This is a genomic window from Micromonospora sp. NPDC049203 (assembly GCF_043197215.1).
Lineage (GTDB): Bacteria > Actinomycetota > Actinomycetes > Mycobacteriales > Micromonosporaceae > Micromonospora.
In genome coordinates this window covers 1-55,326 of record NZ_JBICSV010000003.1, presented here as the reverse complement: position 1 = coordinate 55,326, position 55,326 = coordinate 1, and the positions used below count along the sequence as shown (strand labels likewise).

General features: G+C 73.0%; 54 protein-coding genes, 3 tRNA genes and 1 pseudogene (1 of these 58 only partly in view). 32 read left to right on the top strand and 26 right to left on the bottom strand.

The window, feature by feature from the left end; all coding sequences use genetic code 11:
• The 4 genes in view from ACGFIA_RS09190 to ACGFIA_RS09175 are tightly spaced (at most 14 nt apart) and all read left to right on the top strand, a layout consistent with a single transcriptional unit that may run on beyond the window.
• On the top strand, positions 1-454 hold the 3' portion of the coding sequence (locus ACGFIA_RS09190) for a TadE/TadG family type IV pilus assembly protein (protein ID WP_357385048.1). 29 nt of this gene lie to the left of the window's left edge; 454 of the gene's 483 nt are visible here — the last part of the coding sequence; its start codon lies off the left edge, out of view; its stop codon occupies positions 452-454.
• On the top strand, positions 451-924 hold the full coding sequence (locus tag ACGFIA_RS09185) for a TadE/TadG family type IV pilus assembly protein (RefSeq protein WP_357385051.1): 474 nt from the start codon (positions 451-453) through the stop codon (positions 922-924). The genes ACGFIA_RS09190 and ACGFIA_RS09185 overlap by 4 nt, the downstream gene beginning before the upstream one ends.
• Positions 921-1,352: a hypothetical protein gene (locus ACGFIA_RS09180; RefSeq protein ID WP_357385053.1), complete on the top strand. Its 432-nt coding sequence runs from the start codon at positions 921-923 to the stop codon at positions 1,350-1,352. Before ACGFIA_RS09185 ends, ACGFIA_RS09180 begins: the two co-directional genes overlap by 4 nt.
• Before the next feature lie 14 nt (positions 1,353-1,366).
• Entirely contained in the window at positions 1,367-2,398 is a 1,032-nt protein-coding gene (locus ACGFIA_RS09175) for a LysM peptidoglycan-binding domain-containing protein (protein ID WP_357385055.1), read from the top strand.
• Between the two features lies 1 nt (position 2,399).
• Here ACGFIA_RS09175 and ACGFIA_RS09170 read toward each other — a convergent pair whose 3' ends face one another.
• Positions 2,400-3,251 carry a Rieske 2Fe-2S domain-containing protein gene (locus ACGFIA_RS09170; RefSeq protein ID WP_357385057.1) on the bottom strand — a complete coding sequence of 284 codons (852 nt, stop codon included), beginning with the start codon at positions 3,249-3,251 and terminating at the stop codon, positions 2,400-2,402.
• Positions 3,252-3,334: 83 nt separating this feature from the next.
• On the opposite strand from ACGFIA_RS09170, the gene ACGFIA_RS09165 reads away from it, so the two are divergent.
• Positions 3,335-4,099, top strand: coding sequence for a crotonase/enoyl-CoA hydratase family protein (locus tag ACGFIA_RS09165; RefSeq protein WP_393259372.1), 765 nt, complete (start codon positions 3,335-3,337; stop codon positions 4,097-4,099).
• A 4-nt stretch (positions 4,100-4,103) separates the two neighbouring features.
• Here the strand turns inward: ACGFIA_RS09165 and ACGFIA_RS09160 are convergent, their stop codons facing one another.
• Positions 4,104-5,588 carry a dihydrolipoyl dehydrogenase family protein gene (locus tag ACGFIA_RS09160; protein WP_393259371.1) on the bottom strand — a complete coding sequence of 495 codons (1,485 nt, stop codon included), beginning with the start codon at positions 5,586-5,588 and terminating at the stop codon, positions 4,104-4,106.
• Positions 5,589-5,680: 92 nt separating this feature from the next.
• Here ACGFIA_RS09160 and ACGFIA_RS09155 point away from each other — a divergent pair, with 92 nt between their 5' ends.
• On the top strand, positions 5,681-6,781 hold the full coding sequence (locus tag ACGFIA_RS09155; RefSeq protein ID WP_357385063.1) for a serine hydrolase domain-containing protein: 1,101 nt from the start codon (positions 5,681-5,683) through the stop codon (positions 6,779-6,781).
• A 439-nt stretch (positions 6,782-7,220) separates the two neighbouring features.
• Here the strand turns inward: ACGFIA_RS09155 and ACGFIA_RS09150 are convergent, their stop codons facing one another.
• Together ACGFIA_RS09150 and ACGFIA_RS09145 are read right to left on the bottom strand one after the other, a co-directional pair.
• Positions 7,221-8,543, bottom strand: coding sequence for a deoxyribodipyrimidine photo-lyase (locus ACGFIA_RS09150; protein WP_357385065.1), 1,323 nt, complete (start codon positions 8,541-8,543; stop codon positions 7,221-7,223).
• On the bottom strand, positions 8,540-9,466 hold the full coding sequence (locus ACGFIA_RS09145; RefSeq protein WP_357468379.1) for a phytoene/squalene synthase family protein: 927 nt from the start codon (positions 9,464-9,466) through the stop codon (positions 8,540-8,542). Before ACGFIA_RS09145 ends, ACGFIA_RS09150 begins: the two co-directional genes overlap by 4 nt.
• A 64-nt stretch (positions 9,467-9,530) precedes the next feature.
• Here ACGFIA_RS09145 and ACGFIA_RS09140 point away from each other — a divergent pair, with 64 nt between their 5' ends.
• From ACGFIA_RS09140 to ACGFIA_RS09100, 9 genes are all read left to right on the top strand, one after another.
• A complete protein-coding gene (locus ACGFIA_RS09140) occupies positions 9,531-10,685 on the top strand; it encodes a polyprenyl synthetase family protein (RefSeq protein ID WP_357385069.1) in 1,155 nt (384 codons plus the stop codon).
• A 29-nt stretch (positions 10,686-10,714) separates the two neighbouring features.
• Positions 10,715-12,196, top strand: coding sequence for a phytoene desaturase family protein (gene crtI / locus ACGFIA_RS09135; RefSeq protein ID WP_357478259.1), 1,482 nt, complete (start codon positions 10,715-10,717; stop codon positions 12,194-12,196).
• Entirely contained in the window at positions 12,193-12,786 is a 594-nt protein-coding gene (gene idi / locus ACGFIA_RS09130; protein WP_357385071.1) for an isopentenyl-diphosphate Delta-isomerase, read from the top strand. The genes crtI and idi overlap by 4 nt, the downstream gene beginning before the upstream one ends.
• Complete coding sequence (locus tag ACGFIA_RS09125; protein ID WP_357385073.1) at positions 12,776-13,723, top strand: MerR family transcriptional regulator; 948 nt, start codon at positions 12,776-12,778, stop codon at positions 13,721-13,723. Before idi ends, ACGFIA_RS09125 begins: the two co-directional genes overlap by 11 nt.
• A 76-nt stretch (positions 13,724-13,799) precedes the next feature.
• A complete protein-coding gene (locus ACGFIA_RS09120) occupies positions 13,800-14,585 on the top strand; it encodes a polysaccharide deacetylase family protein (protein ID WP_357385075.1) in 786 nt (261 codons plus the stop codon).
• 143 nt (positions 14,586-14,728) lie between these two features.
• Positions 14,729-14,801: transfer RNA gene (locus tag ACGFIA_RS09115), tRNA-Glu, on the top strand.
• A 33-nt stretch (positions 14,802-14,834) separates the two neighbouring features.
• A tRNA-Asp gene (locus tag ACGFIA_RS09110) sits at positions 14,835-14,908 on the top strand.
• Between the two features lie 76 nt (positions 14,909-14,984).
• Positions 14,985-15,058: transfer RNA gene (locus ACGFIA_RS09105), tRNA-Phe, on the top strand.
• A gap of 271 nt (positions 15,059-15,329) precedes the next feature.
• A complete protein-coding gene (locus ACGFIA_RS09100) occupies positions 15,330-16,295 on the top strand; it encodes a hypothetical protein (RefSeq protein ID WP_357478083.1) in 966 nt (321 codons plus the stop codon).
• 147 nt (positions 16,296-16,442) lie between these two features.
• Here ACGFIA_RS09100 and ACGFIA_RS09095 read toward each other — a convergent pair whose 3' ends face one another.
• Both ACGFIA_RS09095 and ACGFIA_RS09090 read right to left on the bottom strand, forming a co-directional pair.
• Positions 16,443-16,880 carry an ArsI/CadI family heavy metal resistance metalloenzyme gene (locus ACGFIA_RS09095; protein ID WP_357468389.1) on the bottom strand — a complete coding sequence of 146 codons (438 nt, stop codon included), beginning with the start codon at positions 16,878-16,880 and terminating at the stop codon, positions 16,443-16,445.
• 207 nt (positions 16,881-17,087) lie between these two features.
• On the bottom strand, positions 17,088-17,870 hold the full coding sequence (locus ACGFIA_RS09090; protein ID WP_357478086.1) for a hypothetical protein: 783 nt from the start codon (positions 17,868-17,870) through the stop codon (positions 17,088-17,090).
• 186 nt (positions 17,871-18,056) lie between these two features.
• Between ACGFIA_RS09090 and ACGFIA_RS09085 the strand changes: the two genes are divergently transcribed.
• Positions 18,057-18,575: an SRPBCC family protein gene (locus ACGFIA_RS09085; protein WP_357385083.1), complete on the top strand. Its 519-nt coding sequence runs from the start codon at positions 18,057-18,059 to the stop codon at positions 18,573-18,575.
• 24 nt (positions 18,576-18,599) lie between these two features.
• Here ACGFIA_RS09085 and ACGFIA_RS09080 read toward each other — a convergent pair whose 3' ends face one another.
• Together ACGFIA_RS09080 and ACGFIA_RS09075 are read right to left on the bottom strand one after the other, a co-directional pair.
• Entirely contained in the window at positions 18,600-19,304 is a 705-nt protein-coding gene (locus ACGFIA_RS09080) for a DUF2786 domain-containing protein (protein ID WP_357385085.1), read from the bottom strand.
• Between the two features lie 45 nt (positions 19,305-19,349).
• Positions 19,350-19,739: a hypothetical protein gene (locus tag ACGFIA_RS09075; RefSeq protein WP_393259366.1), complete on the bottom strand. Its 390-nt coding sequence runs from the start codon at positions 19,737-19,739 to the stop codon at positions 19,350-19,352.
• A 166-nt stretch (positions 19,740-19,905) separates the two neighbouring features.
• Here ACGFIA_RS09075 and ACGFIA_RS09070 point away from each other — a divergent pair, with 166 nt between their 5' ends.
• A complete protein-coding gene (locus ACGFIA_RS09070; protein WP_393259364.1) occupies positions 19,906-21,243 on the top strand; it encodes an ABC transporter substrate-binding protein in 1,338 nt (445 codons plus the stop codon).
• A gap of 64 nt (positions 21,244-21,307) precedes the next feature.
• Here the strand turns inward: ACGFIA_RS09070 and ACGFIA_RS09065 are convergent, their stop codons facing one another.
• Both ACGFIA_RS09065 and ACGFIA_RS09060 read right to left on the bottom strand, forming a co-directional pair.
• Complete coding sequence (locus ACGFIA_RS09065) at positions 21,308-22,051, bottom strand: enoyl-CoA hydratase/isomerase family protein (RefSeq protein WP_393259362.1); 744 nt, start codon at positions 22,049-22,051, stop codon at positions 21,308-21,310.
• On the bottom strand, positions 22,048-22,905 hold the full coding sequence (locus tag ACGFIA_RS09060; RefSeq protein ID WP_393259360.1) for a 3-hydroxyacyl-CoA dehydrogenase family protein: 858 nt from the start codon (positions 22,903-22,905) through the stop codon (positions 22,048-22,050). Before ACGFIA_RS09060 ends, ACGFIA_RS09065 begins: the two co-directional genes overlap by 4 nt.
• Before the next feature lie 162 nt (positions 22,906-23,067).
• Between ACGFIA_RS09060 and ACGFIA_RS09055 the strand changes: the two genes are divergently transcribed.
• Entirely contained in the window at positions 23,068-23,355 is a 288-nt protein-coding gene (locus tag ACGFIA_RS09055; RefSeq protein ID WP_357385093.1) for a hypothetical protein, read from the top strand.
• Between the two features lie 53 nt (positions 23,356-23,408).
• On the opposite strand, the gene ACGFIA_RS09050 is transcribed toward ACGFIA_RS09055, so the two are convergent.
• Positions 23,409-24,188 carry a class I SAM-dependent methyltransferase gene (locus tag ACGFIA_RS09050; RefSeq protein ID WP_393259358.1) on the bottom strand — a complete coding sequence of 260 codons (780 nt, stop codon included), beginning with the start codon at positions 24,186-24,188 and terminating at the stop codon, positions 23,409-23,411.
• A 46-nt stretch (positions 24,189-24,234) separates the two neighbouring features.
• Here ACGFIA_RS09050 and ACGFIA_RS09045 point away from each other — a divergent pair, with 46 nt between their 5' ends.
• Positions 24,235-24,648, top strand: coding sequence for a PPOX class F420-dependent oxidoreductase (locus ACGFIA_RS09045; protein WP_357385097.1), 414 nt, complete (start codon positions 24,235-24,237; stop codon positions 24,646-24,648).
• A gap of 66 nt (positions 24,649-24,714) precedes the next feature.
• Here ACGFIA_RS09045 and ACGFIA_RS09040 read toward each other — a convergent pair whose 3' ends face one another.
• Together ACGFIA_RS09040 and ACGFIA_RS09035 are read right to left on the bottom strand one after the other, a co-directional pair.
• Positions 24,715-24,924: a BldC family transcriptional regulator gene (locus ACGFIA_RS09040; protein ID WP_007073996.1), complete on the bottom strand. Its 210-nt coding sequence runs from the start codon at positions 24,922-24,924 to the stop codon at positions 24,715-24,717.
• Between the two features lie 256 nt (positions 24,925-25,180).
• Positions 25,181-26,020, bottom strand: coding sequence for a hypothetical protein (locus ACGFIA_RS09035; protein ID WP_357468395.1), 840 nt, complete (start codon positions 26,018-26,020; stop codon positions 25,181-25,183).
• Positions 26,021-26,194: 174 nt separating this feature from the next.
• On the opposite strand from ACGFIA_RS09035, the gene ACGFIA_RS09030 reads away from it, so the two are divergent.
• Together ACGFIA_RS09030 and ACGFIA_RS09025 are read left to right on the top strand one after the other, a co-directional pair.
• Complete coding sequence (locus ACGFIA_RS09030; RefSeq protein ID WP_393259356.1) at positions 26,195-27,277, top strand: Glu/Leu/Phe/Val dehydrogenase; 1,083 nt, start codon at positions 26,195-26,197, stop codon at positions 27,275-27,277.
• A gap of 290 nt (positions 27,278-27,567) precedes the next feature.
• The gene (locus tag ACGFIA_RS09025; protein ID WP_013283429.1) at positions 27,568-27,783 is read left to right on the top strand and encodes a DUF3073 domain-containing protein; all 216 of its coding nucleotides are present in this window, start codon (positions 27,568-27,570) and stop codon (positions 27,781-27,783) included.
• 133 nt (positions 27,784-27,916) lie between these two features.
• On the opposite strand, the gene amcA is transcribed toward ACGFIA_RS09025, so the two are convergent.
• The 5 genes from amcA to ACGFIA_RS09000 all read right to left on the bottom strand — a co-directional run bounded on the left by amcA (position 27,917) and on the right by ACGFIA_RS09000 (position 32,578).
• A complete protein-coding gene (gene amcA / locus ACGFIA_RS09020) occupies positions 27,917-28,126 on the bottom strand; it encodes a multiple cyclophane-containing RiPP AmcA (RefSeq protein WP_357385103.1) in 210 nt (69 codons plus the stop codon).
• Positions 28,107-29,198 (bottom strand): cyclophane-forming radical SAM peptide maturase AmcB, encoded by a 1,092-nt coding sequence (gene amcB, locus ACGFIA_RS09015; protein WP_393259843.1) that lies wholly within the window; start codon positions 29,196-29,198, stop codon positions 28,107-28,109. The genes amcA and amcB overlap by 20 nt, the downstream gene beginning before the upstream one ends.
• Positions 29,199-29,325: 127 nt before the next feature.
• Complete coding sequence (gene purM, locus ACGFIA_RS09010; protein WP_357385105.1) at positions 29,326-30,480, bottom strand: phosphoribosylformylglycinamidine cyclo-ligase; 1,155 nt, start codon at positions 30,478-30,480, stop codon at positions 29,326-29,328.
• 57 nt (positions 30,481-30,537) lie between these two features.
• Positions 30,538-32,055 carry an amidophosphoribosyltransferase gene (purF, locus tag ACGFIA_RS09005; protein WP_216931519.1) on the bottom strand — a complete coding sequence of 506 codons (1,518 nt, stop codon included), beginning with the start codon at positions 32,053-32,055 and terminating at the stop codon, positions 30,538-30,540.
• A 169-nt stretch (positions 32,056-32,224) separates the two neighbouring features.
• Positions 32,225-32,578 (bottom strand): sterol carrier family protein, encoded by a 354-nt coding sequence (locus tag ACGFIA_RS09000; RefSeq protein WP_357385108.1) that lies wholly within the window; start codon positions 32,576-32,578, stop codon positions 32,225-32,227.
• 161 nt (positions 32,579-32,739) lie between these two features.
• Here ACGFIA_RS09000 and ACGFIA_RS08995 point away from each other — a divergent pair, with 161 nt between their 5' ends.
• Entirely contained in the window at positions 32,740-35,001 is a 2,262-nt protein-coding gene (locus ACGFIA_RS08995; RefSeq protein WP_357385110.1) for a carboxypeptidase regulatory-like domain-containing protein, read from the top strand.
• A gap of 104 nt (positions 35,002-35,105) precedes the next feature.
• Here ACGFIA_RS08995 and ACGFIA_RS08990 read toward each other — a convergent pair whose 3' ends face one another.
• The 4 genes and pseudogenes from ACGFIA_RS08990 to purS form a co-directional block, all read right to left on the bottom strand.
• Positions 35,106-35,855 carry a 2-phosphosulfolactate phosphatase gene (locus tag ACGFIA_RS08990; RefSeq protein WP_357385112.1) on the bottom strand — a complete coding sequence of 250 codons (750 nt, stop codon included), beginning with the start codon at positions 35,853-35,855 and terminating at the stop codon, positions 35,106-35,108.
• 334 nt (positions 35,856-36,189) lie between these two features.
• A pseudogene (purL, locus tag ACGFIA_RS08985) lies at positions 36,190-38,571 on the bottom strand (phosphoribosylformylglycinamidine synthase subunit PurL); the annotation flags it as partial.
• Positions 38,572-38,635: 64 nt separating this feature from the next.
• The gene (gene purQ / locus ACGFIA_RS08980) at positions 38,636-39,319 is read right to left on the bottom strand and encodes a phosphoribosylformylglycinamidine synthase subunit PurQ (protein ID WP_357385114.1); all 684 of its coding nucleotides are present in this window, start codon (positions 39,317-39,319) and stop codon (positions 38,636-38,638) included.
• Complete coding sequence (gene purS, locus ACGFIA_RS08975) at positions 39,316-39,579, bottom strand: phosphoribosylformylglycinamidine synthase subunit PurS (RefSeq protein ID WP_357385116.1); 264 nt, start codon at positions 39,577-39,579, stop codon at positions 39,316-39,318. The genes purQ and purS overlap by 4 nt, the downstream gene beginning before the upstream one ends.
• 471 nt (positions 39,580-40,050) lie before the next feature.
• On the opposite strand from purS, the gene ACGFIA_RS08970 reads away from it, so the two are divergent.
• Positions 40,051-40,734: a trypsin-like serine protease gene (locus tag ACGFIA_RS08970; protein WP_357385118.1), complete on the top strand. Its 684-nt coding sequence runs from the start codon at positions 40,051-40,053 to the stop codon at positions 40,732-40,734.
• A 6-nt stretch (positions 40,735-40,740) separates the two neighbouring features.
• Positions 40,741-41,322: a YbjQ family protein gene (locus tag ACGFIA_RS08965; protein ID WP_357468400.1), complete on the top strand. Its 582-nt coding sequence runs from the start codon at positions 40,741-40,743 to the stop codon at positions 41,320-41,322.
• 95 nt (positions 41,323-41,417) lie between these two features.
• Here ACGFIA_RS08965 and purB read toward each other — a convergent pair whose 3' ends face one another.
• The 3 genes from purB to ACGFIA_RS08950 all read right to left on the bottom strand — a co-directional run bounded on the left by purB (position 41,418) and on the right by ACGFIA_RS08950 (position 44,191).
• A complete protein-coding gene (gene purB / locus ACGFIA_RS08960) occupies positions 41,418-42,842 on the bottom strand; it encodes an adenylosuccinate lyase (RefSeq protein ID WP_357468403.1) in 1,425 nt (474 codons plus the stop codon).
• 87 nt (positions 42,843-42,929) lie between these two features.
• Positions 42,930-43,679 (bottom strand): hypothetical protein, encoded by a 750-nt coding sequence (locus ACGFIA_RS08955; RefSeq protein WP_393259352.1) that lies wholly within the window; start codon positions 43,677-43,679, stop codon positions 42,930-42,932.
• Entirely contained in the window at positions 43,676-44,191 is a 516-nt protein-coding gene (locus ACGFIA_RS08950; RefSeq protein WP_393259350.1) for a SigE family RNA polymerase sigma factor, read from the bottom strand. The genes ACGFIA_RS08955 and ACGFIA_RS08950 overlap by 4 nt, the downstream gene beginning before the upstream one ends.
• Before the next feature lie 190 nt (positions 44,192-44,381).
• Between ACGFIA_RS08950 and ACGFIA_RS08945 the strand changes: the two genes are divergently transcribed.
• Positions 44,382-46,703 (top strand): PKD domain-containing protein, encoded by a 2,322-nt coding sequence (locus ACGFIA_RS08945; RefSeq protein ID WP_393259348.1) that lies wholly within the window; start codon positions 44,382-44,384, stop codon positions 46,701-46,703.
• A 52-nt stretch (positions 46,704-46,755) separates the two neighbouring features.
• Here ACGFIA_RS08945 and ACGFIA_RS08940 read toward each other — a convergent pair whose 3' ends face one another.
• A complete protein-coding gene (locus ACGFIA_RS08940; protein WP_357385130.1) occupies positions 46,756-48,048 on the bottom strand; it encodes an acetyl-CoA C-acetyltransferase in 1,293 nt (430 codons plus the stop codon).
• Between the two features lie 55 nt (positions 48,049-48,103).
• Between ACGFIA_RS08940 and ACGFIA_RS08935 the strand changes: the two genes are divergently transcribed.
• The 7 genes from ACGFIA_RS08935 to ACGFIA_RS08905 all read left to right on the top strand — a co-directional run bounded on the left by ACGFIA_RS08935 (position 48,104) and on the right by ACGFIA_RS08905 (position 55,201).
• On the top strand, positions 48,104-49,462 hold the full coding sequence (locus ACGFIA_RS08935) for a 3-oxoacyl-ACP reductase (protein WP_357468415.1): 1,359 nt from the start codon (positions 48,104-48,106) through the stop codon (positions 49,460-49,462).
• Entirely contained in the window at positions 49,462-50,508 is a 1,047-nt protein-coding gene (locus ACGFIA_RS08930; protein ID WP_357385322.1) for a MaoC/PaaZ C-terminal domain-containing protein, read from the top strand. The genes ACGFIA_RS08935 and ACGFIA_RS08930 overlap by 1 nt, the downstream gene beginning before the upstream one ends.
• Positions 50,509-50,594: 86 nt before the next feature.
• Complete coding sequence (locus ACGFIA_RS08925) at positions 50,595-51,347, top strand: NUDIX domain-containing protein (RefSeq protein ID WP_357468418.1); 753 nt, start codon at positions 50,595-50,597, stop codon at positions 51,345-51,347.
• Positions 51,344-52,327, top strand: coding sequence for a serine/threonine protein kinase (locus tag ACGFIA_RS08920; RefSeq protein ID WP_357385136.1), 984 nt, complete (start codon positions 51,344-51,346; stop codon positions 52,325-52,327). The genes ACGFIA_RS08925 and ACGFIA_RS08920 overlap by 4 nt, the downstream gene beginning before the upstream one ends.
• Positions 52,328-52,337: 10 nt before the next feature.
• On the top strand, positions 52,338-53,297 hold the full coding sequence (locus tag ACGFIA_RS08915; protein ID WP_357385138.1) for a hypothetical protein: 960 nt from the start codon (positions 52,338-52,340) through the stop codon (positions 53,295-53,297).
• The gene (locus ACGFIA_RS08910) at positions 53,294-54,553 is read left to right on the top strand and encodes an adenylosuccinate synthetase (RefSeq protein WP_393259345.1); all 1,260 of its coding nucleotides are present in this window, start codon (positions 53,294-53,296) and stop codon (positions 54,551-54,553) included. The genes ACGFIA_RS08915 and ACGFIA_RS08910 overlap by 4 nt, the downstream gene beginning before the upstream one ends.
• Positions 54,554-54,577: 24 nt before the next feature.
• Complete coding sequence (locus ACGFIA_RS08905; protein ID WP_357385142.1) at positions 54,578-55,201, top strand: DedA family protein; 624 nt, start codon at positions 54,578-54,580, stop codon at positions 55,199-55,201.
• Positions 55,202-55,326: the final 125 nt, after the last annotated feature.

The window sequence follows — 55,326 nt, the reverse complement described above, 5'->3', positions numbered from 1 at the left end:
CCGGCCGGCGTCCGCCGGCCGGCCCCCCGGCCCGCCCGGTCCGGGGCGGATCGCCGCTGCCCTGCGTACCCGCCTGGCCGAGGGCGAGCGGGGTGCCAACCCGGTCGAACTGGCGGTGGTGATGCCGGTGATCCTGGTGCTGCTGTTCGGCTCGATCCAGGTCGCGGTCTGGTTCGTCGCCCGGTCCACAGCGCTCAACGCAGCCCAGACCGGGGTGAACGCCCAGCGCACCATCGACGCCGGGCCGGACGCCGGCCGGGAACGGGCGACCAGCTTCCTGAAACGCTCCGGGGACTGGCTCGTCGGCTGGGAGAAGACCGGACCGACCTGCGAGGAGACCGAGACCGCTGTCACCTGCACGGTGCGGGGGCGGTCCCTGTCCGTCGTCCCGGGCGTCTCGTTCGAGGTCACGCAGACCGCGCGCGGCCCGGCCGAACGGTGGACCACCGGATGAGCGCCGGGCGGCGACGCGAGCGCGGTTCCGTCTCGATCGAGGTGGCGGTGCTCGCCCCCGCCTTCATCGGGCTGATGGTGCTGGCCGGAGTGGCCGGGCGCACCGCCGTCGCGGACGAGGCGGTCGAGTCGGCCGCCCACGACGCCGCCCGGGCCGCCTCGCTCGCCCGCAACGCCGACGACGGTGAGGAGGCCGCCGAGGTGGCGGCCCGGGACCAACTCGGCTGGGCCGCGCTCAACTGCGCCGGTCCGCCGCAACTGGAGCTGGCCGGCTCGGTGGCCGGCAAGACGACGAGCTTCGCCGCCGCGTACGAGAGCGCCGCCGGCGTGCCGGCGACAGTGACGGTCACGGTGACCTGCACCGTCTCCTTCGACGACCTGAGCGCCCCCGGCCTGCCCGGTGTGCCCGGCGGCAAGACCGTCTCGGCGAGCTTCACCTCGCCGCTGGACACGTACCGGAGTCGCGGATGACCGGGCGGCACGGCGCGGAGAGCGGCCGGGTGAGCCTGTTCCTGGCCGTGGCGATGACGGGTGTGCTCGCCGTCATCAGCCTCGCCTACGACGGCGCCGGGCAGCTACGCGCCCTGCAACGCGCGGACAACCTGGCCGCCGAGGCGGCCCGCAGCGGCGGCCAGATGATCGACCGGGCCCGCGCCATCGAGGGTGGCCCGAAACGGATCGACCAGGTCGCCGCCCGCGCGGCCGTGGCCGACTACCTCGACGCCGCGGGCGGCGTCCACGACCACGAGGTCGACTTTCCCGTGGTCGGCGCCGAGACCCAGATCCAGGTCCACGTGCGGATCGTCTACCGCCGGGATCTGCTCGGCCTGTTCGGCGCGTCGAAGACCGCCACCGTCACCGGTGAGGCCACCGCCCGGGCGCTCACCGGACCACCGTAGGAAGGAAGGCCGCCATGGGTGCACTCCGACGCTCCCCCGTCCGCCGCGCCGGCCAGGTCCTCACCGGGCTCGGCGCCCTCGTCGTGCTCGTCGGTGTGCTGGCCGGGGGCCCGATCGCGTTGCTGGCGTTCGCCGGCAACCCGCTGCCGGACCATCTGCCCACGCTGACCGAGATCGGTACGGCGTTGACCAGCCGCGACGATGGTCAGCTGTTCCTGCGGGCGCTTGCGGTGGTGGGCTGGTTCGGCTGGGCGACGTTCGCGTTCTCCGTGCTGGTGGAACTGTGTGCGGCGGTGGTACACCGACCGGCGCCGAAGCTCCCGGGCATGGGTCGCCAGCAGAAGGCGGCCGCCGCGCTCGTGGGTTCGGTCGCGTTGATCCTGGCCGCGAGCCCGGCCGCGGCGAGTGCCGCCGCGCTCACCGCCCCGGCGGTCGTCGCCCCGGCCGTCGCCGCTTCCGCAGTCACCTCGCCGGCCGTCGCAGCGCCAGGTGCCGCAGGACCAGCCCCGGCCGCGTCGAAGGCCGGGGATCCGGCCGTGTACCGGGTGGCGAAGGGCGACTACCTGGGCGAGGTGGCGGATCGCTATCTGGACGACTTCGACCGCTACCGGGAACTGGCCCGGCTGAACCGGCTCACCGACCCGGACCGGATCCGCCCGGGTCAGCTCATCACGTTGCCGGAGGACGCGACGGACTCGGGTGCCCGGCGGCACGCCGCCGGACGGATCGTGGTCACCAAACCGGCCGAGACGGCGCCGGCGAAGCCGGGTGGGGGCGGCGCCTCGTCGACCACTCCGAAGGCGAAGCCCAAGCCCACGCCGCGGGACGCGACGCCCACCGTGGAGGCACCCGTGGGTCAGCCGCCGGCCATGTCGGCGGGAGCGTCCCGGGCCACGGCCGAGGAGGGCATCAACCGGCCGCTCGCCATCTCCGCGGTGCTGGCCGTGGCGAGCATCGTGGGCGCGCAGATAGGCGCGCTGCTCGGGCTGCGCAAGCGGCCGGCGCCCGCCCGCGCGCTGTCGAGCGGGCGGCACCGGCGGGGTTGACTCAGGGCAGCCGGGCCTCGACCTGGCCGGACACCACGCGCGTGGGCAGCACGACCTGGTCGTTGGCGGCCGGGCCGTGCACCACCTCGCCGCCGTCGAGCCGGAACGCGCTGCCGTGCCAGGGGCAGACCACGCAGGGGTGGCCGTCGATCTGCTCCACCTTGCCCTCGCCGAGCGGGCCGCTCTGGTGCGGGCAGCGCTCCAGCATCACGGTGACGTCGTCGCCGTCCCGGTAGAGGAGCACCGAGACGTCGTCGATCTTCTTGGTCACCAGCTCGTGCCGGGGCAGGCTACCCAGGTCGCCGACCCGGTGCCAGCCATCGCTGATCAGGTGCAGCTCGGAGACGCTCTGGCTGGCCTGGGCGCCCTGCTTGTACGCGAGATGCCCGCCCAGGTACGCCCCGCCGCTCGCGGCGGACAGCCCCAGATAGGACAGCGCCCGGCCGAGGCCGTGCCGCCCGTTGAGCCGGGCCGCCAGCGAGCCGGCGAACAACGCCAGGCCGACCGTGTTGGCGGCGGCGTGCACCAGCCCGACCCGACGCTGGTCGCGGGAGAGCGTGGCCCAGTCGTTGAGCCCGGCGAGCGCGGCGGGCACGGCGCTGACCGTACCGAGACCCACCAGCGCGGTGGCGGCCCGGCGCTGGCCGGGCAGCAGGTCCACCACGGCGGCGGAGATCCAGGCGCCGACCGGCACCTGCACCATCGCGGGGTGCAGCGGATGGCCGAGCCACACGCCGTGCAGCGCGTCGCGTACGCGCTGGGAACGCAGCGTGCCCTGGACGGCGCGCTGCAACCGGTCGCCCACCCGGTCGAGACCGGTGGCCTGTTCGATCTTCGTCAGTAGTTCGCGCACCCGTTCCGACTTCCCGGCAGGAGAGCCCCCAAACCGGACGCCCGGGAATTCCCTCGCAGGTGCGTCGCGGGCATGCTGAGCCCATGGGGGTACGCGTCGAGCACGCCGGTGCCGTGACCACTGTGATCCTGGACCGGCCCGGGGCACGTAACGCCGTGGACGGGCCCACCGCCCGGGCGCTCGCCGACGCGTTCCGCGCGTTCGACGCCGACCCGGACGCGGCGGTCGCCGTGCTCTGGGGCGCGGGCGGCACGTTCTGCTCCGGCGCCGACCTCAAGGCCGTCGGCACGCCACGCGGCAACCGCGTCGAGCCCGACGGCGACGGGCCCATGGGCCCCACCCGGATGCGGCTGTCCAAGCCGGTGATCGCCGCGATCTCCGGGTACGCGGTCGCCGGCGGGCTGGAGCTGGCCCTCTGGTGTGATCTGCGGGTCGCCGAGTCGGATGCCACGCTGGGTGTGTTCTGCCGCCGGTGGGGCGTACCGCTGATCGACGGCGGGACGGCCCGGCTGCCCCGGCTGATCGGCGAGAGCCGCGCGATGGACCTGATCCTCACCGGCCGCCCGGTGGGCGCCGACGAGGCGTACGCGATGGGTCTGGTCAACCGGCTGGTCGCGCCGGGTGAGGCCCGCGCGGCGGCCGAGGAGCTGGCCGCCGGGATCGCCCGGTCTCCGCAGACGTGCCTGCGCAGCGACCGGGCCGCGGTGCTCGACGGCGCGGGGCTGCCGGAGCCGGAGGCGATGGCGGCCGAGCTGGCCTACGGCATGGAGTCGCTGGCGGCGGACGGGGTACGCGGCGCCGGCCGGTTCGCCGCCGGGGCCGGCCGGCACGGTGCGCCGGCCGGCTGAGGCGTCACTTCAGCGCGCGCAACGCGTCCTCGATGGCGCGGTGGAACGTCGGGTACGCGTAGATCATGTGCCGGAGCTGGCTGATCGGCACCGCCGCGTGCACCGCCACGACGAGCGCGGAGAGCACCTCACCGCCGGCTGGCCCGGCCGAGGTGGCACCGACGAGGACGCCCTGGTCGGCGTCGGCGATCAGCTTGATGAACCCGGCGTTGCCGGTCTTGTGGATCCAGCCGCGGGCCGACGAGGTGAGGTCGGCGTATCCGACCTGGACGTTGACGCCGCGCTCGCGGGCCTGCTGCTCGGTGAGGCCTACCGCGCCGACCTCGGGGTCGGTGAACGTGACCCGGGGCAGCGCCCGGTAGTCGGCGACCGGGACGCTGCCGGGCGCGGCGGTCGAGCCGCCCGCGCTCATCGCGCCGCCGACCGCGCTGACCACCCCGGCCGCGCCGCCGACGACACTCGCGGTGCCGCTGGCGTCCGGGCCGCCCCTGGTACGCCGCATGTGGTCGAGTACGTCGGCCACCACGATGCCGGCCTGGTACATGGCGATGTGGGTGAACGCGCCCTCGCCGGTGAGGTCGCCGACCGCCCAGATCCCGCCGGTGACGTGCATCCGGTCGTTCACCGGCAGGTAGCGCTGCCCGGCGTCCACCCCGACCGTGTCCAGGCCCAGCTCCTCCAGGTGTGCCCTGCGGCCGGTCACCACGAGCAGCTTCTCGCCGGTGAACTCGGCGCCGTCGGCGTACACGGTGAACGCGCCGCCGTCGCGGCCGACCCGGCCGGCCCTGACCCCGGTGTGGATCTCCACCCCGTCGGCGCGCAGCGCGTCGGCGGCGAGCGCGGACGCCTCCGGCTCCTCGACTGCGAGCACCCGGTCGGCCGCCTCGATGACCGTCACCCGGACGCCGAACCGGGCGAAGACCTGCGCGAGTTCCAGCCCGATCGCGCCGCCGCCGAGCACCAGCAGCGACGCGGGCAGCTCCTCGACCTCGATGGCCTGGTGATTCGTCCAGTACGGCGTGTCGGCCAGCCCGTCGATCGGCGGGACCGACGGCCGGGTGCCGGTGCCGAGGACCACCCCGTAGCGCGCCTCGAAGACCTGGTCGCCGACGCGTACCCGGTTCGGGCCGTCGAGCCGCCCGCTGCCCCTGACGAACCGGCCGCCCTTGCCCGTGAACCGGTCCACCGCAGCCTTGTCGTCCCAGGTGTCGGTGGCCTCGGCCCGGATCCGCTTCGCCACCGGCGCCCAGTCGGGCCGCACCTGGGCGGACCCGGCCAGCTCGTTCACCCGGTGCGCCTCGGCCAGCGCGTTCGCCGCGCGGATCATCATCTTGCTCGGCACGCACCCCCAGTAGGGGCACTCGCCGCCGACCAGGTCCCGTTCGATGCCGACCACTGTGAGGCCGGCCTCGGCGAGCTTCCCGGCCACCTCCTCGCCGCCGACGCCGAGCCCGACAACGACCACATCCACCAGCTCCGGCTCCGCCATTCCGCAAGCATTCCGTACGTTCGGGACACCGGCCACCGCACCGGGCCCGAATTCCCGCGCCGCTGACGAGGGCGACCGCCTACCGTGGCCGCATGCACGCGCGCTTCGCCCCGGTCCGGGACTGCTTCCACGACCTGTTCGCCACCGGCCGGGAGACCGGCGCGTCGCTGGCGGTGTGGCACGACGGCGTACCGGTGATCGACCTGGTGGGCGGCACGTCGGCGGAGGTCCCGCCCGGCGCGGTCGTCCCGGTGGCGGGGGCGGACCGCGCGTGGCGGCCGGACACACTGGTCGACGTCTACTCGACCGGCAAGCCGGTGGTGGCGCTCTGCCTGCTGCTGCTCGTCGACCGGGGCCGGGTCGACCTGGACGCGCCGGTGTCCGCGTACTGGCCGGGATTCCGCGCCCCGGCCACGGTGCGGCAGGTGCTCGCCCACACGGCCGGGCTGCCCGCCTTCCCGGTGCCCCGGCCCGCCGAAGCGATCGCCGACTGGGACCTGCTCTGCGCCGACCTGGCGACGGCCGAGCCGGAGTGGACGCCGGGCACCGTCGCGGCCGAGCACGCCTGGACGTACGGGCACCTGGTGGGCGAGCTGGTCCGCCGGGTGGACGGGCGCTCGGTGGGCCGGTTCCTGGCCGAGGAGATCGCCGGCCCGTGGCGCCTGGACCTGGCGTTCGGCCTGGGTGCCGCCGACCGCCGCCGGTGCGCCGACCTGTCGTACGGCGATCCGGCCTGGCCGGACCGGGCGGGCGGCGAGCCGGGCTCGCTGTGGGCGCGTGCGCTGGACAATCCGCCGGGCGGGCGCGACGTGGCGATGGTGAACAGCGACCTGTGGCGGGCCGCCGAGATCCCGGCGGTGAACCTGCACGCCACCGCCGCCGGGCTCGCCCGGCTGTACGCGGGCCTGCTCGCCGGCGGCACCCTGGACGGGGTATGCCTGTTCAGCCCGGAACTGGTCGCGGAGGCGACGCGGGTGCAGTACTCCGGCCCGGACCTGCTGCTGGAGCGGCCGGTGAACTGGACGCTCGGCATGCAGTGGGAGCCGGACGGCAGTTGGGGCATGGGCGGAATCGGCGGCAGCAGCGCCTGGGCCGACCCCGGGCGGGGCTACACCTTCGCGTACGCGACAGCGCGGCTCGCCGACCACGACCGGGTGGAGGAGCTGACCGAGGTGCTGCACTCCTGCCTCTGACCGACCGTCACGTTCGGTAATATCGGAGCTTCGTCACACAGCGCATTCGGCTGGCCGGGCGGCCCTGCGGTCCCTTTTCCGACTTTGCTCTGCAGCCATCGACGCAGCACCGCCCTGAGCAGGGATTTCCTCGCAGGTCCGAAAACCGCGCGGGGCAGAGGTGATCACGCTCCGCGACCGCTGCGGATATGGCTGCAGAGCAAAGGGGATCGGAGGTGGAAGGTTTCGGCAGGGCACGCATCACTGGCAGTCACCGAGGAAGCCGAGCCCCGACGCGCCGCGCAGCCGCGCCACCACCCGGCCTTGCAGCAGCGCTCGTGCCGTTGTCGCAGCAGGCCGACGGCCCTGCCGGCACGGAGGTCCGCGCCAGCGGCGTTCGTATCGTGCGCGGGCGACGACCTTGGCGGCGCTTTCCGTCCGCGCGAGCCAGCGGGCGGCTTCAGCGGAGCCAGACCGGGTCGGCGCCGGGCACCTCCAGCGGCGGCGGGTAGTCGAGCGTGCGGCGGGTCTCGTCGGGCAGCCGCCACGGCTGGTGCACCGCCTTGCCCGCCACCGGCTCCAGCTCGGGCACCCAGCGTCGCACGTACGCGCCGTCGGGGTCGTAGCGCTCGGCCTGCCGTACCGGGTTGAAGCCGCGGTACGGCCGGGTGTCGTTGCCGGTGCCGGCCACCCACTGCCAGTTGCCCGAGTTGTTGACCCGGTCGCCGTCGAGCAGCCGGCGGAAGAAGACCTCCAGGCCGGGCCGCCAGTCCAGCCCGAGGTGCTTGGTCAGGTAGCCGGCGGTGATCAGCCGGGCCCGGTTGTGCATCCAGCCCTCGGCGCGCAGCTGGCGCATGCCGGCGTCCACGATCGGCATGCCGGTCCGCCCCTCGACCCAGGCGTCGAACGCGTGCGCGTCGTCGCGCCAGTCCTCCCGCGCGCCGCGCCGGTAGGCGACCGTGGACAGGTCGGGGAAACCGGCCACCACCTGGTGGTAGAAGTCGCGCCAGCAGAGCTGCCTGACGAACGGCCCGTCCCGGTCGCCGGCCCGGTTCGCCACGGCCAGTGGCGAGACGCAGCCGAAGCGCAGGTACGGGCTGAGCCGCGAGGTCTCGTCGCCGGCCATGTCGTCGTGGATGTCGTCGTACCGATCGAGGGTGGGCAGCCAGGCGGTGAGCCGGCGCCGGGCGACGGCCTCGCCGCCGACGGCGGCATCCGGGCTGTCGCCCTTCGGTGGGTCCGGCAACCGGCCGGGGTCGAGGCCGTCGGGCAGCCGGACCCGCTTCGGCGCGGCCAGTTCGTCCCGCAGGCGCACGCCCTGCCAGGCCCGGAAGTAGGGGCTGAAGACGCGGTAGTGGTCGCCGCCGCCGGGGCGCAGCGCGCCCGGCTCGACGATGGTCAGGCCGGGGAACAGGCGCAGGAACATCCGGTGCCGCTCGCACTCGGCGCGCAGGCGGCGTTCCCGACGGTGGGCGTAGCGGCTCACGTCGGCGGAGAGCCCGACGCCCTCGGCGCCCACCTTCCGGGCCAGCCTCACCGTCTCGGCCACCGGGTCGCCGCGCCTGATCACCAGGTCGCCACCGCGCCTGCGCAGCGCCTCGCGCAGGTCGGCCAGGCTCTGGTGCAGGAACCGGGTGCGGTTCGGCGAGAGCTTCCGCAGCGCCGGGTCGAGCACGTAGAGCGGCACCACCCGGTCGAACGCGGAGCAGGCGGCGGCGAGCGCCGGGTGGTCGTGCACCCGCAGGTCACGGGTGAACAGCACGACGGCCGTGCGGCCGGTCATCCGGCCAGGGCCGGTTCCAGTGCCGGGCCGGGCACCCGCACCGGCGTGCCGGACGGGGTGAGCAGCGCCCGCGCGGCCACCGCCATCCGCCGCCGCTGCGGCACCAGGGCCCGGCGGACGAAGACGTCGTAGTCCTGCGCGGCCACCTCGTCGAGGATGCCGCCGTAGAGCGCGTACGCGGTGCGCATGCACGCCTGCGAGGCGGGGTGGAGCAGCGGGATGCCCGGCGCGGCGGCGACGTAGTGGGCCTGGGCGCGGGTCACCTCGTACTCGATCAGCTCGCGGATACGTGGCGTGGTGCGGCCGGCGGCCTTTGCCGCGAGCAGGTCGTCACGGGTGACGTCGAACTTGGCCAGGTCCTCGTCGGGCAGGTAGGTCCGGCCCCGGTCGAGGTCCTCGGCGACGTCCCGGATGAAGTTGGTGAGTTGGAACGCGAAGCCGAGCTGACGGGCGGGCTCGCGGGCGGCGGCCGGGTCGGAGCTGCCCAGGATCGGCAGCATCATGGTGCCGATGACGGCGGCCGAACCCTCCATGTAGTCGAGCAGGTCGTCGTAGGTCGGGTACGACATGACCGTCAGGTCCATCGCCATGCTGCGCAGGAACGACGCGAAGTCGTCGCGGTCGAGGTCGAACACGGCGATGGTGTGCAGCACCGCGGGAAGCAACGGGTCGTCGACCGACGCACCGCGCAGCCCGGCCACGAATCGATCCGACCACTCGCGCAGCCGGGCGGCGCGCTCGGCCGGCGGCAGGTCCTCGGTGCGGTCGACGATCTCGTCCGCGTAGCGGGTGAAGCCGTACAGGGCGTGCACATGCCGCCGTTTCCAGGCGGGAAGCAGCCGGGTGGCGAGATAGTAGGTACGGCCGTGACGGCGGTGCAGCTCGCGGCAACGGTCATAGGCAGCGGTCAGATCCGTGTCCATCGGCCCTCCTCAGTTTCGACGCAGCAATCGACGCAACTCGTAACCCTAGGGTACGCTCGCCCACATGGCCAACGACGCAGTTGCGGGTAACGCGCTCCGCGTCGCGCCGGCTCAGCCCGGGGCGACGGACGATCCGGTCCGCGGCGTACTGGCCGCGTTCACGAAAGACCTGATCAAAGGAGTCGATGAGACGCTCACGGCGTTCCTGGCCGCGGAGGTCGAATCGCTCACCGAGATCGACGCAGCGATGGGTGGTTTCGCCGCGACGGCACGCGACTGCGTGCTGGCCGGCGGCAAACGGGTCCGCCCCACGTTCGCGTACTGGGGATGGCGGGGTGTGGTCGGCGGGGAGGAGCCGCTGTGCTCGGTGCTCCCGGCGCTGTCCGCGCTCGAACTGCTGCACACGTTCGCGCTGGTGCACGACGACGTGATGGACGCCTCCGACACCCGGCGCGGGCTGCCCACCGCGCACCGGGCCGCCGCCGCCCGGCACCGGGCCGCCGGACACACCGGCGACCCCGACCGGTACGGCGAAGCCGTCGCCGTCCTCATCGGCGACCTCTGCATGGTGTGGGCCGACCGGCTCATGGCACACGCGGCAGTCCCGGCGGACCGGCTGCTCGACGTACGCCGCTGCTACGACCAGATGCGGGTGGAGACGGTCGCCGGGCAGTTCCTGGACGTGCTCGGCGAGAACGACCCGGCGAGCTGGACCGTCGACCGGGCACTGCGGGTGGCCCGGTACAAGACCGCCAGCTACACCGTCCAGCGTCCACTGCTGTTCGGCGCCTGCCTGGCCGGCGCCGACGCGGACGACCCGCTCATCGCCGCGTACACCAGGTACGGCCTGGCCGTCGGCGAGGCGTTCCAGCTCCGCGACGACCTGCTGGGCGTCTACGGCGACCCGGAGACCACCGGCAAGCCGGCCGGGGACGACCTGCGGACCGGCAAGCCGACGGCCCTGCTGATGCTGGCCCGGCAGCTCGCCGACCCGGCGCAGCGCCGGGCCCTGGACCGGGCCGGCTCGGTCACCGCCGACCACGAGGTGGACCGGCTCGCCGACGTGGTCCGGGACACCGGGGCCGCGGCCCGGGTGGAGCGGATGATCTCCGACCGGGTCACCGACGCACTCGCCGCGCTCGACACCGCACCGATCGATGAGACCGCGCGCACGGCGCTGACCGGTCTCGCCACCGCCGCCACGGCGCGGCGGGCATGATGAGCAACTTCGTGAGCAAGGGGGCCGGAATGCGTACCGTCAAGGGACGGACCGACCGGGTGGTAGTGGTCGGCGCCGGGCTGGGTGGACTGGCCTGCGCGCTGCACCTGGCCGGCAGCGGCCGGCAGGTGACGGTGCTGGAACGCGAGCCGGTGCCGGGCGGGCGCGCCGGGCGGCTGAGCGTCGACGGGTACGAGTTCGACACCGGCCCGACCGTCCTCACCATGCCCGACCTGATCGCCGAGGCGCTCGGCGCGGTGGGCGAGGAGCTGACCGACTGGCTCGACCTGACCCCGCTCGACCCGGCCTACCGCGCGTACTACCCGGACGGGTCGACGCTCGACGTCATCACCGACACCACCCGGATGGCCGCCGAGATCGCCCGCGTCTGCGGTCCCCGGGAGGCGGACGGCTACCTGCGTTTCGTCGACTACGCCCGCAACCTGTGGCAGTGGGAACGGGCCGACTTCATCGAGCGCAACCTCGACGCGCCGACCGACCTGATCACCGGCAACCTGCTGAAGCTGTTCGCCAACGGCGCGTTCCGGCGACTCCAGACGAAGATCAACCAGTTCTTCCGCGACCCGCGTACCCAGCGGATCTTCTCCTTCCAGGCCATGTACGCGGGTCTGTCGCCGCACGACGCGCTGGCGATCTACGCGGTCATCGCGTACCTCGACTCGGTGGCCGGGGTGTGCTTCCCGCGCGGCGGCATCCACGCGGTCTCGCGCGGCATGGCCGGCGCCGCCGAGAAGCACGGCGTGCAGATCCGGTACGGCACCACGGTGACCCGGGTGGAGACCGCAAACGGCCGCGCCACCGGCGTCGTCACCGCGGACGGCGACTTCATTCCCGCCGACACTGTGGTGCTCAACCCGGACCTGCCGGTCGCCTACCAGGACCTGCTGCCGCCCAGCCGGCAGCGCAAGCTCACCTACTCGCCGTCCTGCGTGGTGCTGCACATCGGCTCGACGCAGGGCTATGGCAAGATCGCCCACCACAACATCCACTTCGGGCGCTCCTGGAAGGGCACGTTCGACGAGGTGATCCGCCGAGGCGAGCTGATGACCGACCCGTCGCTGCTGGTGACGAACCCGAGCCGCACCGACCCGTCGGTGGCGCCGGCCGGGAAGCACACCTACTACGTGCTGGCGCCGGTGCCGAACCTGGAGCGGGCGCCGTTCGACTGGCCGGGCGACCTCACCGACCGGTACGCCGAGCAGCTCGTCGGCACGCTGGAGGAGCGCGGCTACGTCGGGTTCGGCGACGGCATCGAGGTGATGCGGGCGGTCACCCCGGCCGACTGGGAGGCGCAGGGCATGGCCGCCGGCACGCCGTTCGCCGCCTCGCACAGCCTCTTCCAGACCGGCCCGTTCCGCCCCGCCAACCTGCACCGGTCCCTGGAGAACGTGGTCTTCGTCGGCTCCGGCACCCAGCCGGGCGTGGGGGTACCGATGGTGCTGATCAGCGGCAAGCTCGCCGCCGCCCGGGTCACCGGGGCGATGTCGTGAGCGAGCGGGAGACCCACCTGGTCGAGCTGGTCGACGACGACGGGCGGGTGCTCGGCGAGACCACGGTCGCCGCCGCGCACCAGCCACCCGGGCGGCTGCACCGCGCCTTCTCGGTGCTCCTCGTCGACCCCGAGGGACGGGTGCTGTTGCAGCAGCGGGCCCCGGTCAAGACGCGGTTCCCGCTGCGCTGGGCGAACTCCTGCTGCGGACACCCGCTGCCCGGCCAGTCGCCGGCCGAGGCCGCCAACCGGCGGCTCGCCGAGGAACTCGGCATCGACCCGGTCGACCTCACCGAGGTCGGCGTCTACCTCTACTACGCCGAGGACCCGGCGACCGGCCGGGTCGAGTTCGAGTACGACCACGTGCTGCGCGCCGACGTACCCGCCGACCTGGCCACGCGGCCCGACCCGGACGAGGTGGCCGGCCTGCGCTGGGTCGACCCCGGCGCGGTGGTGGCCGACCTGGACGCCCACCCGCGCGAGTACGCCCCGTGGCTGGGCGGCGTGGTCAACCGGCTGCTGCACCCGACCGACGCGTCCCGGCCGGGTGTACCGGCCACCGAGGCACCGGAGCGGTCGGGTGGCCGATGAGGCGCTGAGCGCGGGGGCCGTCGCACGCCGTCTGGGCGTGGCGGTCACCACGCTGCGCACCTGGCACCAGCGCTACGGCCTCGGTCCCAGCGAGCACATACCGGGCCACCACAGGCGCTACACGCCCGCCGACCTGGCCCGGCTGGAAATCATGCGCCGGCTGACCGCCGAGGGGGTCGCGCCCGCCGAGGCGGCCCGCTGGGCCCGGCAGGCGCCGGCCGTGCTGCCGCCGGAGCGGCTCGGCCTCAAGGCACGGGTCTCGACGGTACGCGACGGCGGCGGCACCACCATCCCGGTCGGCCGGGCCGGGCCGGCGGCGCGTGGGCTGGCCCGTGCCGCGATGCGGCTGGACTCGGTGACCATCAGCCAGACCATCGCCGACGCGCTGGCCGCCGACGGAGTGGTGGCGACGTGGGAGGGGCTGCTGCGGCCGGTGCTGGCCGGGATCGGGGAGCGGCACGCCGCCACCTCCGCGCTGATCGAGGTGGAACACCTCATGTCCCGCTGCGTGTCCGAGGCGTTCGCCACAGTGGCGTGGGCCTACCGGACCACCGGGCCGCCCCGGATCCTGCTCTCCTGCGCCGACGAGGAGCAGCACTCGCTGCCGCTCGAGGCGCTCGGCGCCGCGCTGGCCGAGGCCGGTGTGAGTTATCGCATGCTCGGCGCCCGGGTGCCGGTGCCGGCCCTGGTCGAGGCCGTCAACCGGACCGGGCCGGCGGCTGTGGTGCTGTGGTCGCACATCCGCGCGACCGCCGACCCGTGCCAGCTCAGCGCGTTGCTGGCGGTGCCGCGCCGGCCGCTGCTGGTGCTCGCCGCCGGGCCCGGCTGGCGGGCCGACTCGCTGCCGGCCGGCGTGGTCCGGCCGGTCGGTTTGGCCGAGGCGCTGTCGCTGGCCGTGGCGGTACGGGACTCGCTGGACCAGTCGACGACAAGCTGAACCCCTCTCCCGTTCCGGGGCGGCGTCCACTACGGTCGGAAAGTCCGTCTGACCCCGACCCCTCCGGGAGCGACGAATGCGTCCACGCGCCCTGTCGGCGCTCGCCCTGGGCCTGGTACTCCTCGTCACCGGCTGCGGCGATCCCGGCAAGTCACCCGAGAAGGCCGCCGCACCGCCGTCGGCCTCGGCGTCGCCCTCACCGGCGCCGGTGACGAAGCCCTCACCGACCCACACCCCCGCGAAGCCGAAGCTGCGCCCGCTGCCGAAGAAGCTGCCGGCGGGCCTGCACCGGGCCAGCGGGAGCAAGGGCGTGGCGCTCACCTTCGACGACGGGCCGGATCCGCGCTACACCCCGCAGATCCTGGCCCAGCTCCGGACTGCCGGGGTGAAGGCCACCTTCTGCGTCGTCGGCAAGCAGGCCAAGCGCTACCCGGAGCTGGTGGCCCGGATCGCCCGGGAGGGCCACCAGCTCTGCAACCACAGCTGGCACCACGACGTGAACCTGGGCCGGCGCTCCCCGGCCGAGATCCGGTCCGACCTGGAGCGGACCAACCAGGCCATCCACGCCGCCGCACCGAAGGCGCCGATCACCTGGTTCCGCCAGCCGGGCGGCCGCTGGACGGCCGAGGAGGTCACGATCGCCGGGCAGATGGGCCTGCGCCCACTGCACTGGAGCGTCGACCCGCAGGACTGGGACCACCCACCGGCGAAGGCGATCATCAAGCGGGTGACGGGTGCCACCCGGCACGGCTCGGTCGTGCTGATGCACGACGCGGGCGGCGACCGGGCCCAGACGATGGCCGCCTGCCGGCACCTGATCCCGGACATCAAGCGGCGGTACGGCATCGCCCTACCGCGCTGAACTGCGGTTTTGTCCGACTCCCCGGTCAGGCCGATACCGGTTTGGTCGTCCGCGCAGGCATGACATATGCTTCTCCTGCCTCCGGCGGGGCCGGATGGGAGCAAGTCCGCTTGAAGTTGCGAGTGTGCAATGATGGCGGGGCCGCCCTCATCGTCTAGCGGCCCAGGACGCCGCCCTTTCAAGGCGGTAGCACGGGTTCGAATCCCGTTGGGGGCACGGTCCGGCTCGCGCCGGATGCAACACCAGCCAGGTCCTGTGGAGCAGTTGGAGTGCTCGCCGCCCTGTCAAGGCGGAGGTCGCGGGTTCAAGTCCCGTCAGGACCGCAAGCGCTGACGCCGCGCAGCTCGATGCGCGGCGTTCTGCGTATCGGCCCGTGCGGTAGCATGTGCCGAGCACCACGGCCAGGTAGCTCAGTTGGTACGAGCGTCCGACTGAAAATCGGAAGGTCGGCGGTTCGACCCCGCCCCTGGCCACATAGCCTTTCGCCGGGCTACAGGAACGCCGACCAGCGGAGACGCGGGTCGGCGTTCTGCTTTGCGGCCCCAGGAAGCCACAACTACTCTCTGCAATCGAGCCCTCGCGCCGGCTCGATGCGCGACAGCCGCATCGGGAGTCGCAGCCCGGCCGCTTGATGGACTCGGCCGGGTGCTCCGGAACGTGGAACGGGTACTCGCGCCGCACGTCCCGCGTCTAGGGTGAGCGGGCCCGCCGAGCGGCGGACCGAACGCCACCGGAAGGTCGCCTGTGCGTGCGCTGCGTACGGCCCTCACGCCGGTCCTCGTCCTCGCCGTGGTGCTGCTCGGCGGCTGTGGCCGGATCTCGGGGCTCCTGGACTCCGTCTCCCTGTTCCATCCGGTCTGGTCCACCGATGGCTGGGTCTACTACCTGCGGGAGGTGACCTCGACCTCGGGCTCGGACCAGGCCGAGGTGTGGCGGCAGCGGCCCGACGGGAGCGCCGAGGAAGCCGTTCTCACACGCGCCCCAGCGGTGTCCGCCTGCGAAGCGGGCCTGTTCAGCTTCCTCTTCGCCGGCCCGGGCGGCGACCTCGGGCTGGCCCTCGAATGCGGCTGGGACCGAACGGAGCTGCTGAGCTACTCGCCCGCCGACAAGACGTTCGAGCCTCTGGCGTCGACGCGCTTCCTCGCCGGTGCCGCACTCGTGAACGGTGGCGGCGGGGGATATGTGCAGGCGCCCCGAGAGTGCGGTCCGGGCGGCGTCCAGCTGCTCGCCGACGGGAAGGCGTACGAGTTCGGCTCTCCGGTGACGGTGGGCGGACTGACCTTCAATCCCAGCGGCGGTGACACGGACTGCGAGTCGACGGTGCTGGCACGGTCGCCCGCAGCGCTGGGTGAGCGGCTGTTCTTCATCACCGCACCCGACTCCCTCGGCAGGTTGCCGCTGCCGCCCGAGGTGAGTCCGGACGACCTCACCTGGCACCTGACCGAGTGGGACGTCGGCTCGGCCACAGCCCGGTTCGTCACGAAGCTCCCCGGCCTCGCCGACCTGGCGGTGTCGCCGGACGGCCGGTCGGTGATCGCCGCCGTCGCGACGGACCACGTGGGCGGGGTCTGGTCGGTCGATGTCGGCAGCGGCAGGAAGACGAGGATCGCCGACGGTGAGCGCGCGCATCACCCGAGCTTCTCGCCCGACGGGACGCGGTTCGTCTACGTCGAGGGCTTCAAACGGCTGAAGTTCGCCGAGGCACGGTAAGTCGCCGGTCGGGTCGGGGAATTCGCGATCAGGGCGTAACGCGAGCCGCTCAGCGGCTCAAGTACGGGTAAGCCATCGCCCAGACCACTCGCCATCGGGCCGGTCCCCACCGGCGGACGGGCCGGTGGGGACCACGCCGCATCCGGCTCACACGGCGGCGGGCTGCTCCGCCGTGTCCGAGGCGCAGCAGGCGCTCTCGGCCACCTTCTCCAGCTGCGGCGAGTCGGCCTTGACCGTGTAGACCTCCCAGCGTTCGTCGCCGGGGCCGCGTACCCAGACCTTGTCCTGGAGCGCGTAGCAGCACTCGGTGTCGTTCTCCTCCAGCGTGATCAGGCCGGACTCGGTGAGCCGGTTGGTGGCCGCGTTCACCTCCTCGGTGGTGGCCACCTCGACCCCGAGGTGGTCCATCACCGTCGGCAGGCCGGGCTCACCTTCGAGGAGTACGAGCTTCAGCGGCGGGTTCTCCACCGCGAAGTTGGCGTAGCCGGGGCGGCGCTTTGCCGGCTCGACGCCGAACAGCTTGCTGTAGAAGGCCACCGATCCTTCGAGGTCGGACACGCGTAGGGCGAGCTGAACGCGGGACATGGGCGCTCCTTATCTAGATTTCTGTCGAAGCAGGGTCAACCTTGCCGCCTGTTTCGAAGGCTGTCAACCTAGAGAACCGTCGAAACAAGTATGTTGATCAAGGAGTTTGCGTCAGCCGGAGCCGGTGAGCCGGACACAAACTCCTTGATCACCGGAACGAGGGCGGGGGGGCCGGGGGCGAAGGGCGGGGCCGGAACGGGGTGGGGGTCAGGGTTTGGGGGGTTGGCGGTTCTGGGTGGGGTTGCCCTGGATCGCCTCCCAGACGCTCCGGCCGGCCTGCCGCAGTGCCTGTCCGGCCTGTCCCGCCAGTTGTGCCGCCTCGGCGGCGGCGCTCGCGGGCTGGCCGGAGTGCTCCGGACCGCGCTTCTTCTCGGTGGGGCGGCCGGCCGGCGGGCCCGGCACCGACCCGGACCCCGCCTTTTCCTCCCCGGCACCGGGTGACGGCTCCGGCCGCCGGGCACCGGCGTCCGGCACTGCGGGCCCCGACCGATCGGCGACCGCGGGACCGGCCCGATCGACCGGCGCCCGACCGGTGCGCTCGACCACCTCGCGGGCCGCGGCCCGCGTACGGCCGTTCCGGTCCACCACCGGCGCGGTGGGCCGGTGCACGTCGTCAAGGGTGGCAGTGGCCGAGCGGGCCAGCGCGTCGATCAGCTGCGGGTTGCGGTCGATGGTGGTCAGCGCCCGGTCCAGGATCCGCACCAGCTTCTCCAGCCGCACCTTGAGCAGCGCCTCGGCGCTCACCCCGGTGACGTCGAGTTCGACGCCCTTCAGGTGTACCCGCACTCCGGCGTCGATCTGGAGCAGGTCGGCCAGCCGGGCGCGCAGCGACAGGTCGGCGTCGAGCCCGTCCACCGCGAGCCGGATCTCGTCGACGGTCAGTTCCGGCACGTCGAGCAGGACGTCCGGCTCCGACTCGTAACCGCCCGGCGAGTCGGGCCGCTCGTGGCCGGGATCCGGAACTGGTTCGGTGGCTCGGCTGTCGGTCATGCTCCCCGCTCTCCCCCATCGGTCCGGTCGGCGGCGCTTACCCGCTTTGCGGTACGGCATCCGCCGCCCTTCGCGCAGAGCGCCTGTCCCACCACTCAGCGCTGTCGGAAAACGGAGTTCCCGGTGTCCGGAAGCGGCCGCCTCGGAAGCTGCACACCGAGACATGAGCCGGTATGGTCCGGACCTATGGGACAGGAGATGGCCGATCCGGATGAGGTCCGGCAGGAATCCGACCGCTTCTCCCTCCGCAGCAACCTGCTCGTCCCGGCCTCCGCCGAGCGGGCGTACGCCGTCTTCACCGGCGCGCTGGCCGACTGGTGGGTGCGGGAATACACCTGGTCCGGTCCGGAGGCGCTCACCGCGATCGGCATCGAACCGCGGGCCGGCGGCATGCTCTACGAGATCGGGCCGTACGGCTTCCGCAACGACTGGGGTCGCGTGCTGACCTGGGATCCGCCCCGGCGGCTGGTGTTCACCTGGCAGATCGGCCCGGATCGGGTGCCGGTGCCGGATCCGGCGCGGGCCAGCGAGGTGGAGGTGCTGTTCCACTCCGACGGCCCGGAGCACACCCGGGTGGAGGTCGAGCACCGCTACTTCGACAGGCACGGCACGGCGGCCGAGGGCTACCGCGAGGCGCTCACCGCCGGCTGGCACGAACTGCTCTGCCGTTACCTGGCGACGGTCGCCCGCACCACCGCCGCCTGACCCGCGCCGAGCGGGCGCACCGGGTCAGCCGGCGATGCCCGGCGCCGCGCCGGTGCCGGCCACGCCGGTGCCGCCCAGGTCGGCCCGGCGGCCGGCGTCCGCGCCGGAACCGAAGCCACCGCCCGCCAGCCGCCGTCGCGGGGCGGTGCGCAACCGGGGGTACGCCTCGGCGACCCGGTGCTGGACGCGATCGGAGCGGTCGGCGAGCACCAGCGCCGTCGAGGGCCCGCCCGCCTCCGCCACCGCCTTGTTCTCGGCCGCGCGCAGTCGTTCCGCGACGACGTACGCGAACCCGGCCAGCCAGGTACGCCGGAACGCCGCCGGATGCTCCCCGGCCGGTACGGCAGCACCGGCGAGCCCGTGCGCGGCCTGCACCAGCAGCGAGGTGAACAGCAGCTCGACCCGTTCCAGGTCGCTGGCGAAGCCGAACAGGTGCATGACGAAGCCGTTGCCCTGCCGGCGGCGTACGCATCGGCAGCGCAGCGGTTCGGCGACCGCCGCGAGCAGGCCGGCCTTGTCCCGCGCGTACGGTGCGACCACCTCGACGGTCCGGTCACCCACCGGGTCGACCGCCGGATCGCGCGCGGCGAGCAACGCCCGGTCGACGCCGTAGCGGGCGATCAGCTCGGTGGCCTTGGCCATGAAGGCCGCCGACTCGGCGGGCGTGCAGGCCGGGTCCTCGGCCTGGGCGAGCAGCTTGCGCACCTTGCTGAGCATCGCCTCGGACATGCACCCAGAGCTACCACAGCCGGGGCGACGGGCCGCGCGGCGGGCTCAGTCCGACCGGCTGCGCAGCGTGGCGATCGTCGAGCCGGCGAGGGTGAGGAGGCAGTCGGGCAGCAACCCGTCGGCCGCCGCCGCCCCGAACAACGCCTCGCCGGTGTCCGCGTCGTCGTTGGCGCACGCGCTGACGAAGCGGGCCACCCACCGCGTGTCGTAGTCGGCCTGGTCGATGCCGGGGAAGTCGAGGGCGGCGCCGCCGGCCGGGGCGTCGTCGCCGAGCATGGTCGCGGCGAGGCACCACGCCACTCCGTACGCCCCGGCGAGGCCGGAGCGGTCCACCACCGCGTCGAACGTGCCCACCACCCCGGCGCCGTCCCCGGCGAAGGCCGAACGGAGCACGGCGGTCGCGTCGTCGAGCGTCTGCTGTGCTTCGTCGTTCACCCGCGGAACAGTATCGCCGGGGGTCAAGCGGTGACCCGGAAACAGCCCGTTGACCACGCACAGTGATCCCCGCAGTCGGGGTGCCGACGCAGCCGACTCCACAGTCCCGCGTGCCGCACGAGCACGCTAAGGTGCGCAGCGGACCTTCGCCGGAGGAAGGACGACCATGCTGAGAACACGCACGTCGCGCGCGGCCCTGTCCATGGCCTGCGCGGCGCTCCTGCTCGCCACGAGCGCCTGCGGGAGCGACGAGCCGGAGGAAGCGCCCGCCACCCAGGTGCGCCTCTACGGCACCGACGGCAACATGACCAATTCGTACGCCACGGAACTCAAGGACCGGGCGGATCTGGTGAACGGGATGAAGGGCACCACGCCCCTCACTCCGCTGCCGGAGAGCTTCAAGGAACGGCTACTCGCCGTAGACCCGAAGCTGACCGACTTCCTCTACTCCGCCGAGTCCTACGACGCGGTCGTGATCAGCGTGCTGGCCGCCCAGCTCGCCGGCACCACCGCGCCAGCCGAGATCGCCAAGCAGATCGTCGGCGTGACCACCGGCGGCGAACGCTGCGACGACGTGGTGGCCTGCCTCCAGCTCGCCCGCGCCGGCCGGGACATCGAGTACCGGAGCGTGTCGCTGACCCGCTCGGGGTTCACCGACGCCGGCGAGCCGGCCACCGCGAGCTACGGCACCCGGCACTTCGACAACCAGAAGATCGACGACAGCAAGACCGAGTTCGTCGGCGCCGGTGAGGAGTCCGGGGCGAGCACCAAAACCCCGCCGCGTGGTCGCAAGCTGCGTGACGGCAAGGCGAAGGACGCCCCGCTGGTCCTCGGCGGGCTGCTGCCCAAGACCGGTGACCTGGCGCTGGCGTACCCACCGCTGGCGGCCGGCGCCGCGCTCGCGATCCGCGAGGTCAACGCCGCCGGCGGCGCGCTCGGTGAGCCGGTCAAGTGGATCGAGGGCGACGACGGCACCAACCCGGAGATCGCCAAGGTCACCGTCGCCTCTCACGTGAGCAGGGGCGTCCACGTCATCATCGGCGCGGGCGGCTCCGGCATCTCCCGGGCCGTGCTGCCGGACGTGGTGGCCGCCGGGCGGATCCTGTTCTCCCCGTCGAACACCGACGCCGGGCTGAGCACCGTGGACGACAAGGGCCTCTACTTCCGTACCGCGCCGCCGGACAGCCTCCAGGGCCGGGCGCTTGCCGACGTGATGCTCCGGGACGGCCCGCGCAAGATCGCGATCCTGGCCCGTAAGGACTCCTACGGCGAGGGCCTCCAGGAGAACGTCCGCTCCGAGCTGGACAAGGCCGGGATCGGCGCGGACCGGGTCAAGCTGCTGACCTACGAGCCGCCCGCGGACCCGAAGACGCCAGTGGACTTCAGCGGCGTCGCCAGGGAGATCAAGGCCTTCGGGCCGGAGGCGCTGCTGCTCATCGGCTTCGCCGAGTCCGCGCCGGCCATCCCGGCGCTCGACGACGCCGGAGTCGACATCAAGCGCTGAGGCGTACCGACGTGGAGGGCCGCACCGGAAACACCGGTGCGGCCCTCGTCGTCTCCCGCCGTCCTCAGCGTGACCGGCGCCGCTCCAGGAACTCGGTCATCCGCCGGTGCTTCTCCTCGTCCTCGAACAGCACCGCCTGGCTCAGCAGGTCGAGCTGCGGGTGCGCGGCCGCCGGGGCGTCCACCGCCAGCTTGGTCAGCCGCAGCGCCAGCGCGGAACCCTTCGCCATCTCGTCGAGCAGGCCGTGCGCGGTGGGCAGCAGCTCCGCCGGGTCGGCCACCACCCGGTTCACCAGCCCGATCCGCAGCGCCTCCTCGGCGTCCACCCGCCGGCCGGTGAACAGCAGCTCCTTGGCCCGGGCCTCACCGATCAACGCCGGCAGCCGGTAGGTCGCGCCCGCGCCGGCCAGGATGCCCAGCCGCACCTCGGGCTGGCCGAACACCGCGCGGTCCGTGCACACCCGGAGATCGCAGGCGTACGCCAGTTCGGCGCCGCCGCCCAGCGCCGGCCCGTCGACGGCCGCCACGGTGGGCATCGGCAGCGCCCGGATGCGGGCGAAGACGCCCTGGTTGATGGCGGCCAGCGCGTCCAGCCGGCCGCGTTCGCGGAGCTGGGCGATGTCGGCGCCGCCGGCGAAGATGCCCGCCGTCCCGCCGGTGAGCAGCAGCAGCCGGGGACGCGCCTCCAGGTCGGCGCAGACCGCGTGCAGCTCGCCCACCAGGTCGGCGTCGATGGCGTTGCGCTTCTCCGGCCGGTCCAGCGTCACCACGAGCCGGTCCGGCAGCTCCTCGATCCGCAGCCCCGTCATTGCCTCACGCCGTCCTTCCAGGTGTAGAACCCCTGACCCGACTTCTTGCCCAGCTTCCCGGCGGCGACCAGCTCGACCAGCAGCGGCGGCGGCGCGAAGCGGTCCCCGTACGCGGCCTGGAGCGTGCGGGCGATGTCCAACCGCACGTCCAGCCCGACCAGGTCGGTCAGCTCCAGTGGACCGATCGGGTGCCGATAGCCGAGCACCATCGCCTTGTCGATGTCGGCCGGGCTCGCCACCTCGTCGGCCACCATCCGGATCGCCTCCAGGCCGAGCGTGACGCCGAGGCGGGAGGTGGCGAAGCCGGGCATGTCGCGTACCACGACGGGGTCCTTGCCCAGCCGGGCGGCGAGCGCGACGGCCGCCTCGGTCGTAGCCGGCGCGGTGGCCGGGCCGACCACGACCTCGAGCAGCGCCATCGCCCACACCGGATTGAAGAAGTGCAACCCGAGGAAGCCGGCGGGACGCTCCAGCCCGGCGGCCAGGTCGGTGATCGGGATGCTCGACGTGTTGCTGCCCAGCAGCGCCGGACGGCGGCTCTCCGCCTCGCGCAGTACGGCGCGCTTCAGGTCGAGCCGCTCGGGCACCGCCTCCACGATCACGTCGGCGCCCTCGGCCACCTCGGCGAGCCCGGCCCGGAGCGTGACGCGGGCCCGGTTGGCGGTGGCGGCCTCCTCGGTCAGCTTGCCGCGCAGCACACCCCGGTCCCAGAGTTCGCCGAGCCGGCGCAGTGCCTCGGCGCCCCGGGCGGGGTCGACCTCGACCAGTTCGACCGCGTACCCGGCGCCGGCCGCCACGTACGCGATGCCGAGGCCCATGGTGCCGGCCCCGACGACCACAAAACGACCACTCATCGACGTCCCCTCGCCGCGGCGGGGGCGCGCGGGGTCTCCGCCGCCGGGCCCGTCCGCTCGCTCGTTCCTGCATGCGACCCTATGCATGGCCGGGCCGCCGGGATGCGTGGGGGCGGAGCGGACGGGGTAAGGACGGCCGTCAACGCCGAAGGAAGGAACGAGATGAGCCAGGCACCGGAGAGCGCGGAGAGCACCGAGACGGTCGAGACCCGCGGCGACGAGCGGATTGACCTGCTCCGCGCGGACACCAACAACGACGGCAAGACCGACGTGTGGGTGGTGGACACCGACGGCGACGGCAAGGCCGACCTGTTCCAGTTCGACACCGACGGTGACGGCAAGGTGGACATCACCATGGTGGACATCGACGAGGACGGCACGCCGGACGAGGTGGTCGACGGCGACGGCGGGCTGCCCCCGGAGCAGACCACCCCCACCGTCCAGGTCTGAGCATGTAAGGAAGGGCCCCTTTCAAGCGCCTAGGCGCTTGAAAGGGGCCCTTCCTAACGCCGCAGCTCCAGCGTGGCGAGGTAGTAGGGGTGGTCGGTGTCGTCCACGTCGGTCAGTCGCCACGGTGAGCCGTGGACCAGCCCGGCGAACTCCTCGGGCGAGCAGACCAGGTAGTCGAACCACTCGGTGCCGAGCAGGCGGTAGCGCAGCCGCAGCCGCAGTTGCCCGCCGATCCGGCCCCGCTGCCGGTTGCGCTCGTGATAGGCGGTGTGCACCGGGTCGGTGGTGCCGTACGGGTCGGTGCCGTGGGCGATCACCCGCGCGCCGGGGCGGGCCAGCGCGGCGAGCGCGGCGAGCATCGCCGGGGCGCGTTCCCGACCCTCGAACAGGCCGAGGTTGTTGCCGAGCAGCAGGAACGTGTCGTACCGGCGGCCGTCGGCGGCGTGCTCGTCGACGGTGCCGTGCACGAGGTCGCGTACGCCCCGGTGGCGGCTGACGCGCAGCGCGCCGAGCGAGGTGTCCAGCCCGGTGACCGGCACGCCCCGGTCCTGCAGGTGCAACGCGATCCGGCCGGCGCCGACGCCGACGTCGAGCACGTCCCCGCGAACCCGGTCCACGGCCCGGTGGTCGTGCGGCTGCCACAGCTGCGGCGGTTCCAGGTAGTGCCCGGCGGGAGCGCCGTTGACGAGCCCGTCGTCGCGTTCGATGATCTCGATGACCGGCCGGGGCAGGCGACCGCCGGCCATCGGACGCGGCCCGATTCCGGTGGCGACCGCGTACGCGTCGCGGATCATCTCGCCGAACACGTCGCCGATCTCGGGTTCCCCGGTCATGCCCGCAACGCTATCCGGGGGCCGGAGACGCCGTATCCTTGGCGGCGTGACCGACCTGGACCGCTTGGCGGCGGAGAAGTACGTCCTGCTCACCACGTTCCGCAAGGACGGCCGGGCGGTGCCGACTCCGGTGTGGGCGGTACGCGACGGCGACGGGCTCGCGGTGTGGACGGTGGCCGACTCCGGCAAGGTGAAGCGCATCCGGCGGGACGGCCGGGTCACCGTGGCGCCGTGCGACGTGCGCGGCCGGCCGCACGGCGCGGCGGTCCCGGGGCACGCGACGATCGCCGACGCGGAGAGCACCGACCGGGTGCGGGGCCTGCTCAAGCAGAAGTACCGGCTGATCGGGCGGCTGAGCCTGCTCGGTAGCCGGCTGCGCCGGGGTGAGCGCGGCACGGTGGGGCTGCGGATCGTACTGGACGGGTCGACCCCGGAAACGACTGAGCCCGGACACGATTAAGGGCGGTGGATCGTCGCTGCCGCGACGGCACCGCCCCTGATCGGAACGCCGGAGAACGCCGGTTCGTCAGTCTCCCTGGCGCTGCTGGGGGATCTGCCCCTGTAGCAGAGCTCGAACCTCCGACTCGCGGTAGCGGCGGTGGCCGCCCAGGGTCCGGATGGCGCTGAGCTTGCCAGCCTTGGCCCACCGGGTCACCGTCTTCGGGTCGACACGGAACATCGACGCCACCTCGGCCGGTGTGAGTAGCGGCTCAGGTTCGTGCGTTCGCGATGCCATCGGGGTCACTCCTCCACATGTATAGACATCGGCCGGGGTCCCGCCGGCCGACGCGTCTCCCATGGTCCGGCTAGTCCCCGATGTCCGACATGGGCCGAACGGCTGAAGGTCCCTAGACGGACGGATGAACCATGCCCGATTTTTACGACTTTTATGCCGCAGAAACTACCTTATTCGGACTCATGATCACGGTTCGTGATGCATCAACTACGATACACACTCGTGTCCAAGGCCACTAAGTGTGGCAAACCGGGCGTCAGTTGCAGCGCTCCAGCAGTTGCACCGCGCGCCAGCGGGCGACCAGCTTGTCGTACGCGGCGGACGCCTCCTCGGCCTCGCCACGGCCCAGTCCGGACAGTCCGGTGGCGACCAGCTCGGGCGAGTCGTCGGCCTCGAGCGTCTCGTCCGGCAGCAGTTGCACCAGGCCGCCGTAGTCCAGCTCGACCACGGAACGCGGGTGGAACTCCTCCAGCCACCGGGCCGCCTCCTCGACCGCCTCGGTGATCGGCGCCTCGCCAATCGACTTGCGCAGCACCGACAGCGCCCGGGACGCCCGGCGACGCGCCTTGGAGATCTCCGTGCGGTAGCGCAGCGCCCGCCGCTCCGGCTCGGTGACCAGGTGCCGCTCACCGGCCTCGAACAGCACGAACCAGCGCAGCGGCACCCCCCAGGTGGCGATCTGCTCGTGCACCCGGGGCACCCCGTGCTCCAGCACCCGGGCCCCGCTGCGCCAGTCCTCCACCACTGCCTTCGCCTGCCCGGCGAGCACCGGCGGCACGAACGCGTCGGCCAGCACCGAGGGCACGCCGTCGCGGGCGCTCAGCGCCGCCTCGGCGACCCGGATCCGCAGGTTCCACGGACAGACCAGCAGCGCGTCGTCGGCCTCCAGGACGTACGCCTCGTCGGGCAGGTCGGGCAGCCGGGTCCAGCCGGCGCCGAGCGCCTCGATCACCGCCGTCCGCTGCCGTACCGGTCCCTCCAGCGGGGCTATCGCGCGGCCCTCGCTGACGTACCGGCGCCAGTACGACTGCCGGTCCCGGTCGAAGGCGGTGAGCGGCTCGTACACGCGCAGGTATGAAGCGAAGAGCGACGGCACGGCGCGATCCTCCCACGAGACGGGACCATCCGTCGCCGCCCTTGGGCCCGTGGCGTGACATGCGCGACAGTACGGTTCGGGCCGATATTAGGCTCGACGACACCGGCAGCATCCCGCCGGCGTGCCACCAGGTTCCGCACCCCACAAGGGCGCTCACCGACACAGGAGTCAGCCATGAGCGTATTCGCCAGCACCGACGACCCCGTTTCCACAGGGCATGAGCAGGTCGTGTTCTGCCAGGACAAGCAGTCCGGCCTGAAGGCGATCATCGGGATCTACTCCACCGCGCTGGGCCCCGCGCTCGGCGGCACCCGGTTCTACCCGTACGCCAGCGAGGCCGACGCCCTCGCCGACGTGCTCGACCTCTCGCGCGGCATGGCCTACAAGAACGCCCTGGCGAACCTCGACCTCGGTGGCGGCAAGGCGGTCATCTGGGGTGACCCCGAGCAGATCAAGAGCGAGGCGCTGCTGCGCGCGTACGGCCGCTTCGTCGAGTCGCTGAACGGCCGCTACTACACCGCCTGCGACGTGGGCACCTACGTGGCGGACATGGACGTGATCGCCCGCGAGACCCGCTTCGTGACCGGCCGCAGCGTGGAACACGGCGGCGCGGGTGACTCGTCGATCCTCACCGCCTGGGGCGTGTTCCAGGGAATGCGGGCCGCCGCCGAACACGTCTGGGGCAGCCCGACGCTGGCCGGCCGCCGGGTCGGCGTGGCCGGGCTGGGCAAGGTCGGCAAGTACCTGACCGCCCACCTGCTCGACGACGGCGCCGAGGTCGTGGCGACCGACGTCAGCCAGCGCGCCCAGGAGTGGGCGCGCACCACCCACCCGCAGGTCACCCTGGTCGACGACACCGCGGCGCTGGTGACCTCCGATATCGACGTGTACGCCCCGTGCGCGCTCGGCGGCGCGCTGAACGACGACACCGTGCCGGTGCTGCGGGCCAAGGTGGTCACCGGGGCGGCGAACAACCAGCTCGCCCACCCGGGCATCGAGAAGGTGCTCGCGGACCGGGGCATCCTCTACACGCCCGACTACGTGGTGAACGCGGGCGGCGTGATCCAGGTGGCCGACGAGATCGACGGCTTCAACTTCGACCGCGCCAAGCTGCGCGCGACCCGGATCTTCGACACCACCCGGCAGATCCTCCGGCTCGCCGACGACGAGGGCGTGCCGCCGGCGGTCGCCGCGGACCGGCTCGCCGAGCGGCGGATGGCGGAGGTCGGCCGGCTGCGCGCGATCCATCTGCGGTGAAGCTCACCCGGGGGTGGAGCGGCGGCTCCACCCCCGGGGGCCGCGCGCGTTAAGCTGAGCATCGGCACCGTTCATGCCGGTATGTCCGGTGTCATGGCCAGCCCCGGGTCCTACCCCTTACCCGGTACACTTTGTGACGGCTGGACCACCGCAACGCGCAGGTCCGGTCGACGGTGACCCGAGGTGCCGAACGATGGCATCCCCATGTACCGTAAGAGCCACGAGAGATGCCTGACGTCATCGGGGCCCGCCTTCGGGCTGCCCCGCATTCTGTGCGAGGGGGTCGAGCCATGGGGCGCGGCCGTGCTAAGGCCAAGCAGACGAAGGTGGCGCGGGAGTTGAAGTATCACTCCCCGAACACCGACCTAACCGCCTTGCAGCGCGAACTGGCGGGTAGTGGAAAGTCTGAGCACAACTTCGACGACGACTACAAAGAGTATGTCGACGACGATGACGAGGACCACGCGGACGACGACCCGGACACCTGGGCTCGTCCGACCCGCTGACCTCCGGTCACATCTGAGCACGCGGTAACCCCCGCGTGCTCACGCATGTGCTCTGCTGAGCCGGCGTACGACCGACGATGCAGGGGCCTGCCGTGCCGACTCGCCGGCAGGTCCCTGATCGCGGAACCGCCCCTCAGCGTGGCCGGTTGTTCCAGTTGTAGAACGTCGGGATGTTCTCGAAGTGGTTCCACGCGCAGACCGCGTCGGCGCCGTCGCCCGACACCTCCGCCCGCAGCAGCCGTGCCGCCTCCGCCTCACGGAGCAGAGCGGTAAGCCCCGCAGCGGCCCCCCGTACCCGGTCGGCGACGACCTCCCGGTCGGTGTCACTGATGGTCTCGGGCATGCTCCAACACTCCCTCCAGTAGGCGGATCTTGCTGTTGCGGCAGTGCTCGGTCTCCGTGCCGTCGAAACGCCCCAGCTCGAAGTAACGGTTGGCGGCGTGCCCGCCGCCGCAGAACCCGAAGTACGCGCAGGAGTCCCGGCACGCCTCCACGCCGGTGAGGAACTCGCCCACCCACGGCGTGCCGGCCGCGCCGGCGAGGATGTCGCGCAGCGGCGTGGTGAGCACGTTTCCGCTGGCGAAGTCGCCGTAGTGCGGGTCGGTGAACCCGGCCAGCTCCGGCGAGAGCACCACCACCGAGCCGTCATGCCCGACCGTCGGGATCGGGTCGAGGCTACGGGGCAGCAGGTCGTGCGCGGTGCCGGCCAGCACCGCGCCCGCGTACCGCAGCGACCACTCCACCTCACGCAGGTGGATCCGGGGATCCCGCCGCCAGGCCGCCACCAGCTCCGCCCAGAACCCGGTGACCGCGCCCGCGTCCCGGGCGTTCGTCCGGGTGTTGACGCCCTCGGTCTCCTCGATGTTGACGCCGAGCACGTCGCAGCCCAGGTCGAGGAAGTAGTCGTACAGCTCGGTGGCCAGGCCCGGCTCCGGCCGCGAGACCACAGCGAGCGCCGAGAACGGCAGGCCGTGACGGCGCAGCGCCGCCACACCCGTCACGATCCGGTCGTACGCGGGCCGCCCGCCCCGGTTGACCCGCTCGGCGTTGCGCGCCCGCGGCCCGTCCACGCTGACGCTGACCCGCACCCGGTGCTCGGCGAAGAACGCGCACCAGGCGTCGTCGATCAAGGTGGCGTTCGTCTGCACGTGGTGCTCGACATCCGGCCCGAACGGCGCCAGCAGCGCGGCCAGGTGCTCCCGGCCGGCCGCGAGCGGCTCACCGCCGTGCCACACCACGGAGAAGCGACCGCTCGCGGCCCACTGGTTCACCGACGCCGCCACCGCCTCGGCGACGGCCACCGGCATCCGCCTGTCGACCGCCCGCAGGGGCAGGTAGCAGTAGGCGCAGTCGAGGTTGCACAGCGTCGTCGGCTGCATCACCACGTACGACGGGACGACGGCGATGCCCCGCATACCCTCAGGCGTGCGCGCGGCCATCAGCACCTCCCCCGCCTGCCTGAAAACCGAACCTCCAGGCTAGGCCGAGGCGACCGCCCGGGTGAACCCCCGATCAGGTGCCCGGCCGATGGGCGCAGGGTGATCAGCCTCGGGTGTGCTGCCCGACCATCTGCACGTTGCCGGACCCCTCGATGATCTCGCCGGCCTGCCAGGCGTCCACGCCCCGGCCGGTCAGGGTGGCCAGCGCGCGGTCGGCGTCCTCGGCGGAGACGATCGCGAACATGCCGACGCCCATGTTGAAGGTTGCCTCCATCTCCGGGTCCTCGATCCGGCCCTTGGACTGGATCAGGTCGAAGATCGGCTGCGGCTTCCAGGTGGAGCGGTTCACCACGGCGTCGACGTGCTCGGGCAGCACCCGGACCAGGTTGCCGGGGATGCCGCCGCCGGTGACGTGGGCCAGCGCCCGCACCTCGGCCTCGGCGATCAGCTTGAGGCAGTCCTGCGCGTAGATCTTGGTCGGGGTTAGCAGCTCCTCGCCCAGCGTCCGCTGGCGGCCGAAGTCGTCGATCACCACGTCCAGCCGCATCCGGCCGGCGCCGAGCAGCACGTGCCGGACCAGGGAGTAGCCGTTGGAGTGCAGGCCGGACGAGCGCATCGCGATCACGACGTCGCCCACCTCCACCCGGTCCGGGCTGAGGATCTCGCTCTCCTCCACCACGCCGACGCCGGTGGCCGAGATGTCGTACTCGTCGGGGCGCAGCACGCCCGGGTGCTCGGCGGTCTCGCCACCCAGCAGCGCGCAGCCGGCGTACCGGCAGCCGTCCGCGATGCCGGCGCCGATCTCGGCGACCTTGTCCGGCACGACCTCGCCGGTGGCGATGTAGTCGAGCAGGAACAGCGGCTCGGCGCCGCAGGCCACCAGGTCGTCGACGACCATCGCGACCAGGTCGATGCCGACCGTGTCGTGGATGTCGAGCTGCTGGGCGATCACCAGCTTGGTGCCCACGCCGTCGGTCGAGGACGCCAGGATCGGGTTCTTGTACTTCTTCGTGTCCAGCCGGAACAGGCCGGCGAAGCCGCCCAGGTCACCCATGACCTCGGGGCGCCGGGTCTCCTTGACCTTGGACTTGAGCAGTTCGACAGCGCGGTCGCCCGCCTCGATCGACACCCCGGCGTCGGCGTACGAGACCGAGCGTTTGCGCTGCGTCCGGCCGGACCCGGCCGACCAGGGCTGGCGGTCGCCGCCGGCGCCCGTCGGGCTGGATCCTGCGCCGCTGCGCTCGGACACGTGCGTCACGGTTCTCCCCTTTGTGGTTCCCGCGAGCCCGGAGCGGCCGGACCCGCGTCGGTGGTGCTACGGGTGGTGGGTCGGTGTGGCGACGAGCGGACCGGTCGGCCCGGCCGCCTCGGCGGCGACCCGGCGTCCCACTCCTTCGAGCACGTGCTTGCCGATCAGGTTCCCGGCCGGCAGTTCGATCGGGTACTCCCCATCGAAGCACGCCCGGCAGAGCCGGCTCTTCGGCTGCTCGGTCGCGGCGATGAGACCGGGCAGCGAGACGTAACCGAGCGAGTCGGCACCGATGGACCGCCGGATGCCGTCGTTGTCCAGCCCGTTCGCCAGCAGCTCGGCGCGGGTGGCGAAGTCGATGCCGTAGAAGCACGGCCAGCTCACCGGCGGCGAGGAGATCCGGACGTGGACCTCCAAAGCGCCCGCCTCGCGCAGCAGCCGGACGATCGCCCGCTGGGTGGTGCCCCGCACGATCGAGTCGTCCACCACGACCAGGCGCTTGCCACGCACGTTCTGCCGCAGCGGGTTCAGCTTCAGCCGGACGCCGAGGGCGCGCAGCGTCTGCGAGGGCTGGATGAACGTGCGCCCGACGTACGGGTTCTTCATCAGGCCCTGGCCGTAGGTGATGCCGGACTCCTCGGCGTAGCCGATCGCGGCCGGGGTGCCGGACTCGGGCACCGGGATCACCAGGTCGGCCTCGACCGGGTGCTCCTTGGCGAGCTGGCGGCCGATCTGCACCCGCGCGGCGTGCACGTTGCGGCCGGCGATGGTGGCGTCCGGCCGGGCGATGTACACGTACTCGAAAAGACAGCCCTTGGGCTCGGGCGAGGCGAACCGGCTGGACCGCAGCCCGTTCTCGTCGATGGCGATCAGCTCGCCCGGCTCGACCTCGCGGACCACGCTCGCGCCGACGATGTCCAGCGCGGCCGTCTCGCTCGCCACCACCCAGCCGCGTTCGAGCCGGCCGAGCACCAGCGGGCGCACGCCGTGCGCGTCGCGCGCCGCGTAGAGCGTCGACTCGTCCATGAAGACGAAGCTGAACGCGCCGCGCAGCTGGGGCAGCACCTCCAGCGCGGCCGCCTCGACCGACAGGTCGGGCCGGCTGGCCAGCAGCATCGTGACCAGTGAGGTGTCGTTCGTCGAGCCGTCGGAGTCGAGCCCGCGCACGGCGGCCTCGCGCTGCAACTCGGCGGTGTTCACCAGGTTGCCGTTGTGCGCCAGCGCGATCGTGGTGCCGGCGCTCGTGGCCCGGATGGTCGGCTGGGCGTTCTCCCAGGTCGAGCCGCCGGTGGTGGAGTAGCGCGCGTGCCCGATCGCGACATGCCCGCGCAGGCTGGCCAGCGTCGGCTCGTCGAACACCTGGGCGACCAGGCCGAGATCCTTGTAGACCACGACACCGGAGCCGTCGCTCACCGCGATGCCCGCGGCCTCCTGACCGCGGTGCTGAAGGGCGTAGAGCCCGAAGTAGGTGAGGTTGGCGACCTCTTCACCCGGCGCCCAGACGCCGAAGACGCCACACGCGTCCTGTGGGCCGGGTCGCTGGGGGTCAAGGTCGTGGCTCAGCCGGCCATCGCCTCGGGGCACCTGCCGCTCCCTCGCAGTGGGGTCTGGACTGGCCTGGCGGAGTCGGGGGGTCAGCTCCGCACACATGGGCCGGGACCGTCGTCGGGTTCTCAGTGTACGCGACCAGCAGTCGATACCGACAGTCACGAGATGTCAGCCCAGCGTGAGCAGGATTTTCCCTGCCCAACGCCTAAATGGGGAGGTACGGGGATAGGTCAGCCCGGATTCCGGACACCCGGATGCGACCTTCGGTGACCGTTTCCGCCCAACCCGCGCGGCCGGTGGCGATCGCCAGCCACGTCGGCGGATCCATCTCCACCACGTTCGGCGGCGTGCCGCGGGTGTGTCGTGGGCCACTCACGCACTGGACCGCACCGTAGGGTGGGACGCGCACCTCCACCGATCGGCCGGGGGCACGATCCGCGAGGGCAGCCAAGAGCATCCGGACCGCCTCCCGGAGCACCGGCCGTTCGGGCGTACGCCCCTCGTCCAGCGCCGCCAGTGCGGCGAGTACCGCTTCGGAATAAGCGTGCGGAGAGGACACGACGGGACGATACGACCCGGCGGGACGCCGCCCGACGGCGGCCCTGGGTAGAGATGATCCGGTCAGACAAGGCATAGTTGCCGACGGCGTTATTCGTACCGTGAGTGATCAACCTCGGCCCTGGCGGCCGGCGGAGAGGTCAGACCCGGAAGGCGGTGGACGTGTCAACACACCGACGTGCCTGGAAGCAGCGGGCCGGTGTGGTCGTAGCGCTGGTCTTCGGCGCCCTGCTCACCGTCCCCGCAAGCCCCGCCCTCGCCGCACAGATTGTCACCGCCACCAACTCCGTGACGGTCGAGGCGGGCAAGAACAGCACTGTAACGGTCACGGTCCGCCCGACCGGTGGTGAGACATCCACTGACATCGACGTGCAGGACCTACCCGACGGCGTCAACTGTGGGGGCTGCGGTCGGGTCGATTTCAATGGCGATCAGGATCAGACGGTCACGCTGACTCTGACGGCGGCTGCGAGCGCGCCAGCCAACAACCAGTCAGCGAGGATCACGGTCAGCGGCGGCCCACCTCGGCAGCTCCGGGTTACCGTCCGGGCTGCTGCCCCGCCCACGCCGCAGCAGCCGCAGACGGTCAAGACGGTCTCCGGCAAGGTGGTGAACGCCGACGGCGACCCGATCGAGGGCGCCCTCGTCATGCTCCGCGACAGCGCGGGCAAGGAGCGCCGCACCAACACCAGCGGGAACGGCAACTTCAGCTTCAGCGGCTCCGAGTCCAACCCGATCGCACCCGGGCGGATCGAGGTGGGTGCCTCCACCGACGGCGCCACGCCCGTCGCCAAGTCGGTGAACGCGAACGCCGGACAGTCCGTGACCGGCGTCCGGCTCAGCATCCAGGTGCGGGCGTCGGCGAGCCCGAGCGCCACCCCGTCGGCGAGCGAGTCCGCCGCGCCGTCCGAGGAGCCGCTCGAGGAGGAGACGGCCGACACCCCGTCGGCCGAGGCGCCCGCCGCACAGCAGCCGACCGCGAACGAGGACTCCGGCGGCTTCGGCTCCTGGCTGCTCATCCTGCTCGGTGGCCTCTTCGTCGCCGTCGGCGTGGGCACCATCGTGCTGCTCTACCTGCGCCGCAAGAACGAGGACGGCGACGGCGACGGTCCGGGTGGGCCGGCCGGTCCGAGTGGCCCCGGTGGCGCCGCGGCCGGTGCCATCCCGGCGGCCCGGGGCGCCTACCACGGCACTGACGACCAGACCCGGGTGGTGAACGGCATGGGCGCCGGGCCGGCCGCGACGATGGTCGGTGGCCCCTCGATCAGCGACGCCCCCACCATGCTCCAGCGCCCGGTCGTGGACGACGTCCCGCCGGACCCGTACGGCGCACCGCCCGGCCCGGCCTACGGTGTCGGCGGCGGCCAGGGCGGTTACGGCTACGGCGACGACGCGCCCGGCCAGGGCGGTTACGGCGCGGGTGGCTACGGCAACGCGCCCTCCTCGGGCGGCGGCTACGGCAACGGCCCGTCCTCGGGCGCCGGCTACGGCAGCCCGGACTACGCCGCCGGCGCCGCTGCCGGTGCGGCCGGCTACGCGGCCCAGGGCGGCGGCTACGGCAACGAGCGCTTCGACGAGCCCACCGGCCGCTACACCGGGGACAGCACCCAGTACGCCCCGGCGGCCGACCCGTACCCGACCAGCACCTACCAGCCGGAGCAGGACCGCGGCTACGACCAGGCCGGCTCGGCCTCGTACGGCCGTGGCCCGGAGCAGGGCGACGGGTACGGTGCCGCCGGTGGCTACGGCACCGCGCCGGGCGGCTACGACACCGGCCGCCAGCAGGGCGGATACGGCGAGCCCACCGGCGCTTACGGCAACGCCGCGGGCGGCGGCTACGGCGACAACCCGCCCGGCGGCTACGGCGACGCTCCGGCCTACGGCGGCGGCCAGGCGGCGGGCGGCGGCTACGGCGACGGCGCAACCGGCGGCTACGGCAACGCCGGCGCTGGTGGCTACGACAAGCAGTCCGGTGGCTACGACGGCGGCCGCCAGCAGGGCGGATACGGCGACGCGCCGACCGGCGGCTACGACAACCCCAGCGGCGGATACGACACCCGCTCGCCGGGCGGCTACGACACGAGCGCCGGTGGTTACGACAGCGGCGCGACCGGCGGCTACGACGGCGGCCGTCAGCAGGGCGGGTACGGCGACGCGCCGGCCGGCGGCTACGGCAACCCCGGCGGCGGATACGACGGCGGTCACCAGTCGGGCGGCTACGGGCAGCAGGGCGGCGGATACGGCGACGGCTACGGCCAGGCCCCGCAGGGCGGGTACGGCCAGCAGGGCGGTTACGGCCAGGAGCCGCCGCAGCAGCGCGGGGGCGGCTACGACAACCCCAACGACCCGGCGCAGGCCGGTCGCGCCCGCCCGGACGCGCAGCCGGACCGTTCCGGACGGCGCCTCGACTGGCTGGACGACTGACCCGTACCAGACAGAGGAACTGTGGCCGCCCGCGAGAAGTGGGCGGCCACAGTCGTCAGCGCGCCGAACACATGCCGCGTTGCCCGCAGGCGAGAGGGCTGCGCTCAGGCGGGGGCGAAGTAGTCCTGGCGGAGCACCGGCACCACGTCGGAGACACCCACAGCGGTCGCCACCGCGACGTCCTCCGCGAAGCCGCCCTCGGCGAGTTCCCGCCCGGAGACGCATCCCCGGACCGCGGCCGGCACGTCCGGCGTGCTCGCCAGCGCGGCGAGCGCCATCGCGGCCTCCACCGAGAGCCCACCGGGCACCTCGGCGAGCGCGTCGAGCACGCACGCCGCACCGAGCTGGTCCTCCACGCAGGGCCGCAGTGACCCGTCGGGCCAGCGCTCGCCGGCCGCCACCACGCCCACCGGGGCGTCGTTCGAGCCGTACCCCTCGGCGCGGAGCCAGCGCCCGACGGCGGGTGCGTTACGCAGGCACGCCGCGACCACCGGCACTCCGGTGGCGCTCGCGGCGGCGCTGATCGCCGAGCCGTTCGGCGACGGCAGCACCAGGTCGGCCACGACCGGCGCGGACCGCAGCGCCGCCGGGGAGAGCGACCACGGATGCTCCGCGGTCGTCCTCCGGCGGCCCACAGCGGCCACCGCCCCCACCCGGCGGGCGTAGTCGGCGGCCTGCTCACCCCACGGGAACGGGTGCACCCGCATGCCGCGGCTCACCGCCACCTCCACGGCGGTGGTGAACGACAACACGTCCACCACCACCAGGGCGGCGCAGACCCGGCCGAGCTCCGCCGCCCCGGTCAGTCCCCAGTCGAACCGGGCACCGGCGCCGGGTTGGGCGAAGACGGCCAAGGCCAGCGCCTCAGCGCTGACCCGGCGCCGGCTCACCGGAAGCCGGACCGTCGGACCCGTCGGCGGGCGCCGACTCGTCCTGGGCCGGGGTTCCGTCGACGGCAGGAGTCGCGCCGGCCGGTGCGTCCCCGTCCGACGCCGTAGCCGGCGCGTCGGGCTCCGCCGTGGCGGCGGGCGCGGAGGCCCCGGCGTCGGACGGCGGGGTGTCCCGGCCGGCCTTGGCGATCGGCTCGGCGTCGACAGCGGCCGGGTCGATGCCGACCGGCTGCTCGGCGGTCGCCGGAAGCACTGTGGTGGTGCCGGTACGGGTCGCCGCCACCTCCACCCGGGCCGCCTCGGCGGCACCGAACAGGCGCGGGAGCGTACCGGTGTGCGCCTCGCGCAGCTCGTCCAGGCCGATGCGGAACTGGCCGTGCACCTCCAGCGCGCCGGAGGCCGGGTCGGTCACGCCGACGAACTCCCACGGCACGCCACGCTCGGCGCACAGCGCGGTGAACGCCTTCTCGTGGCCGCGCGGCACCGACACCAGCACGCGGCCGGCGGACTCGCTGAACAGGAAGACGAACGGCATCGACCCGCCGGCGAAGTGCTCCGGCACCACGACCCGGGCACCGACGCCCCGGCGCAGGGCCGACTCGACCAGGCTCTGCGCCAGGCCGCCGTCGGAGAGGTCGTGCGCGGAACTGAGGTGCCCGACCCGGGCCGCCTCGGCCAGCAGCTCGGCGAGCTGCCGCTCGCGGGCCAGGTCGACCTGCGGCGGGATGCCGCCGAGGTGCTCGTGGGTCACCCAGGCCCACTCCGAGCCGGACAGCTCGACGTGCGTCTCGCCCAGCAGGAAGAGCTGGTCGTGGTCGCCGGCCGGGCGCGGCACGAAGCCCATCGGCACCCGCTCGGCGACGTCGTCGAGGACCCCGAGCACGCCGACCACCGGGGTCGGGTGGATGGCCGCGGCACCGGTCTGGTTGTAGAAGCTGACGTTGCCGCCGGTCACCGGGATGCCCAGCTCCAGGCAGCCGTCCGCCAGGCCGCGTACGGCCTCGGCGAACTGCCACATCACGCCCGGGTCCTCCGGCGAGCCGAAGTTCAGGCAGTTGGTCACCGCGATCGGCTTCGCGCCGGTCACCGCCACGTTCCGGTACGCCTCGGCCAGCGCCAGCTTCGTCCCGTGGTACGGGTCGAGGCGGGCGTACCGGCCGTTGCCGTCGACGGAGAGCGCGACGCCCAGGCCGCTGCGCTCGTCGATCCGGATCACGCCGGAGTCCTCCGGCTGGGCGAGCACGGTGTTGCCGAGCACGTACCTGTCGTACTGCTCGGTGACCCAGGTCTTGTCGGCCAGGTTCGGCGACGCGATCATGCGCAGCACGGTCTCCCGGAGCGCATCCGGGGTGCTCGGCCGGGGCAGCGTCTCGGCGCGGTCGGCCTGGAGCAGGATCAGGTCGGCCGGCTCGCGCATCGGCCGGGCGTACACCGGGCCGTCGTCGACGAGTGAGCCCGGCGGCACGTCCACCACGAGCTGGTCGCGCCAGGTGACGACGAGCCGGCCCGGCTGGCCGTCCGCCGACGGGGCGGTGACCTCGCCGATGGCGGTGGCCCAGACGCCCCACTTCTCGGCGGTCTTGAGCACGGCGTCGAGCTTGTCGGGCGAGACGACGAGCAGCATCCGCTCCTGGGACTCGCTGGCCAGGATCTCGTGCGGCTCCATCGAGGGCTCGCGCAGCGGCACCCGCTCCAGCCAGACCCGCATGCCGGTGCCGGCGGAGGCGGCGGTCTCGGTGAGGGCGCAGGTCAGGCCGGCGCCGCCGAGGTCCTGGATGCCGACGACCAGTTCGGCGTCGTACAGCTCCAGGCACGCCTCGATGAGCAGCTTCTCCATGAACGGGTCGCCGACCTGCACGGACGGGCGGCGCTGCTCGCTGCCCTCGTCGAAGGTGGCGCTGGCGAGCACTGATACGCCGCCGATGCCGTCGCGGCCGGTCTTGGCGCCCATCAGGACCACGATGTTGCCGGGGCCGGTGGCGTCCTTCTTCTGCAGCCGGTCGACCGGCAGCACGCCCAGGCAGAGCGCGTTCACGAGCGGGTTGCCCTGGTAGCAGGGGTCGAAGACGACCTCGCCGCCGATGTTGGGCAGGCCGAGGCAGTTGCCGTATCCGCCGACTCCGGCGACCACGCCGGGCAGCACCCGGGCGGTGTCCGGGTGGTCGGCCGCGCCGAAGCGCAGCGGGTCCATCACTGCCACCGGGCGGGCGCCCATGGCGAGGATGTCGCGGACGATGCCGCCGACGCCGGTCGCCGCGCCCTGGTACGGCTCGACGAAGCTCGGGTGGTTGTGCGACTCGACCTTGAAGGTCACCGCCAGCTCGTCGGAGACCTGGACCACGCCGGCGTTCTCCCCGATGCCGGCGAGCAGCCGGTCGCTCGGCGGCGCCTTCTCGCCGAACTGGCGCAGGTGCACCTTGCTCGACTTGTAGGAGCAGTGCTCGCTCCACATGATCGAGTACATGGCCAGCTCGGCCTGGGTGGGCCGGCGGCCGAGGATGTGCCGGATCCGGTCGTACTCGTCGTCGCGGAGGCCCAGCTCGGCGTACGGCTGAAGCTCCTCCGGCGTGCCGGCGGCCCGGGGGACGGTGTCCACGCTCAGCGCCCAGTCGTCGGTCGCGCCGGCCTGCGGCGCCACGCCCTGGCGCTCGCGCGGGGCCGGGTCCGGATGGGTGGTCATGACGTCTCCTTGCTGCGCTCGCCGCCGGTGCGGCGGGTGAGCCGACCGATGTTCCCGGCCACCATCACGCCGGCGCTCCCACCAGGTGCTTGAGCACCGAGGTGAAGAAGCCGAGGCCGTCCAGGGAGGGGCCGGTGAGCGCCTCCACCGCGTGCTCGGGGTGCGGCATGATGCCGACGACGTTGCCGGCCTCGTTGGTGATCGCCGCGATGTCGCGCTGCGATCCGTTCGGGTTGCCGCCGACGTAGCGGGCGACGACGCGGCCCTCGCCCTCCAGCCGGTCGAGCGTCGCGGTGTCGGCGACGTAGCAGCCCTCGCCGTTCTTGACCGGGATGAGGATCTCCTGGCCGGGCTGGAACGCGTTCGTCCAGGCGGTGCCGGTGCTCTCGATCCGCAGGACCTGGTCCCGGTTGCGGAAGTGCAGGTGCTGGTTGCGGGTGAGCGCGCCGGGCAGCAGGTGCGCCTCGCAGAGGATCTGGAAGCCGTTGCAGATGCCGAGCACCGGCAGGCCACCACGCGCGGCCTGGACGATCGTCTCCATCACCGGGGCGAACCGGGCGATGGCGCCGCAGCGCAGGTAGTCGCCGTAGGAGAAACCGCCGGGCAGGACGACGGCGTCCACCCCGTACAGGTCCGGGTCGCCGTGCCAGAGCCGGACCGCCTCGGCGCCGGCGATCCGCACGGCCCGGGCCGCGTCCCCGTCGTCGAGGGAGCCGGGGAAGGTGACCACACCGACCCGGGCGGTCACGACTGCGCGCCCGCGGTCTCGTCGGCGGTGACCACGCGGACGGTGAAGTCCTCGATGACCGGGTTGGCCAGCAGCTTGTCGGCGATCTCCCGGGCCCGGTCCAGGTCCGGTTCGCCGGTGAACTCGATCTCGATCCGCCTGCCGATCCGAACCGAGGCGACGTCGTCGACGCCGAGTCGGGGCAGCGCGTTTGCGACGGCCTGGCCCTGCGGATCGAGGATCTCGGGCTTGAGCATGACGTCGACTACGACGCGAGGCACGGGGCACTCCTGACTGTGTACGCAGTTGGGTGCCGGCCCAACAATCGGGCGAGCGCAGCCAGCCTACCTGGCAGATACCGCCCGGCCCGCACCGGCCGGGGGCAGTTCCGGCGCTGACGGACGGGCCCGGCGGCGGTGAACGGGTGTCGTTGCCCGTTCGTTGCGACGTCGATGCGAATTCGTTGCGCCCGACGCTTGCGGGCGACCCCCGGCAGCACCTCCCAGCAGGCATTCTGCCGCGAAACACCCCACCTTGGACCGGTATCCGACAGCAGGTCGGCGCGGCGCGCGGCGCGCGTCACGTCATCGGCATGACTCGATCCACACCTTGTGACACCGGGCGGCACGGCCGTAACATGCATCGTCAGATGTCGATGCACTGGATCGACCTCCCTCGCCGGCCCCACCCCATCCGGCGGGTGTCACCCCCTGCCCGGCAACCCCGGGCGCCTGCGCAGAAGGAGCCCCGACATGCGCCTCCGTCCCCTGCTCGCCGTGCTGACCACCGCGCTGGCCGGCGTCCTGGCCACCGCCTCCGGCGCCACCGCCGCGCCGGCCGGCCCGCAGCCGATCATCGGCGGCGGCACCGTCTCGTCGGCGCCGTGGGCCGCCGCCGTCTTCAGCAACGGCTCGTTCACCTGCTCCGGCAGCGTGATCGCGCCCCAGTGGGTGCTCACCGCCCGGCACTGCGTCAGCGGCACCATGTCGGTCCGCGTCGGCAGCGTCTACTACGCCTCGGGCGGCGTCACCCGCACCGTGAGCGCCTCCTACACCCGCTACGACCTGGCCCTGCTGCGCCTGTCCAGCACGGTCAGCACCTCCGCCGTGTCGCTGGCCACCAGCAACCCGCCGGTCGGCTCCACCAACACCATCTACGGCTGGGGCATGACCTGCTACAGCGGCTGCGGCGCGTCGCCCCAGCTCAAGACCGCCAGCGTACGGGTGACCAGCACCAGCGTCACCGACGCGTACGGCGGCCAGGCGATCCGGAGCACCCGGGTCAACGGCAACGCGTGGCGGGGCGACTCGGGCGGCCCGCAGTTCTACAACGGCCGGCAGGTCGGCGTCGCCTCCACCGCCGACGGCCAGAGCATCCAGAACTACGGCAGTGTCGCGTACAACCGGTCCTGGATCACCTCGACGGCCGGTGTCTGACGGTTGATGCCGGTGCGGCGCGGATCGGCCGGGTGCGGCCCGGGCGTCCGCGCCGCGTCGTTTTTCAGCATCCGATCAGCTGAACACGGCTCGCGAACCACCCGGCCGAGGGCTGACAGCATCGGAAGTGTGCTGGTCGTGACGACGGATCAACTGCCCGGCTACGAGATCCGCCAGATCCTCGGCGAGGTGGTCTCCTCGATGGCGAGGACCCGCAACCCGTACCGCGAGGGGGTCAAGAACCTGCGCGGTGGCGCCTACGACCCGTTGGCGCCGGACAACCTGACCCGCTGGCGCACCGACTCGGTGGCCCGCCTCGGCGAGGAGGCCCGCCGCCTGGGCGCGAACGCGGTGATCGGCATGCGCTTCGACAGCCGCGACTGCGGCGAGATGTGGATGGAGATCTGCGCGTACGGCACGGCGGTGATCGTCGCGCCGAAGACGCCCGACGTGATGCCGCCGGACCAGCCGGCGATCGCGGCCGAGACCGCCCACGACCCGGAGATCGCCTCCGCGCCGGGCGGCATCGCCGAACCCGCGTCCGCCCCCAACCTGAGCTCCGCCGCCGAAACCCCCACCGGCACCTGACGGATCCTCGCCACCCCGGTTGATCAAGGAGTTTGTGTCACTGCGGCGCCCCGTACCGGACACAAACTCCTTGATCACCGAGGGAAGGCGGGCGGTCAGAGGATGGGGGGCGGGGAGTAGGTGGCGGCCTCGGGGTGGGTTTCCACCACCCTGGTGATTCTCGCGGCCACGCGGTTCACCTGGTCGGTGGCGGCGCCCACGAAGGCGTTGCGGTCGGCGACCAGGGTGTCGATCTCGGCCCGGGTCAGGCCCAGCCGGCCGTCGGTGGCCAGGCGGTCGAACAGGTCGTTCTCGGCCGCGCCCTTCTCCCGCATGGCCAGCGCCACGGCGACCGCGTGCTCCTTGATCACCTCGTGCGCGACCTCGCGGCCGACGCCCCGGCGGACGGCCGCGACCAGGATCTTCGTGGTGGCCAGGAACGGCAGGAAGCGCTCCAGCTCCCGGTTGATCACCGCCGGGTACGGGCCGAACTCGTCCAGCACGGTGAGGAACGTCTGGAACAGCCCGTCGGCGGCGAAGAACGCGTCGGGCAGCGCGACCCGGCGCACCACCGAGCAGGAGACGTCACCCTCGTTCCACTGGTCGCCGGCCAGCTCGCCGACCATCGACAGGTAACCCCTGATGATCACCGCGAAGCCGTTCACCCGCTCCGACGAGCGCGTGTTCATCTTGTGCGGCATCGCGCTGGAACCGACCTGGCCCGGCTTGAAGCCCTCGGTGACCAGCTCCTGGCCCACCATGAGCCGGATCGTGGTCGCCAGCGACGACGGCGCGGCGGCCACCTGGGCCAGCGCGGCGACGACCGCCATGTCGATCGAACGCGGGTAGACCTGGCCGACGCTGTCCAGCACCCGGCTGAACCCCAGGTGCTCGGCCACCCGGCGCTCCAGCTCGGCCACCTTGCCGGCGTCGCCGTCGAACAGGTCGAGCTGGTCGGCGGCGGTGCCCACCGGTCCCTTGATCCCCCGCAGCGGGAACCAGCCGATCAGATCCTCCAGCCGCTCGTACGCGATGAGCAGCTCCTCGGCCGCCGACGCGAAGCGCTTGCCCAGCGTGGTGGCCTGCGCGGCGACGTTGTGCGACCGGCCGGTCATCACCAGCGCGGAGTACTCGCCCGCGTGCCATCCCAGCCGGGCCAGCGTGGCGACCACCCGGTCCCGGATCAGCTCCAGCGAGGCCCGGATCTGGAGCTGCTCGACGTTCTCGGTGAGGTCGCGGGAGGTCATCCCCTTGTGCACGTGCTCGTGCCCGGCGAGCGCGCTGAACTCCTCGATCCGGGCCTTCACGTCGTGCCGGGTGACCCGCTCCCGCGCCGCGATCGAGGCCAGGTCGACCTGGTCGACCACGCGCTCGTACGCCTCGACGACCCCGTCCGGCACCGGCACGCCGAGGTCACGCTGGGCCTTGAGCACCGCCAGCCAGAGCCGGCGCTCCATCCGGACCTTCTCCTCCGGCGACCAGAGGGCGACCAGTTCGGGCGAGGCGTACCGGTTGGCGAGCACGTTCGGGATCGTCGTCACGTACCTCAGTCTTTCATGACGCCGGGGTGGGCCCCGGCGACGCCGGTCCCCGGTCCGGCCTGTGGGCAGGCCGGACCGGAAACGCCCTCAGCCCAGCCGGATCTTCCGGTCCAGCGCGACGGCGGCCATCTCCCCGGCGGTCAGGAGGTGCCGCTCGGTGAACGAGTTCGTCTGCACGCTCACCCGGGTGCCGTCGGTCCGCTTCACGATCACGAACCGCACGTTGATCGGCTTCCGCCCGGACGTGGGCGGCGCACGGAAGCCCCGCACGTCGAACGTCACCACCCGCTCGCCGTCCGGCCCGGTGAACGAGCGGCAGTTGACCATGCTGTCCTCGCACTCGTCCGGACCGCTCGCCTGACCGGGGAGCGGCCTTCCCACGTCGATGGTCAGGTACGACCGGACCTCGCCCCGGGCGGCGACACCCACCCCGAACCAGCCCGTCATCGACTCCCAGCGCAGCGGCTGCACCGACCACTGCGGCGCGTCGGTCAGCGGGCCGCCCCAGGTCTCCAGGTCGGTGGCCGCGGCGCCCCGGACCCACCGCAGGTCCGGCGCCTCCCGGTCGAGCGCGGCCAGCATCGCCGTCCGCAGTCGCTCCGGGTGGGTCCGCGCGGTGGCGGACGCGGCCGAGGAGGCGGGTGCCGGGCCACCGGACGCTCCCGGCTGCACGACCACGCCGGCGCCGAGCGCCAGCGCCAGCACCGCTGTCGCCGAGGCGTACGCCCCCACCCGCCGCCGCCGGCGCCGGCCCTCCCGCGCCACCAGGGCGTCCACGTCCACCGCCGTCGGCGGCGCGGCGCCGATCGCCTCGTCGAAGATCTGCCGGTACGTCATCTCTGCCTCCCGTTCTCCACTGCCGGATGGTGCGAGGCGAGCAGCCGCAGCGTCTCCAGCGCACGGGCGGCCTGACTCTTCACGGTGCCGGCGCTGACGCCCAGGATCTGCGCGGTCTCCTCGACCGACAGGTCGCAGTAGAACCGGAGCACCACGACCGCCCGTCGCCTGGGCGCGAGCCGGCCCAGCAGCTCCAGCAGCATCTCCCGCTCACCGACCGCCGGTTCCGCCGCAGCCAGGTCAGCCCGGTCCGGCACCTCGTCCGTGCTGCGCTCCCGCCGCCACGGCCGGCGCCGTTCGTCCAGCCACGCGTTGGTGAGGATCCCCCGCACGTACGCGTCGAGGTTGTCCGCGCCGAGCGCCCGCGCCCAGTTGCGGTAGAGCTTGCTCAACGTGATCGACACCAGGTCGTCCGCCGTGTGCCAGTCCCGGCAGAGCAGGTACGCCGTCCGGCGCAGCGGCTCCAGCCGCGCGGTCACGTAGTCGCGGAACTCCTCGTCGCGCCCGGTCACGGAGTGCCGTCCCTCGTTCGCCTCATGCCCAGGGGACGGAACGGGGTGCCGGTCGGGTTGCCGGCGACCGTCACCGATCTCCTCCGCTGATCGTGATCCGGCCGATCCGATATGTCAGGCGGGACAGCCGCGCCGGACCCGCCGGGCGAGGATCGCTCCCGACCGTTCCTTTCTCCACGGGGGATACCAGATGCGCAGACCGTCCCTGAGCGGGCTGACCGTGGCCGCACTGGCCGGCGGCTCCCTGGTGCCGCTGGCCGCACCGGCCCAGGCAGCCGAAGCGACGACGCTCTACGTCCGGCAGAGCTCGGCCGCGTGCTCCGACACCGGCCCCGGCACCGAGGCCGCGCCGTTCTGCTCGATCGGTCCGGCGGTGGCCCGGGTCGAGGCCGGGCAGACGGTCGACATCGGCGCCGGCACCTACGCCGAGCGCGTGACGGTCGCCCGCTCCGGCACGCCCGACCAGCCCGTCACCATCCGCAACACCGCCGGCAGCAACGGCCGCATCAGCGGGCCGGAGGCCGGGGTGCTGGTCGACGGGCAGCACGACGTCGTGCTCCGCGACCTGTGGATGACGGCGCTCGCCGACGTGCCCGGCCTCGACCTGCGGGACTCCAGCGCCATTACGGTGCAGGGCGGGTCGTTCACCATGGCCGGCCCGTCCGCCACGCCTGTCGTCCGGTTCGCCAGGGTCACCCGGTCGGTCCTCTCGACGAGCAAGATCAACGGAGGCACCGGGGTCACCGGGGTGACCCTCGACGCCACGACGACCGATGTGACCGTCCGGGCCGCGAGCGTGACCAGCAACGTCGTCGACAACGCGGCCGAGCGCGGCGTCGCCATCCGGGTCGACGGGCCGGGCAACGAGGTGTACGGAAACATCATCGGTGGATTCACCGGCGCCGGCATCCTGCTCGGGCCGGGAGCCGCCGAGACGAGGGTGGTGAACAACCAGGTGTCCGGCGGCAAGGGCGTCGGCATCCACAACAACGGGGCCGCCCGCACCGCGATCACCAACAACGAGGTCCGGGACCGCTGCTTCGAGAGCGTCCGCGTCGACGGCGCGTCGGACGGCGCGTCGCTGCAGAACAACGTCCTGTTCAGCAGTGGCGCCCAGAACGATCCCTACTGCGACAGCACGGCCGAGCAGACCGCCGAGATCGGGCTCTACGACGACTCGGGCCGGCGGGTGACAGTGGACTACAACAACACCGTGCACGGCAGCTTCATCCCTGGTTCGTCGAACTACTCCTGGAACGGAACCCGGATGGGGTTGACCCGCTTCCGGGACGTGTCCGGGCAGGCCGCCCACGACAAGGAGGGCAGCGGGCCGGGCGACCGGGAGGACTCGGCGAACTCGGCCGCGCCCGGCTACCCGGCCACGGACCGCACCGGCGCGGGCCGGGCGGACAATCCGGCCACGCCGAACACCGGCGCGGGTCCCGTCCCGTACGCCGACCGTGGCCCCACCGAACTGCTCGGCAACCCGTACGCCGTCCTCGATGTCAGGTACGACGCGGACACCTCCTCGGTCACGCTCGACGCCTCCGCGTCGACCCCCGGGTACGTCCCGCTGACCACGTACGTGTTCGACTTCGGCGACGGCACGGTGGTGACCCAGGACAAGCCGGTCGCCTCCCGCGTCTACACGAGGACCGGCACCTTCACCGTCTCGGTCAAGGTCTCCGGCAGCGACGGCCGGGTCGGCACCACGCTCGGCCAGGGCGTGAGCGTGCTGCCCCGGACCGGATCGATCGGGCTGCTGTCGCTGTACAACCTGCGCTTCGCGAACGCGTCCACCGCCGGATCGAACGTGCAGGCCGACCAGGCGACGATGGGTGCGGGCAGCCAGTTCGACCTGATGGACGCCGGCAACGGGCGGATCGCGCTCCTCTCCCGCGCCACCGGCAAGTACCTGAACAACGGCGGCGACAGCATTCGGCCGCTCTTCGCGGCGGTGGGCTCGAACTCGACGTTCGAGCTGCTCCGCAACGCCGACGGCACGATCAGCCTCCGGTCGGACGGCGGCAGCTACGTGGGTGTCTCGTCGAGCACCGCGCTGACCGCTCTCGCGCCCATCATCAACAACCGGGAGAAGTTCTACCGGGTGAACGTCGCCGACTCGAACCGCACGCTCAAGGCCGCCGTCAACAGCAGGTACGTCAGCGCGGAGAGCGCCGGCGCGAAGCCGCTGATCGCCAACCGCGACACCGCCGGCCCGTGGGAGACGTTCGACCTCGCGGATCTGGGTTCCGGGCAGGTGGGCGTCTTCTCGCACGCCAACAGCCGCTTCGTCTGCGCGGACAACGTCGGCCTCAACCCGCTCATCGCCAACCGCACCAGCGCGGGCGCGTGGGAGAAGTTCACGGTGACCCGCAACGCGGACGGCACCACCAGCCTCAAGGCGACGATCAACAGCAAGTACGTCAGCGCCGACAACGTCGGCACCAACCCGCTGATCGCCAACCGGGCCACGATCGGTCTCTGGGAGAAGTTCACAGTCGGCGGCTGAGCCGTCACGACGTCCGACGCCCGCCCGGCCGCTCGCCGGGCGGGCGTCGCCGTCAGCGCTCCAGGATGGCTGTCACACCCTGCCCGCCGGCCGCGCAGATGGAGATCAGGCCGCGCCCGCTCCCCTTCTGGTCGAGCAGCTTGGCGAGCGTGGCGACGATCCGGCCGCCGGTGGCGGCGAACGGGTGCCCGGCCGCCAGCGACGACCCGTTGACGTTGAGCTTGTCCCTGTCGATCGAGCCGAGCGGGGCGTCCAGGCCAAGGCGCTCCTTGCAGAACTCCGGCGACTCCCAGGCGGCCAGCGTGGCGAGCACCTGCGAGGCGAACGCCTCGTGGATCTCGTAGAAGTCGAAGTCCTGGAGGCTCAGCCCGGCCCGGGCGAGCATCCGGGGCACCGCGTACGCGGGGGCCATCAGCAGGCCCTCGTCGCCGTGCACGAAGTCGACGGCGGCGGTCTCGGACCAGGAGAACCAGGCCAGCACCGGCAGGTTGTGCGCCTTGGCCCACTCCTCGGAGGCGAGCAGCACGGTGGACGCGCCGTCGGTGAGCGGAGAGGAGTTGCCGGCGGTCATGGTGGCCCGCTCGGCGTCCGCGCCGGAGGCGCCGAAGACCGGCTTGAGCGAGCCGAGCTTCTCCAGGCTGCTGTCCGGCCGCAGGTTCTGGTCGCGGGTGAGCCCCAGGTAGGGGGTCATCAGGTCGTCGAAGAACCCCTTGTCGTACGCGGCGGCGAGCCGCTGGTGCGAGCGCAGCGCGAGTTCGTCCTGCGCGGTCCGGTCGACGTTCCAGCGCAGCGCGGTGCGGGCCGCGTGCTCACCCATGGAGAGCCCGGTGCGGGGCTCGGCGTTGCGCGGGATCTCCGGCTTGAACGGCTGGTGCGGGCGCAGCTTCGCCGCGACCTTGAGCCGTTCGCCGAGCGTACGGGCCGAGTTGAGCTGGAGCAGGGTGCGCCGCATGTCCTCGTTGACGGCGAGCGGCGCGTCCGAGGTGGTGTCGACGCCACCGGCGATGCCGACCTCGATCTGCCCGAGGGCGATCTTGTTGGCGACCAGGATGGCGGCCTCCAGCCCGGTGCCGCAGGCCTGCTGGATGTCGTACGCGGGGGTGTGCGGGTCGAGCCGGGAGCCGAGCACCACCTCACGGGTGAGGTTGAAGTCGCGGGAGTGCTTGAGCACCGCGCCGGCCACCACCTCGCCGACCCGCTCGCCGGCGAGCCCGAACCGGGCCACCAGCCCGTCGAGCGCCGCACCGAGCATGTCGGCGTTCGACGCGTGCGCGTAGCGCGAGTTGGACCGCGCGAAGGGGATGCGGTTGCCCCCGATGACCGCGACCCGCCGGACACTCTGCACGATCGGCCTCCCTCGAAACTGTTGCCCGAACCCTACTCGCCAGTAGGCTACGCCTATGACCGACAGGTACGCGAGCTTCGTCCAGACGGGGGCCGGTCGCGCGCTGGTCAAGCGCCTCGGGCTGCCCGACCCGCCCCGACTGCGCCGGCACACGCCCGGCGACCCGCTCGTTCCCGGGCCGGTCCTGCTCGGCTCCTCGGCCGGTGGCCGGATCGCCGAGCCGGCCGGCAAGATCCTGACCGCCGCCGGGGTCGAGCTGGCCGACCCGGTCGCCGCCCACGACGCCGACCGCCGCTTCGCGGCCCTGGTGTACGACGCCAGCGGCATCACCGACTCCACCGGGCTGCGCCAGCTCTACGACTTCTTCCACCCGCAGGCCCGCTCGCTGCTGTCGAGCGGCCGGGTGATCGTGCTGGGCACGCCGCCGGCCGAGTGCGGCTCTCCCCGGGAGGCTACCGCCCAGCGCGCGCTGGAGGGCCTGACCCGCAGCATCGGCAAGGAGTTCGGCCGGGGCGTGACCGCCCAGCTGGTGTACGTGACCCGCGAGGGTGACGCCGGCACCCCGGTGAGCCTGGAGTCCACGCTGCGGTTCCTGCTCTCCGGCCGGTCCGCGTACGTCTCTGGCCAGGTGATCCGGGTCGGCACCGGCACCGCCGTCGCGCCGGCCGACTGGGACCGGCCGCTCGACGGGCAGGTGGTGCTGGTGACCGGCGCGGCGCGGGGCATCGGCGCGGCACTGGCGAAGGTGCTGGCCCGCGACGGCGCGCAGGTGGTGGCGCTGGACATCCCGGCGGCCGGGGACGAGTTGGCCGCCGTCGCCAACGACATCGGCGGCAGCGCGGTGCAGCTCGACCTGACCGCGCCTGATGCGCCGACCCGGCTGGCGGAGCACCTGGCGTCCCGGCACGGCCGGGTCGACGTGGTGGTGCACAACGCGGGCATCACCCGGGACAAGACGCTGGGCCGGATGGACGCCGACCGGTGGGACTCGGTGATCGACGTGAACCTGTCCAGTCAGGAGCGGATCAACGACGTACTGCTGGAACGCGACCTGATCCCGGCCGGCGGCCGGATCGTGTCGGTCTCCTCGATCGCCGGGATCGCCGGCAACCGGGGGCAGACCAACTACGCGACCAGCAAGGCCGGCGTGATCGGCTTGGTCGACTCGCTCTCCCCGGTGCTGGGCGAGCGCGGGATCAGCCTGAACGCTGTCGCGCCGGGCTTCATCGAGACCCGGCTGACCGCGCGCATCCCGTTGACCATCCGGGAGGCGGGCCGCCGGATGAACAGCATGGCCCAGGGCGGCCTGCCGGTGGACGTGGCCGAGACGATCGGCTGGCTCTCCTGGCCGGCGACCGGCGCGGTGAGCGGCAACGTGGTCCGGGTCTGCGGCCAGAGCCTGCTGGGGGCGTGATGGCACAGGATCACGAGGACGACCTGAGCCTGCACGACCTGATCGAGGGCCCCACCCGCGACCTGACGTCGGCCCGCGCCGCCGCCCTCGCCCAGACCCGCCCGGCTTCCGGCGATCATGAAGTTGACGGCACTTCTGGAGATCCACAAGGCAGCCAACCTCATGATCGCCGGGGTGAGGGGGCAGGGCGGCGACGGGTGGAGCTGGAGCGGTTGCCTGCGAGTGGGGCGCTTTACCGGCGTGCGCTGCTCGGGGTGGTGCCGGGGGTCGGAGGTCGGCCCGGGGCGGACGTGCCGGGGCTTGAGCTGGGTGTCTCGGGGGTCGCTGTGGATCAGCGGCACCTGGCGGACTACGACCGGGTGTGCGGGTTCCGGCTGACCGACCGGCTGCCGGCGACGTACCTGCACGTGCTCGGGTTTCCGCTGTCGCTGCGGCTGATGACGAGCCCCGGCTTCCCCATCCCGCTCACCGGCGTGGTGCACGTGGCCAACCGGATCACCGTCCACCGCCCGGTCGAGGCCGGCGAGCGCGTCGACTTCCACACGTACGCGGAGAACCTGCGCCCGCACGAGCGGGGCCGCCAGCTCGACGTGGTGCTGATCGGGTCGATCGGCGGCGAGGAGGTCTGGCGCGGCGTGTCCACGTACCTCGGGAAGGAGCGCGCCGCCAGCGGCGGCCCGCGGCGCGACAGGGGTGACCGCCCGGCGCCGCCGGCCTCCTCGGCCCGGTGGCGGGTGACGCCCCGGGTGGGTACCGACTACGCGCGCGTCTCCGGCGACCACAACCCGATCCACACCTCGAAGGTGGGCGCGCGGCTGTTCGGCTTCCCGCGCCCGATCGCGCACGGCATGTGGAGCAAGGCCCGCTGCCTGGCCGCGCTGGCGCCCAGACTGCCCGAGGCGTACACGGTGGACGTGTCGTTCAAGCTGCCGGTGCCGCTGCCGTCCACTGTCGCGTTCAGCGCCTCGGCGGCCGGCGCGGGCTGGGAGTTCGCGCTGCACAGCGCCCGGGACGGAAGGCCGCACCTGGTCGGTTCGGTGCGCTGAGCGAAAGAGGGGACTTGCCGTCCCCTCTTTTCGACGCTAAGTTGTTCTCAGATTGAGTTGTTCTCAACCTGAGAGAGTGAGTCGCCGTGAACGAGCAGGACTTCCTCGCCGGATACGACCCCCGGGACTACCCGGCGGTCGCGGTCACCGTCGACGTGGTCGCGCTGACCATCCGCGAGGGCGCGCTGCACCTGCTGCTGATCCGTCGCGGCGCGCCACCCTACGAGGGGCACTGGGCGCTGCCCGGCGGCTTCGTCCAGCCGGACGAGGACCTGGCCACGGGTGCCCGGCGCGAGCTGGCCGAGGAGACCGGCCTCGGCGGCGAGCGGCTGCGCCGGGTGCACCTCGAACAGCTCGGCAGCTACGGCGCCCCGCACCGCGACCCCCGCATGCGGGTGGTCTCGGTCGCGCACCTGGCGTTCGCCCCCGACCTGCCCGACCCGGTCGCCGACACCGACGCCGACGAGGCGATCTGGCTGCCGGTCACCGCGCTGAGCAGCCGGCAGCTCGCCTTCGACCACGGCCGGATCATCGACGACGGGCTGGAGCGCGCCCGCTCCAAGCTGGAGTACACGCCGCTGGCCACCCGGTTCCTCGCCCCCGAGTTCACGGTCACCGAGCTGCGCGAGGTCTACGAGACGGTCTGGGGCCACCCGCTGCACGCCGGCAACTTCCACCGCAAGGTGCTCTCGGTGCCCGGCTTCGTGGAGAGCACCGGCGCCAGCACCGAACGCGGCGGCGCGCGCGGCGGCCCCCGGGCCAAGCTCTACCGCGCCGGAGACGCCCGGCTGCTGCACCCGGCGCTGCTGCGCCCCGCCCGGGAGGAGACGGTGCGGTGAGGACCGAGGAGGCGATCCGGCTGGTCACGGCCGCGCGTACCGACGCCGACCTGTTCGGCACGCGGGAGCCGGCCCGCCGCTACCGCGAACTGGTCGGCGCGCTGCACCCCGACCGGCTGGGCGCGGCCGACCCCCGGGTACGCGCCGCCGCCGCCGAAGCGCTGGTCACCGTCACCACCCGGTGGCGCACCCCCGCCCCCGCGTACACCGGCGACGTCGCCACCCTGCACGACCGCAAGGAAGGGCCCCCTGTTAACGCCTCCGGTAGAGGAGGGGCCCCTTCTTATCACCTGGCCAAGGTGTGCCGGCACCCCGGCGACAACGACCTGATGGCCCGCGAGGCGCGCGCGTTGCGCCGGATCGCCGAGCGCGGCGACGCCAAGCACCTCGCGTACGTGCCGAGGCTCGTCGACTCCTACCCGGCGCGCGACCCGTCGACCGGCGTGCAACGGCAGGTCAACGAGCTGGCCACCGTACCCGGGCTGCGCAGCCTGGACGACGTGCGCCGCGCGTACCCCGACGGGCTGGACCCGCGCGACGCGGCCTGGATGTGGCGGCGGCTGCTCGTGGCGCTCGGCCTGGCCCACCGGGCCGGCGTGGTGCACGGCGCGGTGCTGCCCCGGCACGTGCTCATCGAGCCGGACGCGCACGGCCTGGTGCTCGTCGACTGGTGCTTCTCGGCCGAGCCGGGCGGGCTCGTGCCGGCACTCGTGCCCGGCCACGAGGACTGGTATCCGCCGGAGGTCGCCGCGAAGCGGCAGTGCGGGCCGGGCACCGACATCGCGATGGCCGCCCGCTGCATGACCTGGCTGATGGGCGACCGCGCGCCGCGCGAGCTGCGCGCCTTCGCCGACGGCTGTCAGGGCACTGCGCTCGCCACCCGGCCCGACGACGCGTGGCGGCTGCTGCGCGAACTCGACGAGGTGCTGCACCGGCTGTACGGGCCGCGCACCTTCCGACCCTTCACCCTCAACCCCTAGGGAGGCTGCCATGGGCAGTGGAATCTGGTCCACCGACGTGTACGACGCCGCCGACCGCTACCGGCGCCGCACCGGCAAGAGCGCGTTCTCGTACAGCGACAGCGGCGCCCGCAAGGTGCACCCGGCGCTCGACCCGCGCGACGCGCTGCGGGAGAGCCGCGACTCCGCCGAACACCCCCAGTCGACGCCGATCGCCGTGCTGTTCGACGTCACCGGCTCGATGGGGCACGTGCCCCGGGTGCTGCAGAGCAAGCTGCCGCAGCTGCTCGGCCTGCTGCTGCGCCAGGGGTACGCGAAGGACCCGCAGGTCATGTTCGGCGCGATCGGCGACGCCACCTGCGACCGGGTGCCGTTGCAGGTCGGGCAGTTCGAGTCCGACAACCGGATGGACGACGACCTCGGCCGGATCGTGCTGGAGGGCGGCGGAGGCGGCCAGATGATGGAGTCGTACGAGCTGGCGCTCTACTTCATGGCCCGGCACACAGCCACCGACAGCTGGGACAAGCGCGGCCGGCGCGGCTACCTGTTCATCATCGGCGACGAACTGGCGTACCCGGCGGTGAAGGCCGCTGAGGTGGCCCGGCTGATCGGCGACGACCTGCGCGAGGACATGCCGGTCCGGCAGATCGTGGACGAGGTGACCGCGCGCTGGGACACCTACTACCTGCTCCCGGCCGGCAGCCACTACGCGGGCAACCGCAAGGTGCTGGACTTCTGGCGCGGCCTGCTCGGGCAGAACGCGGTCGAGCTGGACGACCTGGACGCGGTCTGCGAGACGATCGCGCTCACCGTCGGCCTCGGCGAGCAGGCCATCGACCTGGACGCCGGGCTGCGCGACCTGGACCGGGCCGGCTCGACGGCCACCCGGACCGTCTCGAAGGCACTCGCCCAGGTCGGCTCCGGGCGGCGCGCGGTGGCGACGCTGCCGTTCAGCCCGGCCGACGGCGGAAGCGGGGTCACCCGGCTGTGAACCACGTGATGGTGGTCGACCTCGGCTACGGCGACGCCGGCAAGGGCACAGTGGTGGACCTGCTCTGCGCCACCCGGCAGGTGCACACGGTCATCCGCTTCAACGGGGGCGCGCAGGCGGCGCACAACGTCGTCCTGCGCGACGGGCGGCACCACACGTTCGCGCAGTTCGGCGCCGGGACGTTCCGTCCGGGCGTACGGACGCACCTGGCGCGGCACGTCGTGGTGGACCCGCTGGCGCTGGCCGCCGAGGCCGACCACCTCGCGTCGGTCGGCGTGCCAGACGCGCTCGACCGGCTGACTGTGGACGGGGAGGCGCTGCTCGCCACCCCGTACCACCGGGCCGCCAACCGGGCCCGGGAGATCGCCCGGGGAGCCGACCGGCACGGCTCCTGCGGGCTGGGGGTGGGCGAGGCGGTCGCGTACGGCCTCGCCCACCCCGACGAGGCGCCCCGGGTGGCGGACTGCCGCCGCCCGGCGGTGCTGCGCCGCCGGCTGGCCGCGCTGCGCGACCGGCTCACCGCCGAGCTGGGACCGCTCGACGCGCCGCCGGTGGAGGACTGCCTGCCCGCGTACGCGGCCTTCGCGCGCCGGGTGGCGATCGTCGACCGGTCCTGGCTGGCATCCGCCCTGCGCGAGGGCACCTGCGTGTTCGAGGGCGCGCAGGGCGTGCTGTTGGACGAGTGGCACGGCTTCCACCCGTACACGACGTGGAGCACCACGACGTTCGCCAACGCCGAGACGCTGCTCGCCGAGGCGGGCATGGCCGGGGCCGCGCGGCGGCTCGGCGTGCTGCGGACGACCACCACCCGGCACGGTCCCGGGCCGCTGGTCACCGAGGACGCGGCGCTGCCGTTCCGCGACCGGCACAACGGGACGAACCCGTGGCAGGGCCGGTTCCGGTTCGGGCACTTCGACGCGGTCGCCCACCGGTACGCGCTGGAGGTCGCCGGTGGCGTCGACGGGCTGGCGCTCACCCACCTCGACCTGGCCGGGCCCGAGCTGCGGATCTGCCGCCGGTACGACGGCCTGGACCAGCTCGTTCCCGGCCCGGCCGGTGACCTGGACCGGCAGGCGGCGCTCACCGAGCGGTTGCTGCGGGCTCGACCGGTGCTGGACGAGTCACCGGCCGACTGGCCGGCGGCGGTCTCGGAGGCGCTGGGGGCACCTGTGGTGCTCACGTCGCGCGGGCCCACGGCCGAGGAGAAGGAAGGGCCCCTTGTTAACGCCTTTTGTATGGGAAGGGCCCCTGCTTAACACCGCACCCCCGAGCATGGGTGCATGGGGGACGTGCTCGACCTGCTGCACCACACGGTGACCTCGCCGTGGGTGTATCTGCTGATCATCGCGGTCACCGCGATCGACGCGTTCTTCCCGGCGGTGCCCGGCGAGACGGTGGTGATCACGGCCGGCGTCTTCGCGGCGGGCGGCGAGCCGAACCTGGTGCTGGTGATCGTGACCGCCGCGTTCGGCGCGCTCCTCGGCGATCACATCTCGTACGCGATCGGCCGGGGCGGCGGCGCGAACCGGCTGGCCCGCTTCCCGGCGGACAGCAGGCGGCGGGCCGGCTCGGAGTGGGCCCGCCGGGCCGTCGACAGGCGCGGCGGGATGATCCTGACCACCGCCCGGTACGTCCCCGGCGGTCGCACCGCCGTCACGCTGACCATGGGTGCGGTCCGCTACCCGTTACGCACGTTCTTCCTGTACGACGGCCTGGCGTGTGTCACCTGGGGGATCTACTGCGGGCTGCTCGGCTACTTCGGCGGCCTGGCGTTCGAGCACAACCCCGTCTCCGGGCTCCTCGCCGGGGTCGCCATCTCGCTCGCGGTCACCGGCCTGTTCGAGGCCGTCCGCTGGGGCCGGCGGCGGGCGCACCGGCGGGCCGCCGCCCGGCGCGACTGTTAACAAGGGGCCCTTCCTCTACCGGAGGCGTTAAGAGGTCCTAACTTTTTGAGGGTGGGCGTAACCGACTGGATGTGAGGGTCGTTTCGTCTGAACGTGAGGAGGGGTGAGCAGCCGCCGTGGATCGT

Coding starts and splice junctions, on each gene's coding strand:
- ACGFIA_RS09185 (WP_357385051.1), top strand. CDS start 451: ATGAGCGCCGGGCGGCGACGCGAGCGCGGTTCCGTCTCGATCGAGGTG.
- ACGFIA_RS09180 (WP_357385053.1), top strand. CDS start 921: ATGACCGGGCGGCACGGCGCGGAGAGCGGCCGGGTGAGCCTGTTCCTG.
- ACGFIA_RS09175 (WP_357385055.1), top strand. CDS start 1,367: ATGGGTGCACTCCGACGCTCCCCCGTCCGCCGCGCCGGCCAGGTCCTC.
- ACGFIA_RS09165 (WP_393259372.1), top strand. CDS start 3,335: ATGGGGGTACGCGTCGAGCACGCCGGTGCCGTGACCACTGTGATCCTG.
- ACGFIA_RS09160 (WP_393259371.1), bottom strand. CDS start 5,588: ATGGCGGAGCCGGAGCTGGTGGATGTGGTCGTTGTCGGGCTCGGCGTC.
- ACGFIA_RS09155 (WP_357385063.1), top strand. CDS start 5,681: ATGCACGCGCGCTTCGCCCCGGTCCGGGACTGCTTCCACGACCTGTTC.
- ACGFIA_RS09150 (WP_357385065.1), bottom strand. CDS start 8,543: ATGACCGGCCGCACGGCCGTCGTGCTGTTCACCCGTGACCTGCGGGTG.
- ACGFIA_RS09145 (WP_357468379.1), bottom strand. CDS start 9,466: ATGGACACGGATCTGACCGCTGCCTATGACCGTTGCCGCGAGCTGCAC.
- ACGFIA_RS09140 (WP_357385069.1), top strand. CDS start 9,531: ATGGCCAACGACGCAGTTGCGGGTAACGCGCTCCGCGTCGCGCCGGCT.
- crtI (WP_357478259.1), top strand. CDS start 10,715: ATGCGTACCGTCAAGGGACGGACCGACCGGGTGGTAGTGGTCGGCGCC.
- ACGFIA_RS09120 (WP_357385075.1), top strand. CDS start 13,800: ATGCGTCCACGCGCCCTGTCGGCGCTCGCCCTGGGCCTGGTACTCCTC.
- ACGFIA_RS09095 (WP_357468389.1), bottom strand. CDS start 16,880: ATGTCCCGCGTTCAGCTCGCCCTACGCGTGTCCGACCTCGAAGGATCG.
- ACGFIA_RS09090 (WP_357478086.1), bottom strand. CDS start 17,870: ATGACCGACAGCCGAGCCACCGAACCAGTTCCGGATCCCGGCCACGAG.
- ACGFIA_RS09085 (WP_357385083.1), top strand. CDS start 18,057: ATGGGACAGGAGATGGCCGATCCGGATGAGGTCCGGCAGGAATCCGAC.
- ACGFIA_RS09080 (WP_357385085.1), bottom strand. CDS start 19,304: ATGTCCGAGGCGATGCTCAGCAAGGTGCGCAAGCTGCTCGCCCAGGCC.
- ACGFIA_RS09070 (WP_393259364.1), top strand. CDS start 19,906: ATGCTGAGAACACGCACGTCGCGCGCGGCCCTGTCCATGGCCTGCGCG.
- ACGFIA_RS09065 (WP_393259362.1), bottom strand. CDS start 22,051: ATGACGGGGCTGCGGATCGAGGAGCTGCCGGACCGGCTCGTGGTGACG.
- ACGFIA_RS09060 (WP_393259360.1), bottom strand. CDS start 22,905: ATGAGTGGTCGTTTTGTGGTCGTCGGGGCCGGCACCATGGGCCTCGGC.
- ACGFIA_RS09055 (WP_357385093.1), top strand. CDS start 23,068: ATGAGCCAGGCACCGGAGAGCGCGGAGAGCACCGAGACGGTCGAGACC.
- ACGFIA_RS09050 (WP_393259358.1), bottom strand. CDS start 24,188: ATGACCGGGGAACCCGAGATCGGCGACGTGTTCGGCGAGATGATCCGC.
- ACGFIA_RS09040 (WP_007073996.1), bottom strand. CDS start 24,924: ATGGCATCGCGAACGCACGAACCTGAGCCGCTACTCACACCGGCCGAG.
- ACGFIA_RS09030 (WP_393259356.1), top strand. CDS start 26,195: ATGAGCGTATTCGCCAGCACCGACGACCCCGTTTCCACAGGGCATGAG.
- ACGFIA_RS09025 (WP_013283429.1), top strand. CDS start 27,568: ATGGGGCGCGGCCGTGCTAAGGCCAAGCAGACGAAGGTGGCGCGGGAG.
- amcA (WP_357385103.1), bottom strand. CDS start 28,126: ATGCCCGAGACCATCAGTGACACCGACCGGGAGGTCGTCGCCGACCGG.
- amcB (WP_393259843.1), bottom strand. CDS start 29,198: ATGCGGGGCATCGCCGTCGTCCCGTCGTACGTGGTGATGCAGCCGACG.
- ACGFIA_RS08970 (WP_357385118.1), top strand. CDS start 40,051: ATGCGCCTCCGTCCCCTGCTCGCCGTGCTGACCACCGCGCTGGCCGGC.
- ACGFIA_RS08965 (WP_357468400.1), top strand. CDS start 40,741: ATGCCGGTGCGGCGCGGATCGGCCGGGTGCGGCCCGGGCGTCCGCGCC.
- ACGFIA_RS08955 (WP_393259352.1), bottom strand. CDS start 43,679: ATGACGTACCGGCAGATCTTCGACGAGGCGATCGGCGCCGCGCCGCCG.
- ACGFIA_RS08945 (WP_393259348.1), top strand. CDS start 44,382: ATGCGCAGACCGTCCCTGAGCGGGCTGACCGTGGCCGCACTGGCCGGC.
- ACGFIA_RS08935 (WP_357468415.1), top strand. CDS start 48,104: ATGACCGACAGGTACGCGAGCTTCGTCCAGACGGGGGCCGGTCGCGCG.
- ACGFIA_RS08930 (WP_357385322.1), top strand. CDS start 49,462: ATGGCACAGGATCACGAGGACGACCTGAGCCTGCACGACCTGATCGAG.
- ACGFIA_RS08915 (WP_357385138.1), top strand. CDS start 52,338: ATGGGCAGTGGAATCTGGTCCACCGACGTGTACGACGCCGCCGACCGC.
- ACGFIA_RS08905 (WP_357385142.1), top strand. CDS start 54,578: ATGGGGGACGTGCTCGACCTGCTGCACCACACGGTGACCTCGCCGTGG.